Annotated in this window: 35 protein-coding genes; 11 read left to right on the forward strand and 24 right to left on the reverse strand. The window is 46.8% G+C overall.

All coding sequences use genetic code 11. From position 1 onward, the window contains the following. The first annotated feature begins 257 nt into the window (after positions 1-257). Positions 258-590, forward strand: coding sequence for a helix-turn-helix domain-containing protein (locus ACFQZI_RS14790; RefSeq protein WP_377143765.1), 333 nt, complete (start codon positions 258-260; stop codon positions 588-590). 41 nt (positions 591-631) lie between these two features. Here ACFQZI_RS14790 and ACFQZI_RS14795 read toward each other — a convergent pair whose 3' ends face one another. From ACFQZI_RS14795 to ACFQZI_RS14835, 9 genes are all read right to left on the reverse strand, one after another. Further along, on the reverse strand, positions 632-1,033 hold the full coding sequence (locus ACFQZI_RS14795) for a hypothetical protein (protein WP_377143766.1): 402 nt from the start codon (positions 1,031-1,033) through the stop codon (positions 632-634). Positions 1,034-1,044: 11 nt separating this feature from the next. After that, positions 1,045-4,473, reverse strand: coding sequence for a DUF6443 domain-containing protein (locus tag ACFQZI_RS14800; RefSeq protein WP_377143767.1), 3,429 nt, complete (start codon positions 4,471-4,473; stop codon positions 1,045-1,047). 70 nt (positions 4,474-4,543) lie between these two features. Continuing rightward, positions 4,544-8,110, reverse strand: a complete 3,567-nt coding sequence (locus ACFQZI_RS14805; protein ID WP_377143769.1) for a DUF5977 domain-containing protein — start codon at positions 8,108-8,110, stop codon at positions 4,544-4,546. A 455-nt stretch (positions 8,111-8,565) separates the two neighbouring features. After that, positions 8,566-8,847, reverse strand: coding sequence for a phage integrase SAM-like domain-containing protein (locus ACFQZI_RS14810; RefSeq protein ID WP_377143771.1), 282 nt, complete (start codon positions 8,845-8,847; stop codon positions 8,566-8,568). 301 nt (positions 8,848-9,148) lie between these two features. Continuing rightward, positions 9,149-10,063, reverse strand: coding sequence for a hypothetical protein (locus ACFQZI_RS14815; RefSeq protein ID WP_377143773.1), 915 nt, complete (start codon positions 10,061-10,063; stop codon positions 9,149-9,151). 774 nt (positions 10,064-10,837) lie between these two features. Further along, positions 10,838-10,999 (reverse strand): hypothetical protein, encoded by a 162-nt coding sequence (locus ACFQZI_RS14820; RefSeq protein ID WP_377143774.1) that lies wholly within the window; start codon positions 10,997-10,999, stop codon positions 10,838-10,840. A gap of 88 nt (positions 11,000-11,087) precedes the next feature. Next, positions 11,088-11,225: a hypothetical protein gene (locus ACFQZI_RS14825; protein ID WP_377143776.1), complete on the reverse strand. Its 138-nt coding sequence runs from the start codon at positions 11,223-11,225 to the stop codon at positions 11,088-11,090. Between the two features lie 131 nt (positions 11,226-11,356). Continuing rightward, on the reverse strand, positions 11,357-12,007 hold the full coding sequence (locus ACFQZI_RS14830) for a hypothetical protein (RefSeq protein ID WP_377143778.1): 651 nt from the start codon (positions 12,005-12,007) through the stop codon (positions 11,357-11,359). Between the two features lie 317 nt (positions 12,008-12,324). Beyond that, complete coding sequence (locus ACFQZI_RS14835; protein WP_377143780.1) at positions 12,325-12,519, reverse strand: hypothetical protein; 195 nt, start codon at positions 12,517-12,519, stop codon at positions 12,325-12,327. Between the two features lie 200 nt (positions 12,520-12,719). On the opposite strand from ACFQZI_RS14835, the gene ACFQZI_RS14840 reads away from it, so the two are divergent. Next, positions 12,720-13,064 carry a helix-turn-helix domain-containing protein gene (locus ACFQZI_RS14840; RefSeq protein WP_377143781.1) on the forward strand — a complete coding sequence of 115 codons (345 nt, stop codon included), beginning with the start codon at positions 12,720-12,722 and terminating at the stop codon, positions 13,062-13,064. Positions 13,065-13,118: 54 nt separating this feature from the next. On the opposite strand, the gene ACFQZI_RS14845 is transcribed toward ACFQZI_RS14840, so the two are convergent. The 3 genes from ACFQZI_RS14845 to ACFQZI_RS14855 all read right to left on the reverse strand — a co-directional run bounded on the left by ACFQZI_RS14845 (position 13,119) and on the right by ACFQZI_RS14855 (position 21,520). After that, complete coding sequence (locus ACFQZI_RS14845; protein WP_377143783.1) at positions 13,119-13,802, reverse strand: hypothetical protein; 684 nt, start codon at positions 13,800-13,802, stop codon at positions 13,119-13,121. A 1-nt stretch (position 13,803) separates the two neighbouring features. Then, positions 13,804-17,409, reverse strand: a complete 3,606-nt coding sequence (locus ACFQZI_RS14850) for a DUF6443 domain-containing protein (RefSeq protein ID WP_377143785.1) — start codon at positions 17,407-17,409, stop codon at positions 13,804-13,806. Between the two features lie 193 nt (positions 17,410-17,602). Then, positions 17,603-21,520: a DUF5977 domain-containing protein gene (locus ACFQZI_RS14855; protein ID WP_377143787.1), complete on the reverse strand. Its 3,918-nt coding sequence runs from the start codon at positions 21,518-21,520 to the stop codon at positions 17,603-17,605. An 881-nt stretch (positions 21,521-22,401) separates the two neighbouring features. Here ACFQZI_RS14855 and ACFQZI_RS14860 point away from each other — a divergent pair. The 6 genes from ACFQZI_RS14860 to ACFQZI_RS14885 are packed head-to-tail and all read left to right on the forward strand — an operon-like array spanning position 22,402 to position 28,431. Continuing rightward, on the forward strand, positions 22,402-22,812 hold the full coding sequence (locus ACFQZI_RS14860; protein WP_377143789.1) for a type IV pilin protein: 411 nt from the start codon (positions 22,402-22,404) through the stop codon (positions 22,810-22,812). A 1-nt stretch (position 22,813) separates the two neighbouring features. Further along, entirely contained in the window at positions 22,814-23,335 is a 522-nt protein-coding gene (locus tag ACFQZI_RS14865; RefSeq protein ID WP_377143791.1) for a hypothetical protein, read from the forward strand. A 1-nt stretch (position 23,336) separates the two neighbouring features. After that, a complete protein-coding gene (locus ACFQZI_RS14870) occupies positions 23,337-24,752 on the forward strand; it encodes a GspE/PulE family protein (RefSeq protein ID WP_377143793.1) in 1,416 nt (471 codons plus the stop codon). A gap of 5 nt (positions 24,753-24,757) precedes the next feature. Beyond that, the gene (locus tag ACFQZI_RS14875) at positions 24,758-26,692 is read left to right on the forward strand and encodes a type II secretion system protein GspD (protein WP_377143794.1); all 1,935 of its coding nucleotides are present in this window, start codon (positions 24,758-24,760) and stop codon (positions 26,690-26,692) included. Between the two features lie 4 nt (positions 26,693-26,696). After that, positions 26,697-27,908 carry a hypothetical protein gene (locus ACFQZI_RS14880; protein WP_377143796.1) on the forward strand — a complete coding sequence of 404 codons (1,212 nt, stop codon included), beginning with the start codon at positions 26,697-26,699 and terminating at the stop codon, positions 27,906-27,908. 1 nt (position 27,909) lies between these two features. Next, on the forward strand, positions 27,910-28,431 hold the full coding sequence (locus ACFQZI_RS14885) for a hypothetical protein (RefSeq protein WP_377143798.1): 522 nt from the start codon (positions 27,910-27,912) through the stop codon (positions 28,429-28,431). Between the two features lie 2 nt (positions 28,432-28,433). Here the strand turns inward: ACFQZI_RS14885 and ACFQZI_RS14890 are convergent, their stop codons facing one another. From ACFQZI_RS14890 to ACFQZI_RS14925, 8 genes are all read right to left on the reverse strand, one after another. Continuing rightward, on the reverse strand, positions 28,434-29,585 hold the full coding sequence (locus ACFQZI_RS14890; RefSeq protein WP_377143800.1) for a type II secretion system F family protein: 1,152 nt from the start codon (positions 29,583-29,585) through the stop codon (positions 28,434-28,436). Continuing rightward, positions 29,563-30,063 (reverse strand): PulJ/GspJ family protein, encoded by a 501-nt coding sequence (locus tag ACFQZI_RS14895; RefSeq protein WP_377143802.1) that lies wholly within the window; start codon positions 30,061-30,063, stop codon positions 29,563-29,565. The genes ACFQZI_RS14890 and ACFQZI_RS14895 overlap by 23 nt, the downstream gene beginning before the upstream one ends. Further along, a complete protein-coding gene (locus ACFQZI_RS14900; protein ID WP_377143804.1) occupies positions 30,056-30,409 on the reverse strand; it encodes a hypothetical protein in 354 nt (117 codons plus the stop codon). Before ACFQZI_RS14900 ends, ACFQZI_RS14895 begins: the two co-directional genes overlap by 8 nt. After that, positions 30,397-31,629: a hypothetical protein gene (locus ACFQZI_RS14905; RefSeq protein WP_377143806.1), complete on the reverse strand. Its 1,233-nt coding sequence runs from the start codon at positions 31,627-31,629 to the stop codon at positions 30,397-30,399. The genes ACFQZI_RS14900 and ACFQZI_RS14905 overlap by 13 nt, the downstream gene beginning before the upstream one ends. Before the next feature lie 25 nt (positions 31,630-31,654). Then, positions 31,655-32,266, reverse strand: a complete 612-nt coding sequence (locus ACFQZI_RS14910; protein ID WP_377143808.1) for a toxin-antitoxin system YwqK family antitoxin — start codon at positions 32,264-32,266, stop codon at positions 31,655-31,657. Beyond that, complete coding sequence (locus ACFQZI_RS14915) at positions 32,263-32,748, reverse strand: hypothetical protein (RefSeq protein ID WP_377143810.1); 486 nt, start codon at positions 32,746-32,748, stop codon at positions 32,263-32,265. The genes ACFQZI_RS14910 and ACFQZI_RS14915 overlap by 4 nt, the downstream gene beginning before the upstream one ends. Continuing rightward, on the reverse strand, positions 32,749-33,705 hold the full coding sequence (locus ACFQZI_RS14920) for a hypothetical protein (RefSeq protein WP_377143812.1): 957 nt from the start codon (positions 33,703-33,705) through the stop codon (positions 32,749-32,751). A gap of 512 nt (positions 33,706-34,217) precedes the next feature. Further along, positions 34,218-34,445: a hypothetical protein gene (locus tag ACFQZI_RS14925; RefSeq protein WP_377143814.1), complete on the reverse strand. Its 228-nt coding sequence runs from the start codon at positions 34,443-34,445 to the stop codon at positions 34,218-34,220. Positions 34,446-34,733: 288 nt separating this feature from the next. On the opposite strand from ACFQZI_RS14925, the gene ACFQZI_RS14930 reads away from it, so the two are divergent. The 3 genes from ACFQZI_RS14930 to ACFQZI_RS14940 are packed head-to-tail and all read left to right on the forward strand — an operon-like array spanning position 34,734 to position 42,883. Then, complete coding sequence (locus tag ACFQZI_RS14930; RefSeq protein WP_377143816.1) at positions 34,734-37,436, forward strand: DUF5977 domain-containing protein; 2,703 nt, start codon at positions 34,734-34,736, stop codon at positions 37,434-37,436. A 23-nt stretch (positions 37,437-37,459) separates the two neighbouring features. Further along, on the forward strand, positions 37,460-42,238 hold the full coding sequence (locus ACFQZI_RS14935) for a DUF6443 domain-containing protein (RefSeq protein WP_377143817.1): 4,779 nt from the start codon (positions 37,460-37,462) through the stop codon (positions 42,236-42,238). A 9-nt stretch (positions 42,239-42,247) separates the two neighbouring features. Beyond that, positions 42,248-42,883 carry a hypothetical protein gene (locus tag ACFQZI_RS14940; protein WP_377143819.1) on the forward strand — a complete coding sequence of 212 codons (636 nt, stop codon included), beginning with the start codon at positions 42,248-42,250 and terminating at the stop codon, positions 42,881-42,883. Positions 42,884-43,487: 604 nt separating this feature from the next. Here the strand turns inward: ACFQZI_RS14940 and ACFQZI_RS14945 are convergent. The 4 genes from ACFQZI_RS14945 to ACFQZI_RS14960 all read right to left on the reverse strand — a co-directional run. Then, a complete protein-coding gene (locus ACFQZI_RS14945) occupies positions 43,488-44,015 on the reverse strand; it encodes a hypothetical protein (protein ID WP_377143821.1) in 528 nt (175 codons plus the stop codon). A 1-nt stretch (position 44,016) separates the two neighbouring features. Beyond that, the gene (locus tag ACFQZI_RS14950) at positions 44,017-44,757 is read right to left on the reverse strand and encodes an RHS repeat domain-containing protein (protein ID WP_377143827.1); all 741 of its coding nucleotides are present in this window, start codon (positions 44,755-44,757) and stop codon (positions 44,017-44,019) included. Then, positions 44,757-45,047 carry a hypothetical protein gene (locus ACFQZI_RS14955; RefSeq protein ID WP_377143823.1) on the reverse strand — a complete coding sequence of 97 codons (291 nt, stop codon included), beginning with the start codon at positions 45,045-45,047 and terminating at the stop codon, positions 44,757-44,759. The genes ACFQZI_RS14950 and ACFQZI_RS14955 overlap by 1 nt, the downstream gene beginning before the upstream one ends. 834 nt (positions 45,048-45,881) lie before the next feature. Further along, positions 45,882-46,215: hypothetical protein (locus ACFQZI_RS14960; RefSeq protein ID WP_377143825.1), on the reverse strand; the 334-nt coding region annotated here is incomplete at its 5' end.

Consider the following 46,215-nt stretch of genomic DNA (forward strand, 5'->3'; position numbering starts at 1 on the left):
TACTTTCATACGGTTTAAGCCTGTCAGTTTGATACCGCCTAAGATGGTAATGTGCAGTTTGCCGTCCAGGTAGATCAGTAATTCTGCGTTATCCGTTATTAGTTTAGCCATGTTGAAAAAAAAGTTTTTTACGACTTATAATTCACAAAACCAACTAATCATTCTTTTGCAAACAAGAACTATTGTAATTGTATCTGCATTTTTATTCACTTATATTTGTTTATTCATTCATTTTAAGCTCATAAATCTGATATATCATGACGTTTGGAGAGAAAACCACCTACGCACGCAAGCAAAAAAAGATGACCCAGGGAGACTTAGGCAAGGCCGTGGGTACGTCCGGCGATATTATCGGCAAATACGAAAGGGATGAAATCAAGCCGTCTATTGATACAGCCGCAAAGGTAGCTGATGCTTTAGGCGTAACATTGGATTACCTGGTAAAAGATGCAGAATATCAAAACATTGACCAGGATGCTTTGAACCGTTTAAAGCTGATCGAGAAGCTGCCACAGGAGGAGCGCTCACATCTGTTCGCTACAATGGATGCTTTCTTTGCTAAAAACAAACTGCAAGCCCTGCTTAAGTAACAAAGCCCGGCGCATGGCCAGGCTTTGTTATAAAGAAAGTTTTAACTTATTTCTTGAGGAGTAAATTGAACTTTTTTTCCTTTAACCTTATACTTATAATATAATTTATCGACGTCATCCTTTTCAAGATTAAACAATCTGATTTCCAAAGCATCATAAGACTTGTCCTTTTCTTTAATTGACACGTCTATTGCTATAGCACATATATTAAATAAACCATTGTTTAGCCCCTTTACAAAATGAGCTTCAAGCATACTGATTAACTCGGAGGGAGATGGGTCATTCCCTTCTAAATATGCACCAATTGGTTTAATTTCACCAAGCTTATCAATGCAAGTACCGAAAGGATAAAAGCTTCCTCCTTCTACGATGAATAACTCGGCTTGTTGCTTTATTACGTCAACTAATTTAGTCACATTCTCCATTATATTGATTTGATCCATTTTATTATTAATTAGGTACAAGTAGGGCAAGGTGGTGGTGGCGGTGGTTTAGGAGGCACTATTGGTGTAGGTATCACCCTCGTATTATCCGCAGGCATTACAACTGGCATTGATTTGTATGTATTTATATCAAAGGTTGAGTTCTGTAAAGGCTTAGAGATTTTTGCTCCCTCATTAATTATCAATTCTGGTTTAAAACCATTGTCATTAGAATATTTTTCCTGCAATCTTAACTGTTTAGTTAAAGACTGCCCTTTAACATTCTTTATCTCTACCGTTGACTGCCCATCATTTTTGAAAGCATCTGGAACCGAAACTCCATCTTTTCCAGTTTTTGGATCCGGCAGCTTAATAGGAGCATTGTTTTTTTCTAATCCATTTTTAGATAATTGTTCTGCTTCTGCTGCATTTCCCCTACGAAAACTCTCTAATGTTTTGCCAGAAAACTCTCCTCCTGCCTTCGAGATATTTTCCACAGAATATTTTCCAGCTATTTCTGCGACAGGGCCGATTTTAGGTGTTATAGCAGTGTTTTCAAAGAAAAAAGAAAATGGTATTCCTTCAAGCCCGTCTAAATCAATGTTTTTTACAGGATCATTTGATGCGTATTGATAACTAGTCATCCAAGGAAAGTGTTCTGCCACTGGATCTATTGACGTAAACCTTGCAATCACCGGATCATAGAACCTTGCGCCATAATCGTACTGGCTGAGTTCTTCCTGCAGCTCCTTTTTGTTGTAAAGATACTTATTTCCCGCGTTTATGTAGCGGTGCACGTTCAATCCGAACGGGTAATAATCCTCCTCGCCCACCTTGCCGCTCGTCTGGTCGAACGTTACCCGGTTATTCCCCAGGTGGTCGGTAAGCGTATATTCGTAATTATAGTTGGTGCCGCTACGTATGGCCCTGCCTTCCTCCGTCTGCACAAAGTCGATACCGGCCCCTGAATACTGGATGCCGCCGATATATTCAGTTGTCGTACCGCTACTGACCTTACGCAGTTTATTCCCTGTAGCGTCGTAAGTATAACTCAGATTTTTACCGGGGATGCTCTGCGGCAGGTTCAGCATATTGTAGCTGATCGTATTGCCCTGCCCGTCGCTCGTGGCATTCCCGTTCACATCATACCCGTAGCTGCGGAACGCCGCCCCCCCTTTGGTCACCGCCGTTAACTGGTTACCGTTATAGCTATACACTAAATTCGCCGCATCGGGCGCGGTAAGGCGGTTAAGCGTATGGATATTGCCCGCCTGGTCGTAGCTGATGCCCGTTTCACTAAACCCGCTGCTGCTGTTGCCTTCCTTAAGACGATTTAGCTGGTCGTAAGCGTAGCTTACCGTTTGCAGCCCCGCGCTAAGCGAGCCATACACTTTATACCCCTGCTCGGCTATGTTGCCATTATACTGCGCGGAGGCGCCATATTGCGGGGTGTTGTAATTTAACTGTTCCGAAAACAGCCTGGTCGTAGCTGGCGCTATGGCGGGGTCGTTGATCCTGCTGAGCCAGCCCCGTTCATTATACGCGTAGTCTACATCCTGCAAAAAACTGCTGCCGCTGTTCGTGCTGTGCAGGTGTTTGGTCCTTAACTGCCCTATATCATTGTAGTCGTTCCGGGCGATAAGGACCTCCGGCGCGCTCACCGTCCCGGTTTGCTGGTAGCTGCTTATCTTACGGCCTGTATGGTCATACGTAAAGCGGTTGGCCACCACCAATGCCGGGGTAACACTGCCCGAGGCTACCGTAAAGTGCCTGCGGGATACCGTCAGCACTTCATCGGTAAAGCTGTAAGCTGTGCTGATCTCATCATAATTGCTGCCATGTACCGTTCCGCCAAGGTAATGCTGACTAAAGGTTTTGATGTTACGGCCCTGGTCATCATAATACATCACTGAAAGCAGCATATTACCTGTGCCCAGCACATTCACCAGCGTACCGGTTGGCAGGCCTTTGGTCAAGGCGCTTGCACCGGCATAAGGATAAGGGTTGGTACCCGCAAAGCTATAGTTATCATAGTAGTTTACACGAAGGGTGGTGCTTACCGTAGCCGGAAACGTTACGGCCGTGTAGCCATTGCCTGCCGCGCTGCCGGTGGGTGCTTCCCATAACGCCGTAAAGCCGTCAGCCTGGGTTTGTACCACGCTGCGGGTGTCTGCACCTGAGCTGCCGTATGGGTACAGGCCGCTCATCACGACGCGGCCCATCGCGTCATAGCGGGTAATTGTCCACTCCGGCGTTGTTTTATTGCGCTGGACAGCATCCTGCGTCGCCACCACCTGGTCCAGCTTATTGTAAACCATATACTCCCAGCCCCTGCCCGGCAGCTTTTTCTGCGTAAGGCGGCCACGGTCATCATAACGGTATTGGTAGCACAGGTTATCTAACGTACCCTGGCTGATGACAGAGGCGTTGTCCGCATCGCTCTTGGGCGGCAGTACAAAGGCCAGGTAGCCCTGGTCGTCATAAACATAGTAGGTAGACAGGATCTCCATGACAGCGCCATTCTTGTTAAACGTGCGCTTCAGCACTACATTACCGCTCTTATCCGTATACTCCTCGCTTGTACCGCCCTTACCACTCCTCCAGTTCTCATCGCGCGAAATCGTCACATATAACTGGCTCGCGCCGTACTTATCATCGCGTACCAGCGTGCGCGCCTGGCTGACCCCGTCTATTGCGCTGATCACATACCGGGCCGCAAGCAGTGTGTTTGCCGTATCCGTAAGCGCCGTGATGTTATTGACCGCAAGAACCTGCTTTACCGTGTGGCCTGAGTTAGCTATCGCCGCATCGTAGGGCTGCCAGGCTTCGCCGGGAGCCCCCTGTTCTGTCACACGGTTCAACGCCGACTGCTCATATACGCTTACCGAAAACGGCTTGGCATTGTTGACCACCCCATTGGGCTGCTGGCTGCCGCCTGCCCCGTTGTTGTAATAGCTCAGCTGCTGCTGCAGGGCATCTGCCCGGTAACTGCCACTGGCCGCTACAGCCGAGGCAAAAGGCTGGAACTTGTAGGTCTCCCGCCCGAAATAATCATAGGCGACCGGCTGGATGAGATCCTTCAGCGCGTCGCTGCTGCCTTTTACCACTACAGTTTGAACAGGCCTGCCCAGACCATCCATATACTGCACCGTTTGCATCAGCTCGCACGTGCTCCGGTTGGCAAGCGCACCTTCCGTTTTGATCCCCGGCACCCGCGGAACAGAGGTAAGGATATAGTTCTTGTCGCTGCTTGCTACAACCGACAGCGGCTTACAGCTGCCATCGGTGATATACAGCTGCAGGCTTTGGTTGGCCGTAGCAGTGAACGTAAAGCCGGGGCTTAACGTTATACCGCTTTCATTATAATAGGCGCCCGCACTCACCGCGCTGTTTAGTACCGCCGGCGACGAGATATACTGCGCCCTTGCCCCGCGCGCTATACACCCCCCCGCCAATAACATGGCAAAGACCCGAATGCTTCGTACACGAAAGTTCAACATGAGATATACATTAGATCATTTGTTAAATACATTATTCCACTAAACCCATCTGCGTACATTTACCCCGCGCGTTCGCGTTCGCCTGACCGTTCGCTGAAAGATCCGCCTGTGCCTTGCCGTCCGCCTCCTGCTGCGTCATCCCACGGTAAGTCCCGCCAGGTACCGTGTACTTGACCACCGACCCCTGGTAATAATCACCGCAATCATTCTTGGTAAAATAACCGAATATGGTCTGGTTAGCGTATGGCGCTGCATCGGCCATATTACCATTAAGGTTTGAACCGGCTATGTTGTATACATAGTTCTTAACGATATTTCCGTCCTGGTCCCGGACGCTTTTAAGCCTGTTCTGGTTATCATATTCAAAATAGGTTGTATTCGCTTTCGCGTCTATGATACTTTTTACGCCAACGCCGGGATCATAGGTATAGGTGGTCATCTGTGCATCTGCCGGATAAATACATATATCATCGTAATGATCGCCCCCCACGCAAACATAATTCTGGACATAAGGGTCTGACTTATATTTCCATATACCGCCCGTTCTATACCAATAGGTAATGATGTAAGCCCGCGCATTGGGCTTGATCCAGTTAGCCGTGTAAGAACTAACAGACCGGTAACCAGTATGAGCGACATCAACCAGCGCTGCCATATTTTCTTCAAAGTTTTCATGAAAAAAACCGGTATCAGCAACGTTTTTACATTCGGCTATGACCTGCACCTTGTTTTGATTTGCTATATAGTAAGTAACGGCAGGGTATCCCCATTTATAAGAGATTGCCGGCCCAAACTTGAGTTGCTGAGTCGCCAGCTTTCCGAAATTATCATAGGTATAATTTACCCGTTCATCGAAACGGGTATCGCTAACCATAGTTGTATAAAGATTATTCGTACCTTTCAATTCATTATTTAAACTGGTTATATTTGGAGCGCTCAGCGAGGACATCTTGACAGGTTGAAACAGAGTGGGGCTATATTGGTTAAGGACCGCTGATACCAGCGCAGAGTCGGTACCTGTTTTCAGCCAGACCTGCTTTTCCCAGACGGGGTCAAGTACATGCGCTGTTATAAATGGACTGTTTAACGCAGGTGCATAACTTTCAGGATACTTAAACCGGGTGATCAATTGCCTCCCCCTGGAGTCTGTTGTCTGTGTTGACAGTAAGTTTCGGGTTTTAGGCACATCGTAGTAATTGTTTGTCACAGTAATAATAGAATCGGAGCCACGATAATCTGTCTTTGTTGTCGAAGTCAGGTATTTCCACATAAAATTCAGTTGATAAACAGTTGGTTCGTAATCATAGAGAGGCGGCGGACCTGCATGGCCTGTAAATATTTTACGTATCTTCATCGCTCTTAAAAAAGTATCTGCCGCTAACTGATAGTTGTAACTTATCCGTTGAACAGGCTTCTCGATGCCGTTTTCTAATTTGTAATGCGTCACACGCAGGGGCTCCGTGCCCATGTAAAAGTCGTTATAGGATACAAAATCGGTACGGGTACTGGATCTTACTGTGCCTGAAGTTATAGCTTCTGTTACGGAAAGGTAATACTGGGGTACACCCATATAGTAATTTTCTCCTACGAATGAGCTGATATTGTTATATACGTTGTCATAATAGGACCAGGGAAGTTCCGGATCTTGAAAACGCTCCGTGTAAATACTGGATTCATAGCCTGCCCAAACATTTTGTCCCGTAGAGAACCCCAAGCTATTGGTATACTTATATTCCTTCGTAATGGGCAAGCCTACAACCGGATAATCTATTGTTTTTTTAACCCTTATCCCTCCAACGTCTTCTCCCTCAATAGGAATATTGGTCTGCATTTTAAATTGGACTAGCGCAATCATTCCCTTTTCTTTTACATCGCAGTAAGTTTTAAGCCTGTATTGGCCGGGCGAAAGTGTTACAGTAAACGCTTTACCGCTGTTCTCGGCTTCCAATAGTATTGTTCCTGAAGTAATCAACTGACTGTTGCCGTTAACTATCTTGTATAAATCGAAATCTTTGTAAGCGTTATGGGTGAAGCCATCCCCTGAAGGTGATTTCACCTCCCTTTGGACGTAAATTACTGCGTCCTGATCATAATTAATGATGAAACTCTTGCCGCTTCCTTCAATAAAACCGTTGGGATTTAAAACAGGGCGCACAATTGTGTCAGCCGAGATTCGATCATCCTTTTTATACTGATTGCCAGCATACTTTTTATGCAGCTCATAATCCAAAGTGGTGTAACCGCCGGTAGGATAGTTTATTCTATTCAACGCACCCTGCGCTGCATTCATATTCGGAGAACGGTCAATACCGTTGGGAACAATTCCCGAAGGCATCATCATATAGCCGTAAGAGCCCCCGCGGAAATAACCAAAATGGTCTACGGCCGCATAGATCTTAGGCGAAACGCCATCGACGGCGTTATAGGAGAAAGCATGCTTTTGGGTATTGGCAGGATCAATTACCAGCACATCGTTGTCAACAATTTTATAAGCGTTCTCTATTAAAGAATCCAATTGCAGGCCCGCACCCGAATAGCTGTGCTTAAGCGAAATATTTTTGACAACCCTGCCATTGCTGCTCGTGATGCTAATGTTATCAAGTGCCCTTGCTGAACCATTTAAATCCTGATTTATATCGGTTCTGTTATCGGGAGATGCATTGAAACTTGCAGTAAAGCGATCTGAAACAATCGTTATAAGTCTTTTAGGTGTAACATAAGTAGGATACGTGATGACCGGTTCAAACAGCTTGTTTTCATGAGAGATGTTTGGATTATTGTTATTGGTAGTCGAAAGAAAATATTGAAATGTTTGACTAAGTGTGCCGGGTTGAACAATGGTACCTTCACTCGTATACTCTAAATATATATTTTCAGTTCCCGCCGCATTGGTTATTTTAGTAAGATACCAGGATGAAACGTATGTCGGCAAAGTATATGGTGATGAAGAAGATCCTTTTTGACGTGTGGTCTCCACTTCGTTAAATTCATATTTGGTTCCATCCTCGGCTGTAATAGTAAATCCAGTATTGTTGCCACCGATATCTAATTTTTGATAAGGGAAGCAATGAAAAGTTCCTTTGTATTTTATAAATTTCCCTGAATACTTACCGAAATTAAAGCTGTAGATATCAGGTTCCGTATCATACAAGCCGTTATAAACCCCATTTAAAAATTCCACATCCTTATTACCTTCTATTTTACCTTTTACGTAATCGTCATCAAAATTTCTTCCTGAACTCGCGCTTTCATCAAGTCGCCCTTTAACAGTTTTGGATATTACTCCTCCCGCATTGAGGGACCACCCCAAACCTGCCCACCCGATTGGTTGTGTAGGTCTGTATCCGTCGTAACTGTAGTTTAAAGTTATTGGCAGGCTTAATTGACTACCTCCCACAGTAAACAGCGGCAAATTAATAGAAGGCGCGCCAGTGGAAAGGTTTAAGGGGACTTCACCGTATTTTCCCAAACTTGATGCATTTGGAGATGCGGGAACCAATTCAGTCCTGATATAATTAGTGGGATTTTGCGTGTTTTGTGAAAAACACGACTTGCCCGTTAAAAATAAGAGCATCAGGGCTAACAATAGTTTGTTCATTATACAACGAGTTGATTTTTGTTTTATTTGTCGCTTGCTGTGTTCCGCGAAAGCTTGAGCAACCAAGTTTTGTTCTTTTTAAAGAAGTTGGTTAACGATAATTGTTCCCGTTCATGCATGTCAGCGCCATCACAATCGTTTCCCTCAAAAGCACTAACCTTTTGTCAGTACAACGGGTACACTTCGGCCTGGTAATTAACACTCATACCATTAAACATTATTCAGGAAAATCGATAGTATCGGGCAAATTCAGATGGTGGTGCCTTATCTAAGGCAAACAAATTGTTGTGTAATTTCGGGGGCTGAGGTTTTGTTATAAGACATGATTTAATGTTTAGGTGTTAAACTATTTGCAATTATAGCGAATCTAAAAATAATTATATATCTTCCGAAAAATATTTCGATCTTGTTTAGCTCTGTGACCGTAAGAAAACCGCGCTCGTTTTTGTTAAACTTTAATTGAAATAAAGAGAAGGGTATTTATCAAGCTCGTCCATTTTTACAGCAAGCCGAATTATTTTTCTAAACCTCTCTAAGTGCTTCATCAGGCCATTATTTTCTAATTTTTTTTGATGGTTCTCCGGTTGATGTCTTCTGAGAAAATTTTCCAGTTTAGCGATGAAACTATAATCAAGCTCTGAGAGATAGATATCCGAGCGCCTGAATTCGTGCTTAACGAATTCTTTGAGATAGGCGGCGGTAGTGTAGTAGTTTTTCATGGTGCCACGCGCCAGCATTTCACTTATCTTGATATGGTGATATTATACAATAGCGTGCAATGTATGCTCTGAATCTTTGACCCCTGAAAAAGATTTTTGAGCACCTCTGCTATGGTAACCTTTTTCTTAATGCCAAAAAGTAGAAAACCGCCGAAAAAAATCAGCTCTTGATTTACCGATTCCGGGTTTGTCATATAATAGAACATTTACACCATTGCTTGCCAGATCGCAAGCTATGAATGATAGTAGTTATATTCTTACTTTATCGGGCTATGTATAATCAACAGAAAAGGCTTTTCCGGTTCCTGATGAAGGGGGGCTACCGGAGTTTGTGCGCCTTTTCCAGCCGCTTAATTCTTTTTTCGAGGTCCTTGTTAAAAGCGTGTTCCGCCGCCAATTCCTTATCCTTGTCAATTAAGTATAGTGTTAACTCTTCGATTTTCCGGGTTTGCAGCCTCAACATTTCGCCCACATCGACACCTTTTTGTTCTATTTCAGCAGCTGACGGCATATCAGGCAAACGCTGGTTTTTGTAAATATATTCTCTTACCTGTCTGAGTGGTAAAAGCGAATAGTTACGTTTGAAAACGAAATCCGGCCATGCGGCGTAAAGTTTAACCGTAACTGATGTGGCTATGACGCTACCGTTGACCGCAAACTTATATCCCTTGGGATCAGTGGTACCTATACTGACGTTCCCGCCGTTCGGGTTCAGCGCTAAGAGCCCCCCGTTGTTCGGGCCATCTATCGTTGCCTGCAAAAGGCTGTAGATATTACCACTTAACCCGTTCTGACCTAAAAGAAGACTGCTCCCTGTTCCGCCAGCGGTAAAATCAGCTGTGGTGACTACCATGCTGCTGCCGGCAACATGTAATTTTTTAAATGGAGTCGTTGTGCCCATGCCAATATTGCCGGTACTTGTGATCCTTATTTTCTCTGTATTATTTGTATACAGCCCTAAATCATGATTTGTAGATGTGCCCACTATGCCCAAAGCCACGCCGCCTGCGCCCATGAACGTACCTAAAGAATTGTTGCTGACTGAAAGGTAAGTATTATTCGCACTCGCATCAAATATGGTTAATTTATTGGCAGGAGAAGATGTACCAATTCCAACGTTTCCGATGTTACTGTTGAAAATAGCTGTTCCAGACGCCGTCCACTGGGCATTAACTTGGTTAACAACGGTGACTAAGGGTGTCAGCATTAGCAAAAAAAGCTTTTGTCTTGTCATAAGATGTAAGAGATTAGGATATTATCGGTTATAAAAATAATTATTTTTGTTTACATTATCTTTATGGCGGAGAATGGAGAGCAGTGCTATCATCTTGGCGGCTCACAACTAACCGGAAAACGTTAGAGGTATTAATCTTAATTTCTTACGGTGCTCATTAAATAGTTCGCGTACATACTTATATGTGTTTTTTTCGCGTTTGAGTTCTTAAATTCGCTGATTTGCTCAATTAAATAAAGTTTTAGCTCTTCTATTGTGGGTTAGGATCGTGTTTATATTATTAAGACCAAGACATTACTTTCTGCTTTTTGCTGAAGCACATTGGGTAAATGATGACGTTACGTTATGTATTTTAAACCTCGCTGAGTTCCGATAGTTGGTAAGTTTTTAGGATAATATTGGTCATCGTTAAAGGTTCAAATGTAATGTTTCAAATATAATCATAATCAGTCATCAAGATAAGTTAATGCCAAACCCCTAAGATTTTGCTCACAAATGAGCTTGAGGGATAACATCCAGCATTCCGGTGATCACTCGGGTTTATAATCGAATGCACGGGCTTCAGCTTCGGTAATATAATTGGGTTCTGGCCTAAAAAATCTATTATGTAAATCATAGCAGTCATAAGTTTAGGAATTTCAGTTTCCAACTCTCACGGAATCAGGCTGAGTTGAATTGTCAGACATCGATATTGCGGCCCTTGAAAAAATGGCCGCATCCACTATCAGCAATCTCAATGAACATCACAAGTGCGCCTGCCGGAAAAGGTAGTGATTAGGCAAAAGGTTTTACCCTGAATGATTCAGCGATCAGCGCCAGTTCGTCGTCTGCGTAATACGCGATACCGATGGCTCTATAACTGTTGTTGTCCTGTTTGGCAATATAGCCTTTAAAACAGCCACCCGCGGCTGCACTACTTATTTTAGCCCGGCTCACTTACCTTAGCTCCGTTTTGCAATGTATTAGGGACGTATTTTAGGTCGCGCTTTTCGCTTTAAACGGTTAAATTCCCGTATCAAATGATTTATTTGGGCTTGCTGGCGGCATCTGTTTTATCCTTTTCAATCAGGTATAGCGTAAGTTCTTCTACCTTTTTAGTAAGTGATCTATTGATCTCTCCGAGGTCCAGGCCATTCTCTGCGATCTGTTTTGCAGACGGCAAATCCCGCAGATGATGATTTTTTAATATATTTCTTCACTTCGGAAAGGTTGCTATCATACTTCCGTTAACCGCCAAATTAAAACCGGTTGGGGTGTTGGTCGTGCCTACGGCCATATTACCTGCGAAATAGTTCAGGTCCGCGTTACCTTCCTAATAAATTCCGTAACCATTAGTAAAGCCCGTAACCTGCTGTCGGTGAACATTAACAGCAGCAGCATCGTACGGCGTGGTTTGAATACAGCTTCCGGCAGGCTTAAGTAAGTGTCATAAGGGTTTCTAACGCTGATGGGTTTTAAGATGCGATGCACGTTTTTGATCTGCTCCCTGACCTTTCTTTCCTCGTACTGGTCGATCAGCCCTGCACTTAGTTTGCGCTGATAATCCATTATTTTTTTGTCCTGCTCCGGGCTGTTATCCATATACAGTAAGATGCAGCGGTTCGCATTGTCTTCATAAAGCTGCTCCCTGGTGGTGCAGCCCGATATACAAACCGTGCCTTCTAAATTAAGCGTTACCGTTTTCAGGTTGCCTTTACTGTCTTTCAGCGTTACCGTTTTTGATATTTTGCGCTTGCTTTGCAGTTCACGTAACGGGTACAATACTGCTTCTGCACCGTCCATATCTTCAATTAAAAGCAGTTTATGTTTCAGTTCTTCTTTGCCGAAGTAGTAAAAGGCGTTCATGCTTAGCGTAGTGATTTCCAGTATATCTTCTTGCGGCATCAGTTCGCTTACTCTTTCCTGTAACCAGGTCTTGCCCATACCACTTGCGCCTAGGCACATCAGGTGCAGCGGGGTATGCCGTTTCCTTGATGTATAGGTGAGGTAGGCGATCAGGCTGTTCGTTTCTTCGCCTACCAGGCCGCTTTGTGCAATCGCCTGTCTTGTCCGGGTTAACAGTTCGGGGCTTTTCAGGTATTGAATGGCCGCTTTGCGTTCGGGTTCGGTTAGCTGCTTTTTTTAACCTGTTTGGGCTTCATCGCTTCCAGGCGCTCCGACCGGTAATTTTCTAAGGCGGTGGTTAGCTGGCTAATGGCCGTGCTGATCTCATTGGTACTTACGTCCAGGGCTTCGGCTGATTTCTCGATCAGCTGCTCCGTTTAAATGCTGTTGTAAAGATCCAGGCTATGCCGAAAGACATTGAACTTATCATCCGTATTCACCAGTTTAAGCGTCACTTTCAATCTGTCAAAGCCCGTCAACTTAATGCCACCCAATACAGTGATGTGCAATTTGCAATTCATGTACAGTAATAGCTCGGGATTGTCAGTAATAAGCCCAACTGGTTTATGCATCGCTTTAAAAAAAGTCTAATGTATTGTATGTGATTTAAATATATTTATATAGTACAAGTTTAAAACCTTATTATAATATATTGAACTATTATAGCACTAAACAACATTAAAAAAGCGCTTTTTGTTCCTACTGGTGGGATTTTATTGTAGTATTTAGTTGCGTATATTAGTATATATAGGTATAACTGCTGTAATAATATATGGATACATTTGGTAAGAGATTAAGGGAGTGCAGGGATGCCAAAGGGCTTTCGCAGCAAGACCTTGCCAAGTTGATGCATACTTCTTATACTGTCATTGGCAAATATGAACGGAACGAAACAAAACCATCTATTGAGGTCGCCCGTAATATGGCCAAACTACTTGATACTACTGTAGGGCATTTACTAGGAGAAAACGACGATTTGAACGTGCTGAAAGACCCGGCTATGCTTAAACGTCTTAACGAATTGAACTCACTTTCTGAACCTGATAGATACAGCATTCTATATGCTCTCGATGGTTTGCTTAGGGATGCTAAAGCTCGTAAGACTTACGCTCTTTAATAACAAAGCCCGGTATGTACCTGGCTTTGTTATTAAACTGGATTTTGTTGGATATTAACACGAGTAGAAAAGATCGATGATGATTGTATTCTTATCCCGCCATTTTATCCAGCCTCGCAATATTTTATTGTCGGGACAGCCTTCACATTCTTGGGAACATTGTACTCTTATCCAATCGCCCTTAACCTCTAACACCTTGTAACTGTTTTCCACATCATCACTTACTATCATAGATTTAGTACTGCAGTCTTTATAAAGGGGATGAACCTTATTAGCTTTAACGTATACCCTTTTCATGTAGGTAGCCCAATCCTGATATTGGATTGCTCGAGTGGGCTTTATAATCTTCCAGTCGCCGTTTACAAATATCTTATACCCATTATCAACCTTGATGGCATCAAACACAATAACACTTGCATCTGGATAAAATGCGCGAATCGATAATTTTGGTAGAGGGATTTTATACTTATCATGCTTAAGAGCATAATAGGGATAATTGGATTTTATGCTATTTATCAATACGCTTTGTTGGACTGGCTGTGAATAAGTAGTTTTTATTTCTCCTCCAGAAGTCTGGGTTAATTTCACATATAATGAGCCAGTTGAATTAAGTACATTAATATCCTTGAACTCATCCTGTGCAAAAACAACTCCCGTTCCTAACATCTTTGTTTCTTGAGCCAATAATAAGTTGGCTTGTATTACCAATAAGGTAACTATTATCATTAAACGCTTCATATCAATTAACAACTTTAGGTTTAAACCCTTGTAAATGCAAGTGTGTTTTATGGTTTGACTTAATTCCGCTTTCCCTGGCAGATTTGGTATGTGGTAATAAGCTACCATCCGGTCTTCTCTCAGAAACCATATCTTTCCACCCATATTTATATAAACCGTTATTCAGATCAGATTGCCTTCCACTATCCATGTTTTTGTCTCCGACTAATGTACCAGCCCCTGTTTCACTTGTATTTAAGTACCTTAGATCGCCATTCCTCCCTCGCTTGTGTGAAGTGCTCGGATCTGGGGATGAGCCATCTGCTAAGCTAAATTGAACAACGGTAAGGTCCTTAATGTTTGCTCCCGATGCAGCACCGATTAACGCAGCTGCTGCGGTACCGCTCATATAAGCTTTTTCTTCGTTGCCGTCTTTTACAGATATTGAAAAAGATGTACTAGGATCTTTACCGTTATATGTTATGTCTTCGAGTTTATCTAAACCATTTTCATTTTTATCTAAGGTAGCTACTTTAGTATAGGATCTAATAATATTATTCCCATCTTCCCTGGATGATGTCTCTATAAAGAAACTATCGGTTTTATCATCGGTTTTCTCCCTATGTATGGACCCATCCTGTCGTATCAGGAAATTATCAAGTGGAGCCATCCCGTCGGGATCAACAAACCTCATAGGATTATTCAAACCATAAGTATAAGGAGAATACCGTCTCATCTGTTCAGCTAACGGATCGACAGTTGTCCATCTGGCTATTACCGGGTCATAGAACCGCGCGCCATAATCGTATTGGCTGAGTTCTTCCTGCAGCTCCTTTTTGTTGTAAAGATACTTATTTCCCGCGTTTATGTAGCGGTGCACGTTCAATCCGAACGGGTAATAATCCTCCTCGCCCACCTTGCCGCTCGTCTGGTCGAACGTTACCCGGTTATTCCCCAGGTGATCCGTCAGCGTATATTCGTAATTATAGTTGGTGCCGCTACGTATGGCCCTGCCTTCCTCCGTCTGCACAAAGTCGATATTGGCTCCTGAATACTGGATACCGCCAATATACTCCGTAATCGTGCCCCCGCTTACCTTACGCAGTTTATTCCCTGTAGCATCGTAAGTATAACTCAGATTTTTACCGGGGATGCTTTGCGGCAGGTTCAGCATATTGTAGCTGATCGTATTCCCATGCCCGTCGCTCGTGGCATTCCCGTTCACATCATACCCGTAGCTGCGGAACGCCGCCCCCCCTTTGGTCACCGTTGTTAACTGGTTACCGTTATAGCTATACACTAAGTTCGCCGCATCGGGCGCGGTAAGGCGGTTAAGCGTATTGATGTTGCCCGCCTGGTCGTAGCTGATGCCCGTTTCACTGAACCCGCTGCTGCTTGTACCGTCAGTCAGGCGATTGAGCGCGTCATAGGCGTATTTAACGGTCTGGACACCGCTGATTGGCGAGCTATAAACCCGGTAAGCCTGCTCTGCGATATTGCCGTTATACTGCGCGGAAGCACCGTATTTTGGGGTATCATAACTTAACTGCTCTGAGAAGAGTTTATTTGCCGTTGGTATTATTGCCGGATCGTTGATCATGCTGAGCCAACCGCGCTCGTTATACGCGAAGTCAATGTCCTGCAGGAAACTGCTTCCGTTGTTCGTGCTATGCAGATGTTTGGTTTTTAACTGCCCTATCTCATTATAATAATTCCTGGACAGCAAGATCTTTCCGCCAGGATTAGAAGGGGCTGTTGTAATTTGCTCAAAGGTATTGGTCTTCCGGCCCATGTGGTCGTAATCGTAGGTAGTCGTTATTATTACGGCCGGCAAAACGGTGCTTACATTTTTATTAAAGTGATTGCGTGTAACTGAAGTCACCTGGTCATTGAAGTTGTAACTGCTGCTGGTCTCGTCATAATTTAGAATGCTTGCGGTGCCGCCCCCAAGATAATGCTGTTTATACGTTTTTACATTACGCCCCTTTTCATCATAGTAGCTAACGCTCCAAAGCATATTTCCCGTGCCCAGCACATTGGTTAAGTTGCCCGTAAGGAGACCTTTCGTCATCGTGCTGGCGTCTGCATATGGATACGGATTAGTGCCTGAAAACCGGTAGTCGTCATAATAATTAACGGATAAAAAGTTAGATATTAATGAAGGCCAGCTTTCAGCTGTATACCCGTAGCTGCCTGACGCGCCGGTGGGGTACTCCCAAAGCGTGGTTTGGTTGTTCACAAGGACTTGCACTACCGAACGGTAATCTGAGCCTAATGTGCTTGAGGGATGAACGTAAATACCTGTTATGATCAGCCTGCCCTCGGCATCATATTTACTGATCGTGAACTCCTGCGGCGCTTTGCCTCTTTGCAGGCCATCCTGCGTGGCGACTAACTGGTCCAGCTTGTTATAGATCATGTACTCCCAGTCTGTACCCGGCATTTTTTTTTGGGTCAGCCGGCTCCGATCATCATAACGGTACTGGTAACATAAGTTATCCAGCATCGTTTGGTCGGGCAGCACATTGTCCGCATTGCTTTTCGGAGGCAGTACGTAGGCGAGGTTGCCAAAATCATCATACACATAATAAGTGGACAGTACTTCTATTGCAGACGAGCCGGCTGGCTGGTTAAAGCTTCGTTTGAGCACGACATGCCCTTCCTTATCTTTGTACTCCTCCGTCGTACCGACTTTACCTTTTGTGCTTACCCAATTCTCATCCTTGCTCACCGTAACATACAATTGCCCCGTGGTGTAATAGTTATTTGTCCCGTCCCCCAAGATAAGTGTGCGCTTCTGGTCCGTGGCGCTTATCTCACTGATCTTGTAAAGCTTCGCATAATAACCCGTTAAAGAGGTGACAGGAGATATCGTATTATTCGTGGTATAATCCAGCTTTACCGTATGGCCTGAAGGAACACCGCTTTCATTGGATGCCCCCGTCAACTGCCAGGCGTCGCCCGGTGCGCCCTGTTCCAGCACGCGGCTCAAGGGAGACGCCTCAAAGGCGGTCTGCGAATAAGGCGTCGGGATATGTGCGATATTACCCGGTAGCTGTGTGATTGCAAAGGCAGTACCGGGCGGATGATAAAAATTCAACTGGTCAGTTATAGCATTAGCTTTATAACTACCGTCATTACCAGAGGAGGCGTAAGGCTGGTATTTTACTGCTTCCCGGCCAAACTGGTCATAGATCACCGGCTGCACAATGTCTTTCCCTAATGGTGAGCCCTGTACCTGTACCTTTTGAAATGGCCGGCCTAAACCGTCAAAGTACGCTATGGTCTGCATCAGGTCACAGGTCAATAAACCTGTCGCGCCAGGGTTCACCCCTGGCTGCCTCGGGACAGATGTTATGATATAGTTCTGGTCCGCGCTTGGAGCCGTAGAAAGCAGCTGGCAGTCGGAATCCATTATATAAAGGCGCAAGCTTTGGCCCGCCGCCGCTGTAAAACTGAAACCCGGGCTAAGCGTTATACCCGTATAACTGAAATACTCCCCCGCTAACGGCGTTGTCGTCATCGGAACAGTTACCTTCGTCTGGGCGAATACCGGCGAAAAACCCAAAAATACATGTATTACTGTGAGCAAATAATAACGAGTACGTTTGCGTGAAATATTCATCATGTGATATGCTCTTTGGTCAGTTGTATTGTTAATTAGTCTGTTTGATAATGTGTTTTCCTTGATTCATCAATTGCTGGAAGCGGTTATATTCGCTTTACGTCGTCTTGCCTTCGCATCCTTTATGCTTTTCATCCAGGTCTTCGAACTGCTCAACAGTTCTTTACTAAGTTGCATGTTGATATCCAATAAGACATCAATTCGCGATCCCATTTCCAATATTAATGCTGTTCGCTGGATTTGCAGAATTTACGGTGAACGACCCCAACCCTCCATTTACGACCTGCGTTCCGCAAGTAAATCTGAAAGTACACGAACCGCAGGCCGCCGTACTTATAGTTACATAAATATTTTCATAGGCAGGAAAGGAAATGGTCGTCGACGATCCCGAAGAAACTGAATAAGTCGTATTATCTGTTCCGTTACTCAACCTAATGGTGAACGTGTAGCTTGTTCCGTTGAAAACGGAAAAACTTTTTGTTCCGATGATGTTGCAGGAGCTATGTTGTTCAGCGTAGGCAACGCTGTTTGCTCCCCAGTACTTTCCAGCTTTATCCGTTGCGTCTGCCACGGATCTCAGGGAGGTAAAACTCCCTGCTTCCAGCCTAAAGTTTACCTGTGCAGGACTGGGCACATATCCTGAACTGCATGCTCGTGATACCATTCCCTCAACAACATTACTTTTATACGGTTCGGTCAAACAGACGCCATGCGCGTTGGCCCATGCCTGCCCAAGAGCGTTAATTTCATTGATGGCTTTTTGATTAGCATCGTCAGTTGATATCGCCGATGTATACTTGTTGGCGGGAACCTCGTATAGAACTTCCTGTCCAAGGCTGCAATCGTTTTTTTGTATCCAACGGGATTGATAGTCGCTGTAATATTGCAGGCAACGGCCATTTTCATTGACATATCGTTGTCCATTGGTTGCCAAATCTCTGGCTGCCGCCAGGTTAGCTTCTTCCTGACTGACATTAGAAGTGAAAGCTCCAGCATCAAGGGAATAGGTAAGGGTTTCTCCATAATAGCCGGGCGGACAACCATTTTTCTGCAGCGTCACGTTCACAGGATAGCTATAAAAGCTTGGGTTAGTCTGATTATAGTTAAATTGTTTCTTAATATTTCCTGATTCATCCCTTATTGTCGATAATCGCTGGAAATCGTCATAAGAATAAAAGGTAGTTAAGCCCTTAGGGTCTGTGGCGCTCGTCAGGCCTTTAAGCGGTTCGTAGGTGTAAGTGGTCATCTGGCTTTCTGCCGGTGATAACCTGACATCGTCGATCCTGTTGCCATTGGCATTCACAGAAACCGTTCCCGGCGAATTAACTGCCCATTCATACAGCTTCCAGTTATTCGTAATGTTTTTATCAACGCCATTCACAGAAACGCTGCCGGAACCCTTGGCCCATAGCGATACTGAGTAATTTCCCGCCGGCAGAGTGCCGGAAGTCAGGGTTGACTGAAAGGATCTTTTCCCGGTCCGCGCATCTGAAGTCACCAATCCCGAGGCGGCATAAATCCAGTTACCGGTCTGATCCGATTCAAAGTTCGCAAAGGCTATCCTGCTCAGTGTAGTATTCGTAGCTTCGGCTATCGGAAGTTCGTTTGCGTAACCGTAAAGATAGACCTTGAGCGGGCCACCGGCCTTAGCGACCGCGGAGGGCTGATATTGCGTTATATACCCTGAATAAACTACCCTTGGCTCAGCAGCTCCGTTCCCGGTTTTAAGCGATACGACCTCCGGGGCGATAACTTCATTTCCCCAATCTTTATAACTTGTATTTACAAGTGATAGCGTTTGCGTACCTTTCTTGGTTTCAACCTCCACCCCATAATTGATCATGTTCCGAGCAAGCATCAGCGAATTGACCGGACCTGTTTGGTCAAAAGGATACTTTGTGGTCGTTGTGATGATGTCACCGTTACTGCGTGTAGTTTGGGTTTGACTCACCAGTTCATTATTATTATACGTAAAATCGGTCTGCTTTTTAATTTCTGACCCGTTTTCAATTACGGATTCTGACTGGCTGCTCAACCGGGAAGTACCGGTACTGATAAAATAGTCTGCATAACGATAAACGGGCAGGTTATCAGGCGCGCGATTACCAAAACCTTCAATTTGCTTGTAAATGTACATCCCACGATAGTTTGCAGTTTGGCTGTCCATGTAGCTCATGCCGGTGCTGGCAACCTTCTCAAAACTATTGTTGACATTTTTGTAGGTTTCAGTACCGATCAGCCTGCTGGCGCCCTGAAAATAATTGAACTGGCTGGTGTAGGGAACGATGATATTGGGATCCTGGGCAAAACTGTTGAGATATGCATTGTAATTTGCTCGTGTACTGCCTGGCGTCAATGCGGGTGAAGGCAGCGAACCCTCACTGTGCGACATACCCGGACTAAAATTGAAAACAGTTTTTCCGTTGTTGCGGTTGAGATCACCCTCATAAACGGCGATACGGTTATAAAAGACCGGGATGTTGTAGATCTCCGATACCTGAGGCAATAACTCTGACGAATACGTCCGTACACGGTACCCTCGCATTACACTGGCGCCGTCAGTCCATGAAGTGATATAACGCATTTCGTTAGACATTTCTCTGGAGTAAGTACTCTCCTCCCATATATAGTTGCCCGGCAATGTTCCATAACCGTCTTCACCGACCCCATATTTATAGGTTTTCAATGTCACTTTGCCATTGTTATCACTAGTCTTGATCTTAGCAATCCGAAGTCCCGGTCCTACAAACGCGTCACCATTTATCTTTTTGCACATATTTCTCTCAAAGAAAAATTCCGTGTTGCCTCCGGACGGATAATAAATTTTTTTAATAACGCCCGCGGTAGTCGGCTGGGCATTCCTGTTTCCGCCTTGAAAGGTATATGTCAACCATCCATAGTCTTTCATAGTACGATAAGGAATGGCGGTATAATTTGGTACCATCTTCGTATTGCCAATGGACGATTCCCTGTTCAAATAGCCCCAAAAGTCGCGGTCCTGACCACTGAAATCGTAGCTTGGCTGATAGGTAAAAGCGTATTTTTGCGCGATCTGCCCGGTAGCATCTTTAAAGAAAAGCCCGTCAATCTCCTGGCAGTTGGCATTACCTGTGAAACTCGGAGAGTCCATCACGAATCTGGAGAAATCAACGCTTCGGAGCAGCTGGCCTGCGTTATTATAAAGTTGTATGCTGCTGATCTGATCACTCGAAGGCGCCAGGGCAAAAACGAGGCGGCCGCTTTTGAAGCGGATCTCCGTTAATCGCTGAATAACGTATTGATTGAAGTTTGAATTAACCTGGTAGTTGATCGCCGGGTTTGGCGGGTTAGTTGACCGGTTGTCATCATCGGTGATGACCAGTGAAGCTGTCCTTTTTGCGTCGCTGTAATTAAACGGCTGGTATGACAGCGTTATCGTATCTTTCCGGTCAGCAGATATGATAGAGGTTAAAAGTTTGCTGGTCGTTCTGTAAGGGAAAACAGATTGATAATTTTCTCGTTGCTCAAAACGGTATTCGGTCCCTTTATCATCTACTATCTTTGTAGGGAAAAAGTCCAACCCACAGGTGATTTGAGTGGAAGACAGGGGCATCTGAACGATATTGTTGTTACTTAAAAAGTACTTGCCTCCTATATTGCCGCAGGTAAAAGAGAATATGTCATATTCGCTATTACCTCCATATGTGTTGGCGATATAATCGAAATCCTGGTAATTATTAAGGTCGATAGAATTTGCGCTACGAAGCGTTGCCGGAAAGCCTGTTTCATCATCAGGCTTACCATAGATGGTACGCGAAACCCGCCCGCCTGCCATTAGCGTCCAGCCGATGCCTATGGGCCCTGTTTGATCGAATACTTGACGGCCACCAGCGTGGTAACTCATCGATACCGGTAAATTTAAAGAGCCCGACCTCAGTGAAAATAAGGGGATGCTGATCTCCGGTATCCCGGTAGAGGTACCCACCGGATAATCCTGAAACCTAAATAAAGATGCGGATTCCGGTGACGGGGGTACTACACGCGGCAGATCAGTTTGCGCGAACAGTGTAATATGTGATAACGAGATCCCGATGATTGACAAAGCCGCATAACGCAGCATTTTTTGATAAGGCATGGTTTTGATTGGATATCAATTTCTAATGTATTCCAAAGAAGTAAGTTCATGATCTGGCTTGATGATTTCTGCAGCCAGGAGATTTAGAAATTTCCTCAAATTCATTAAAATATGGTTTGCACTACTTTTACCGGATACCCTACTATCTTACAGCAGCAGGTGCGCAAAACGATACAATTTTGTACAAGATTAATTTTTGACGAAGGAGGGGATGTAACGATACCGGCGTGTCCTTGTTCAGAGTCATTAATCTTCGCTCTGACAACTATCAACCGCGTTTTACCTGCAAAAGGCCCAAAGAATAACAGGGCGAATAAGTAAATCTTCATGAAATAAGGTTTAGATAATAAGTTGGCGTCAATGACTTCCAACCCTCAAAAGTAACCAAAAATGGTGATATTAAAACGGATTAGTCAATTTATCTCAATAATTGTGAGCAGTTAATGACCACCGGGATCTTCACGGTAGTTTTTATCCCTTGGCCGCAAAAACTTCGCTGGCCATTGATTTGGTAGGATCAGGTATCAAACAACGTTAAAAGCCGGCAATACTTATTTCCGTTGAAGGAATAAGCAACATCTCTATTCCGGATGAACCTGTGGAATTTGACATCCGAACCTGGTCCTGGCTTATAGGGCAGATAGGATCTACCTCAATATTCACCGAAAAAGATAAGAATGGTGTCGTTCATAAAAGAAAGGGTTTTCAGCGAACTTAAGGCGCCTCCTGCTCTTTGCACACTCACCATTAACGCTTTTAAAATATCAGGCGTTTTGTATAGTAAAAAAAGAAAGGTAAAAAAGTTAAAAAAGGCCTTTTTTGCATAAGAAAAAACATTAATTTAGGGAGTTGATATTTTGAATATGAAATTGCCTAAACCTATGCTAAAGATCCGGAGGATCAAAGCTTTTACATTGACGGAGATGCTTGTCGTACTCGTAATTGTCGGCATCCTGATCTTTCTGGCGCTTCCGACCTTTATGCCGCAGATCACCCGGACCAAAACGACCGAAGCCAAGGTTCAGCTGGCTTACCTGCAAACCCTCGAAGAAAGCTATTTTTTCGAACATTCGCGTTATACCCAGGATATGGCGGAACTGGGTTTCCTTCAGCGCAAACTGGTGACCGACGACAAGACCGGAACGGCGAATTACCGTATCGAGATCCTGAGTGCTGATAATACCGGTTTCATTGCCAGGGCTACATCCGTGACCGATTTTAACGGTGACGGAAAGTTCAATGTTTGGGAGATCAATCAGGACAAGGCGATCAAACAAGTTACTCCTGATTGACGTGGTACTGCTTAAAATTTTCGTCGTGGGGCTTTTACTGACCGTATTGATTCAGGATATCACCAGCCGGTCGGTTTCCTGGCCGGTGTTTCCCTTTATCGCCCTATGTGGCCTGACCCTTCAGTGGCTGTTGTCCTACCCGCTAAGCGACACATTACGGCTGACTGCTTTCAACCTCCTGTTCCTAATGCTGCAGTTTTTAGGTATCCGGCTGTACTTTCTGATCACCCGTGGCCAAAAGGCCAAAGTTGTGGACAAGATGATCGGCTGGGGAGACATCCTGTTCCTGATCTCCGTTGCATTTTTCCTGCCGGTAACAACCTTCATTGCATTCTACATCCTGTCTTTATTACTGGTGTTGACCGGCTGGCTGCTCTATCTTCAAATCATAAGATCTGCCAACAGGCACATTCCGCTTGCAGGCCTGCAAGCGTTGATATTTATATTATTTCTGGCGGGGGACTGGCTTTTTGGCCGGTACGATATCTATGATGATCAATTGTTTACTTTTTTGACCCGCTGATATGCAAGAGATCACACTAAGCACAGATGACCTGCACAAATTAAGGCCGGAAACCGCGTGGCACTATCAGGTCCTTCCGAAAGAGTGGTCAGCAAATGAATTCGAACTCTATTGCAGCGAATCCAGTGATCTGGAAATGCTTGAAGAAGAAATGCGCGTCGTTTTGGGCGCGAATGTGCGTCTCTACGCTTTGCCCAAACCGACGGTTGAACGGCTGCTTAGCAAATACTACCAGCGGGCAGGGAACGAAAAAGCACCTGAAACAAGTGCGAAGTCCGGCAACTACCTGCGTAAACTGATCGCCGAGGCGAGGACACTCCGGAGCAGCGATATCCACATCGAAATATATGAAAGCAAATGCCGCGTGCGGATGCGCATTGACGGGTTGCTCGTCGAACGGCAACTCATCCCCCAGGAAGACTATTCTTTACTGGTCAATATCATCAAAGTAGAGTCTAACCTCGACATCGCCGAAAAGCGACTCCCGCAGGACGGCCGGATGAGTTTTGTTACTGCGGAAAGTAAATTCGACATCCGCGTATCGGTGTTACCAACTTTGTACGGAGAGAAAGTGGTGCTTCGTTTACTCAATAATGATGCTGCTGATATTACCCTTGAGCGGCTTGGATTCTCCGACCGCGACCTGAACAATTTTTTGCAGGGCGTCAAACGGCCCAACGGTCTGCTTCTGATCAGCGGCCCGACCGGTTCCGGCAAAACGACCACCCTCTACGCGACGCTGAAACTGCTTAACGAGGAAAGAAGAAATATCCTGACCATCGAAGATCCGATAGAATACACGATGAACGGGATCAACCAGACACAACTGAAAGAATCCATCGGGCTGACATTCGGAGAAGCCCTCCGTACCTTTCTTCGTCAGGACCCGGACGTGATCATGGTTGGGGAGATCCGGGACCAGGATACGGCCAATATGGCGATCCGTGCGGCAATGACGGGACACCTGGTCTTGTCCACCATCCACACCAATTCCGCCTGGGGAACTGTCAACCGCCTCATCGATATGGGCATACCGGCATTTATGCTTTCCGGTACGCTCAACACGACGGTCGCCCAACGCCTGGTCAGGTTACTTTGCCCGGATTGTAAAAAAAAGGTCGGTTACGATCCGTCGGTGTTTCCGCCTCACTTCCGACTGCCTGAAGAAATCGAAACCTGTTATGAGCCGGAGGGCTGCGGCAAATGCTTCTTCACAGGTTATAAAGGCCGTAAAGCGATCTACGAAGTCATCCCCATCGATCTGGAGCTCTCGGGCGAGATCAAAAAGAACAATCAGCAGGTAAACGACCTGTTGGACGCCAGGGGCATCGGCACCCTGGCCGGAAATGCTTTTAGCCTGTTCCGGGATGGCGCGACCTCCGCAGAAGAGATATATCCCCTATTATTTAACTTTTGAAAAATATGCAAAAAAAATTCGCCCGCGTATGCTGGTTGTTGTTATTGTTGTGTTGTTTGGCCCGTATTGCGCGCGGACAGGATGGGGACCGGATCCAAATCATCGAGAGCCGGTTGTCGGCGCTTTCGCAGCAATCACCCGGATTAAGGCAAAAGGTGCAACTTCTTGTAACAGGGCTGCCTATGCGGGACTACCTTAATGCGCTGGCCCGGGCTACCAATATCAATATCAGTTCAGACCCCTCACTGACGGGTGCGGTCTATGATACGTTCAACGGTGTAACGGCCGCGGAGGTCATTGCCTTTCTGGCTTCCAAATATAGTCTTGACGTAAATGTGACCGGGTCCATTATCATGATTTCGCCATACCATCCGGCGATATTGCCGGTTACCCGGGTGCCAAAAGCCATACTGGTCAACTTCAATCAGGCGGGAGGTTTGCTGTCGCTTGAGTTAAGTAATGATAGCCTTGGCGCGGTTGCGCGGCGCATTACCGCGGTTTCTGGGCGAAATGTGATCGTTCCGGTTGGGCTTCAGGATAAGGTGGTTTCCGGGTTTATCGCCGCGGCTCCCTTCGACGGCGCCCTTGAAAAACTGGCTTTTATCAATAACATCAAAGTAACCAGGACGCCTGACGGCTTTTATGTATTCCAGGCTTTGGAAGATAACGAAGAGAATTACATGAACGGCGAGCGAAACACTTCCACCCGTAAGTCGTTGCGGCCCGCCCAGGGGAAACCGCAGACCTCCGGGGTCTTTGTCCGGAAAGTGGGCAACAAAAACCTCCTGTCAGCCGACGCCAATAATGCGCCCATCGATGATTTGATCCGGCAGGCTTCCTCCGAAATGAATAAAAGCTTTGTTTTGTATACGGAACTTAAAGGAAACATCAGCATTCATGTTTCGGATGTCTCCTATGACTATTTCCTAAGCATGCTGCTTAAGAATACGGAATATAGCTACCGTGAAGATGAAGGAGTTTATTTGATCGGTGACCGTAAGGTAACCGGCGTCGGGACCTTTAAGATGATCAAATTGAAACGACGGGCGGTCGATTCCACACTCATGCGCTCCCTTCCGCCGGAAATTGTCGGTGGCCTGCAGGTACAGGAGTTCCGGGAGCTCAATTCTATTCTGCTAACCGGGTCGGCCATGCGGGTAGCTAACGCCGAAGCGATCATCCGCCAGATGGACGAACTGGTACCGGTTGTCCTGATCGAACTGACCATGATCGATGTGCATAAGAACCGGACGGTGGCGACAGGTATCAGCGCAGGGGTAGCAGATAGTGTCAAAACCGGTGGAACGGTCCTTCCCGGCATCAAATATACATTTGGCTCAAAATCGATCAACAGCTTTTTGAATAGTGTAGGCAAATTCACCACGCTCAACCTCGGGCACGTAGCGCCCAACTTCTATGCGTCCATCAATGCGCTGGAAAGTCAGGGGGATGTAGAGGTGCGGTCCGTACCCAAGTTGTCCTCCCTGAACGGTCATGCGGCCAGCTTCAGCGTCGGGAAAAAAGCCTATTACAAGGATGTTACCCAAAGCGTTTATCCGTCCTTAAATACGCCCACCTCTTATATTACCAATGTATACAAAGAAGTCAACGCCGATCTTTCAGTCAACATCAACCCGGTTGTATCTGACAACGACCAGGTCACGTTGAGCATCAAGATCAATATTTCAGACTTCCTGAACATTCCCGCTGACGGGTCACCACCGCCACAATCCGTGAGCAAATATGAAACGAACCTGCGTGTAAAATCAGAAGACACCATCCTGCTTGGCGGAATTGAACGCACAGAGGATAATGAAAGTTCTTCAGGCGTTCCGCTGTTATCCCGGATACCGGTATTGAAATGGCTTTTTAGCAGCCGGACAAAAAGCCATGATAAGGTAGTTACGCTCTTGCTAATTAAGTCAACTATTATCAGGTAAGTATATGCTAACAACATTAACCAGTATCAACGCCTGTACCGGTATCAGCATTTTGATAAGAGGCCGTGGCATACGGGTTTCCGCATTAAGTGTATCCAGAAATGGCAAAAAGCTGGAGTTAGACAAAAGATTAAAAGATAAGCCGAACCTTGCCGAACTGATAGAAGATTTACCGCCAAAATCGGTTATTGCGCTCAACGTCGCGGGAAAAGGCGTATTGACGAAAGTGGAGACCGGTGCGACCGATACCAACAGTGAAACGATCTTCGCCCGGGTGATGCCGGGTGCCGATCGGGCAGATTTTTATCTGCAGCAATTTCAATCCGGCGGGAGGATTTTTCTATCCATGATACGCAAAGCGGAAATCGACCCGCTGATCATGCAACTCAGCGAAAAAGGATTTCGGGTGGTCATGCTGTCTTTAGGCCCGTTTCCGGTCAACCAGGTACTCGGGCAACTGAACCAATATGGGGAAGAGGTCATATTCGACGGACATGAGCTAATCCTGGATGCAAACAAATCCTGGCAGAGTTACCGTTTCCAAGAAGAAAGAAAGAATGAATTTCCCATCAAATTGGGCGTAGAGCAGATCGACGAACAATTATTACTCCCTTACGCCGCGGCGTTTCAGGCGATCCTTTATGAGCGGATCGATACGGTTGAAGCGGACACAGAATTGGTGGGCAAGCAAATGGACCGCTTTCGCAAAACCGGTGCACTTAAAAAAAAGGGCGCCATAGTGCTTGGCGCAGCTTTCTTCCTGCTCTTCGGCAATTTCCTGATCCTGTCGAAATTAACGGCCGACAACGGTCGCCTGCAGGAAGAGTTAAGCCTGCACGCTACGCAAGCCTCCGATATCGATGCGATCGCCGGCAAAACAGCGCAAACTGAGCAACTTGTCAAATTGATGGGTTACAGCAGGTCCGTGTTTAAAGCAGTAATGATAGACGAGGTCGCACGGTTAATGCCGCAGGAAATACACCTGTCGGGAGTGGAGATCAATCCGGCGGTGGTCCGGCGTACGGGCAACCAGTCAGGTCAGTTGTTCACCGACCGGCGGCTGGTCATAACCGGAGCATGCGCGTCGATCATGCCGGTCAACGAGTGGCTGGCCAGGATCAAATCGCTTAAATGGGTTTCGCGGGCAGAGCTAAGAGACTACGGACTTGGCAGTGAGGAGGATCAAGGACCTTTCACCATCATCATTAACTATTGATATGTTACAAAAATTCTTCGATCAGAAATATAGTTTTCCGGTGGTTGTACTGGCTTTTCTGTTCATTTGTTATCAGCTGGCCATTAAAAACACCCTTATGGCCTGGCAGATCAACCGGCAGTTCAGGACAGACCTTGCCGCCAGCGCGGGTATCAGCGCTCAGCCGGGTTACCTGGTGCGTAAGCAAAAAAATCTCCAGGGCATCGTAGAACGTTACAGCGCGGATAGTAATGCTTTTCGTTCAGCGGTGATCACAGGTACAGCATTGATCGCAAACCGCCGTAACATAGTCGTCAGCACGATCCCCTTGCAGGAGCCGGGACTGCAGACCATTCGTACAGCGGTGGAAAGGGTCAATTTTACCGGCGGATATTTTCAGTTGTTGCAGGCACTCCGGGACATGGAGGATGCCAAAGACCTTGGATTGCTGCGTTCCGTAAAATTCAGCCTGTTGCGTGCGCCCGGGCAACAAACGGCCAAAACACTTGAAATGAGCGTTTACCTGCAGGTCATCAAAAAATAACCTTACTGGATATTGTTACTGATCTGAAACAGCGGCAGGTAAATGGCAATGACGATCACGCCCACAACAATGCCCAGCACAATAATGATCACCGGCTGCATGACCCGGCTTAACGAGGCCGTCTGAACTTCTACTTCCGCTACATATTGTGTGCCTATCCATTCAAAGAAAGCATCCAGCTGGTTGGTGCGTTCACCGACTTTGATCAACTGGATCATCTTTGCCGGAAATATGGTAAACTTCTCCATGCTGGCATGCAGCGGAACGCCACGCAAAATATCATTTTCCATCGCTTCCAGCGCCTTTTCCAAAGGAAAATAACCGATCATCTGCCGGCAAAGCGTAATGGCCCGTAATAAGGGCAGCTGGGCATTTATCAGCAGGCGCATGGCATTACTCAACCGGGCAAGGTAGATCTTTCGGGTGAGCATCCCGGCAAGCGGAAGCCGAAGGACGATCCGGGAAGCGTAATCACGGAACCAGGCCGCCCTCCGGTAATAGAAGCAGGTGGCAGTCATGAAAACAACGACCAGTGTACCCGCTCCCCCGTAAAGCCCGAAGCCATCGGCTATGGCGATAATTTTTTGAGTGATCCAGGGCAGTTCATTACCTGAGCGCCTGAAAATATCACTGAACATGGGGATCACAAAGCGCATCAGGAAAGCAAGCGCGCCGGCGGATGCGCTTAAGACAATCATGGGGTAAGTCAAAGCCGAAACGATGGTCCGCCGCTGAGCGATCTTGGTCCGGTAAAAATAGGCCAGATCCGAAAGCACCTGCTGCAACTGCCCGGACTCCTCCCCGATCTCCAGACTGTAGATCTCATATAGCGTAAACCTACCCGTTTTGCTCAAAGATTGGGAAAACGACGCACCATCGATAACGTCTTTTAAAATCCTTGTAAAGAGCGCCGAGTCCTGCTGTTTTTTTTGCCCGGCTGCGATCAATTCGAAAGCGCTCTTAAAATCGACCCCGGCTTTAAGTAACGCGCCCAGTTCAAGATACAGGTACTCCTTCTTTTCGTCCGCCAAACCATTCCCGGCAAAGGAAAAATCCTTTTCGAACAATGCTGAAACCTTTTCGAAAAAATCGTTTTTTTCAGGTGGCCGCTGCTTTCTGGGATTTTTTATATTACTGATGTCTATCGATGCCATCTGTCAGATTTATGAGTTGCTCCGCGCTATACAATTTATAAAAATATTCGGGAATTTGCTGTTTTTCCAGCACGATCGTAAAATTCAGTTCGTCAGCCGGGACCCACTGCGCTCCGGCCGGCGACGGTATACCCCGGAAGGCTGTTTGCATGCCACTCGTTTGAACAGGAATAGAATCTATCTTCAGCCCCTGCCTGACAACAGCTGAGTCGGAAAACCGGTAAATGACCGTATCGCCACTGATGGCCATCCGTAATTCACCCGCGCCTGCGGTTATGGCTTCTGACCGCAGGAAATCGCGGCCCAGCCAGTGTTCCAGCCGCTCGACATCATTTACCTTTTCATTTTTTTCAGCAAATGACCGGTAACTTTCCGAAACGATCCGGAAAACCTCGTAGGCCATGCCGATGACAATGGCCGTAAGTAACATAACCACGATCATTTCCACAAGCGTAAATGATCTTAATTGTTTATTCATGCCACAGTATGATTTTATCGACCATGGCCAAAGTATCGTTACGTGGGCCTAACGCGATTAATTTCAAGCGGGCCGCACCCACCCCGGCCGGGGACATCGAACATCTTACAGAAAGGTCAGTCATACCAGGGTCCACCTGCAGCGTGTCCTGCTGCCGTTCGATACGGCTGGCGGCCGCGCGCAAACAGGCAGCAGCACGAACCTTCTTGACCGGCCTGGAAGCACGCATGACATTAGCCTGCACCATCATCGCAATACCAAAGATAATAACCACCAGTACCGCAGCAACGATCACCTCCAGGAGGCTGTCTGCTTTCAAACGGGAAACTTTTATCATTTCAGCCATAACACGACTTTCTTTGTTCTTGGTAAAGCGCCAGGAAAAACTGCAGAACTGCTGAAAAAAGGAGAAAGGGCATTTGCGTCGATTTGCACGTTTACCAGGTAGTTCTCAAATTTTGTAAATCCTGACACGTAAAAAAAGCGTCGGCAGGTGACGCTGCCGTTAATGACCGTTTTATCGCCAAATCCCAGTTGACCGGTATAGATCTGTCCGGTGAAGACACCTTCCCGACCCAGGTCTGTCGCCGGCGGGGTGATGCCGGGAACTTTTTCCCAGCTCAGAATGGAACCGGTAAAAGAACATCCCCTTCCAAACCGGATCAAGCCCTGTATTTTGACCTGCTCCTGGCTGGTGCGCACCAGTGCGGCCATCGATGGATAGGAAAATGTAGCGCGGTCTCCGATGTGTATCGAGTCGCGCGCAAACAGCTGGCAGCGGCCGCGAAAACCCGGGCGAACGACAATCGCGGGGGCAAAGACCATGACATTATCGAGGTGCGAAGTACTGTCAATGGTAAGTAATGAATCGCAGCGGATGATGATATTGCCGCTCAGGCTAACTCCGGCTATGGTCAAAGGTGTCCTGTAGCGGTATTCATCCGTTTTTCCGCCGAACGACCGGACAATGGTACCCGACCTGAGCTGCCGCACGCCCTTTCCCGCTTCGAATGCCCTATCGACCTCTGCAACACGTAAAAGGTCGGGTCCCGGAAGTTCCCTCTTACTTTCGAAATGTTTTTTACTTAAAAAACCGGGCGCGCCCTCGTAACCGTGACCGTTCACATACGCGGACCTGACCCCGGCTTTCGGCAGATAAACCTGACCAGTGATCCGGCTTTTTCCCGTGACTGACAGCGGCCGGTCCTCGTCCGCCAGCCATATCGCATACCATTTCATCGAATCGGGCTGGTTACCGATCAGAATTGCCCCTACCGATGAATCTCTTTCCATATAAGCTTTGCTGACGCCGACATCATATCCCCCCCAAAAACGTTTGCTCAGGCGAACGGTATCGCGGTCATCATCAAACAACTGCACCTGTTTGTCTTCATCGTACAGGGGCTGGTGAACGGCAAGGAGCAAGTTTAATCCGGACATCATATTGTTATTGAGCCTTTCCTGGCGGTTTCTGATCGCATGATAAGTCCTGTAGTAAAATGCCGCGGCGATCAGGGACCCGCACAGCAAAGCGATGATCAGCGCGATCACGATCACGATATACAAAGAAGCGGCCTTCGCTCTGGGTATCTTATGATTTAGGCGCAAACGAACTCGTGTCACGATGGCTTCTTTTAAAAGGGTTCAAACGTTTCAATAAAGGCCGGTGCTGGATCACGTTGCCACGCCTGTACCAGGTCACCACCGTGGAGTCAGGCTTGATATGTTCTTCTACCCTCCCTTCCAGCATATCGGCGCGATATGCTCCTTCTTGTCTGATCTTGCCATCCGGCCCATAGACCGCAAAGGGGCCTGAGCGTTGACCCTGCCGGTAGGTTACGGTTTGTTTCAAGAGGCCATCCGTATCCCAGGTGCTCCAGATGCCGGTTTTCAAGCCTGTTGAAAAATCACCGCTTTCCATCGGGTGGCCATTTTCATAGAAGGAATGATAGGCGCCATGTAGTAAATGCCCGCTGAATCCGCCCTGCGTGTGGCTGATGCTTCCATGCGCGTACCAGTAATACCACCTTGATGGGTCGGGCTTGGATGGCGCTCTGACAGGCAGAATTTCAGCATCCGCTGTCAGGTCCGGACGGTCAATATGGACCTTGTGGATCCCGCCGTCCGGCAATCGCTGGCCGACTGCAACGTTGCCAAACAAAGTAGCGGAACAAATCAATAAAATGATCAATAGCTGTTTCATGATGACTTAGTGATAAACCTGACCTGGTTCCGGTACAACACCTTGACCGAGTCGCGTAAATTTTTGAGGAGCTTGATACCTTCGGCACTCTCTCCCTCATTCAGCATGACCGTCTTGCCATTGATCATGAACATGGTCAAGGTCCGCTTTGAACCCGGATTCGCAATATAACCCGCGTACTTTACAAAACCCATATCAGCAGGAATGAATTTGATAGTCTCCCGCCTGGGGGTTACTGACCGGCGCGAAGAGTCTCTCTGCACCGGCCTGGCAACAAGTCCGAAAGGGTCACGGTAGTCCAAACGGAGATGAGCGGTATCCGGCGAGGCGGCGAAATCGTCGGCCGCTTTCCTCCTTTCGGGTGGAGCAACGGGAACTTCTTCTTCCGTATCGGAAAGTCTTGATACCAGGCGGTACCCCGCCCCGCCCCAGATAACGATCACCGCTACCCCCAGTAAAAGATTGGTTGTCTGCTTTTTCATTTATTGAATGGTAAAACTCCTGGCGGCACTTGCCGGACCGGCATTCCCTGCTGCATCAATTGCGGAAACCTTCCAATAGATCCGCTCCCCGCTGTTCCCTGTTTGAAATGCATAGCTGTTGCCGGTCACCATGACCGGAAAACTGCCGTTATAATTACTCACAGAGTCGCTCTTCAGCACATACAGCCGGTAGCGTATAGCTGAGGTGATTTTCGCCCATTCCAATTGTACGGGTTTAGCGACCTGTTGATTATCCGAAGGTGATATGGCTTTAGCCCGTTCGGGTGGCGTACGGTCTAAAGTAAAGCGGTATACGGCCGACCATCGTGCCTGGGCCGTATCGTTTTCCGCCCGGACACGCCACTGGTAAACCTGATCTTTCGGCAATGTATAGGTAAAGACATTGCCGGCAAGTGACTGGTCGTAAACCAGGGCCGACTGGCTAACAAAGTTGCTGGTATCGATCTGCAGGTGATATTTAGTTGCCCCGTAAAGCGTTCCCCATTGGAAGTTTTGACTTTCTGAATTAGTCAGCAGACCATTGCCGGGTGCGCTCAACTCCACAGCCTGCTGCGTGATGGAAGATGATAAGACTTCAAACTTCCTCGCGCCGGCGTAAGGGGTCACCGTACTGCCGTTCTCCGCCCTCACCCGCCACTCGTATTTCCCCGGGTCGAAGTTGAAATTAAATTGATTACCTTTTACCAACGTATCCAGGACCAGGCGGTCAGGTGAATCAAAACCCGGTGTTACGACCTGCAGGCGATACGTGAGGGCATCTTCCACCTCGTCCCACCAAAACCCTATCTTATAAACCTTACTTTGATATTTGTCTGAAGGTGCTTCCAGAAAAACCCGTCTGTTTTCGATAGAGGGTTCAATAAAATCCTTGCAGGACACCTGTAACATCAACAGCGAAAACAAGATCAGCACGATCAAAAGGTCAGGTCGTTTCATTGTATCGAATTTACACAAATATCTGTTTGTAGCAAGATGGTTTCGATAGTTCTTTTTTTATCCAAGAATATGTGCATTGCCCTCATCAAAAATTTACGAAAAACACATAGGTCCGGTTCATTCGATTTTATCGAAATTTTTCTTGCAAATATAAAAGACGACTGTTAGATTTACGGATACAATAACCTAAACCCCAAACGATTACCATCACATGAATTCTCCCTGATCCGGGTCGCTTCCGCTACCTTTTTATTACAACAACCTTTACCAACCAAATCACATCACATCACATGACTCTGCAATTTAATTTCCGGAGAGAAGTCCTGCGGCTTGTTATCCTGACAGGACTTTTTATTTCCCGGACATTCGGGCAATCGATAGATCCGACAGTTAGGATCGTCCCCCCTTCACCGAATTCGGCATCTATAGGTAAGTTTGGGGATATTCCCCTGAACCATAGTTCCGGGCTACCTAACTTAAGCATTTCGTTGTTCACCGTGAAAGAGGGGGCATTAAGTATGCCGGTTTCCATCAATTACAATTATAGTGGATACCGGCCGTCGGAACTCCCGGGCAACGTAGGCAAAGGCTGGTCCCTGATGGCGGGTGGAGTTGTTACCAGGGTCGTGCGCGGCCTCCCGGATGAACTGCACGGCGGGAACCGATTGGGCTATCTGTATAATAACGCCAGTATAACCGGACTTCTTAACCCGGACGGTACGCTGAATTGCGTCGGTCAAAATTGCCCGTCCTGTTTTGTGAATGATTATTGCGACGGCGAGCCGGACATGTTTTATTTTTCTTTCGGAAACATTTCCGGAAAGTTTTTTTTCGGGGAGGACGGGCAGGCGCATATCGTCTCGGACAGAAAATTAAGGATCACCTATACACATTTCGATACTGATTCACGTATCTGGAATGCGGTTCATGACAGTATATACTCCTTTACGATCACCGATGAGGATGGTAATATTTACCGCTTCGGGGACCCTGTCCCGGACAGGGACCATATCGTCGCTACCCAACCGATGCAAAATGTGGAATGGTCTTTTTCCCAAAGCGGCATTTATCAGCCTACTGACTTCGGCTATTTAACATCGGTGTCATCGTGGTTACTTCAGGAAGTGGAAGACGCTGACGGCAACAAGATCAAATTAAGTTATACCAATGATTACCGGGGATCTAACGGCTTTATTGCGGATAACCGCACCAGGCTAACGGTATTACCTTTCGACTCCTTCGAGCAATGGCCGGGACATACATCCGGCCCGTATTACCCAGTTATCAACAGCGTCTCAAGTGAAAATTTCCTTACACAGATCTCCGCGGATGGCTGGAAGGTGAATTTCGAATACGACCTGTCGCCGGGCGTTTTGCATACCCTTAAAAAGGTGTCCTTATTGCAAGGTAATGGTAACCTTGTCAGACAATTCAATCTGAATTATACCAGCAACGATATGATCGCTCTTTTGCAATCGCTTACCGAAACGGGGGTAACAACCGGTGCGGCCGTTACTAAATCACATACTTTCACGTATTATGATTTCCCGTCCGGCAATTACTTTGTGCGTGGCCTGGATTACTGGGGTTACTACAACGGTGTAAACAATAATACGCTCATTCCATTTCCACCCTTTAATGCGGACCGGGAACCTAATTTTAGTTACACGGTCATGGGTGCATTAAAGAAGATCACTTATCCGACCGGCGGCTCTTCAAGTTTTGAATACGAACCGAATCAATATGGCTATTTAAGGGAAAGCACACAGGAAGAAGGTGTGACCATTAACAAAAAGACCGGTGGCGGAATACGCGTCAAGCGCATCACTGATACCGACAACAGCGGCAACCCGCCGGTGGTTAAAGATTATGCATACGATCTGTTCAGTAACAGCAACGTAAGCAGCGGTGTCGCGCTGGCCCGTGTCAACAAATTCTTTTTCAGTTTTCCCGTAACCACACCCAGTGGCGAATTGCAATGGCTTTTTGGAACCCCCACTCCCGACGTCACGCATGATTGGAACGTCTGGAAGTCGGACCCGTTTTACAGCATGTCGCTAAATCCGGTCTATTACTTCAATGTTAGAGAAACCATTGGCAACACAATCAGGACCGATTATGAATTTACTTCACATCAGGATTACAACGATAATCTGGGCTATAACTACGGGCTCGGAGATGCGCAGGTAGGACCATATGAAAGTTACGACTTCGCCCGTTCACTTCCGAAAAGCGAGACCAATTACAAAAACGGGACCCCGGTCTATAAAAAGCAAATTACGTATGCCGTTTCTGTCAAATACAGGGCACGGTCGCTCTGGAGGCAAATACTGGTATCTTCCGCGCAGGGAAGTTTCCAGTTCGCTAAAGGCGTTCCGGTATTGTCTGGTCTTGTGCTGAAAACCGGCGAAACGATCACACAATATGACGGCCCTAACCCATTGACCAGCACGACCGGTTACGAATATGATAGCAATTATTACAATCTGAGAAAGCAGACGCTGATCAGCAGCCGTTCTACGGCAAGTGTACCATCGGCTACTGAAACCAGCTATACGTATCCATTCGACTATACCACAGGGGTTTACCCTGCTATGGTGTCCAAACATATGTTTTCCCCTGTTATTGAACAAAAGGTAACCGTTGACGGCAATCAAAGTGCAAGAAAAATAACCGGGTATGCCGTGTTCAACGGCGCGCAGTATAAACAGTCGCTTATCCAAACGCAAACCGGAAGTTCGGGTCCTGTCATCACGAACACTGAAATTACCAAGTACACGCCTGGCGGCAATGTACTGGAATATAAAAGGAACGAACAAAGTTTCCACGCTTACAAATGGGGTTATCATGACCAGTATCCTGTCGCAGAAGTGATCAATGCGCAGACCACTGAGTTCTATAGCGAAGATTTTGAAAATATAAATAATGCAGCTGTCGCGGGAGGGCAGGGAACGGCGCATACCGGGACGCGATATACCACCGATCCGGTCATCAAATGGACGAAACCAAATTCCCGGAATTATAAGATCAGCTATTGGTTTAAATCCGTCGACGGATGGAAATACAGTGGTGAACTTTCTTACGGCGGACCCACATACACGATGAGTGGCGGTTCGGGGTATGATGACGTATCCATCTATCCTGCTGATGCGCAATTATCGAATTATACCTACCGGCCGCTGGTCGGCATGACGGCCAGCATTAACACCAACCGTCAAATCAATTACTATGAATACGATTCCTTCCAGCGATTGATGAATATCAAGGACCTGAACGGGAATATCATCAAAAACTTCTGTTACAATTACCAGAACCAGGGCACCGATTGCTTTAACCCGCCTGTGTTGTATTATAATACGGATCAATACCAGGGTTTTAGCAAATACTGCGGAACGCAGGCTAACGGATCGATCGTCACCTACAAGGTCCCCGCCGGAAGTTTTTATTCTTTGATCTCGGTGGACGAGGCAAATCAGCGGGCGTTAGCGGAGATCAATGCCAATGGACAAATGCAGGCTGATAACGACCCGACCGCCACCTGCACGGTTCTGCAATGCTATAATTACACCTTGTCAGCCAATCAGGGTTTCAGTACGACTTATCAGTGGAAGAACTGTAACGGCGTTACACAATCGGCCCACCTGGATGTTGGCCAGACCACCAGCGTATGCGCACTTGAGGGAACCGTTACCGGCGGGCCGTATACAAAAGGTGCCATTTGCGCACAGTAATTAATCTTGAAAAAACGACGAAGATGATCAACCTAAACGATTTTAAATATAAATGGCCTTATCCCCGCATGGCGCCGGCCTTTTTGAAAATGATAGTAATGGCTTTGTTCCCGGTTCTGTTTTCTGATACGAACATTTACGGACAATCCATTACGATCAGCTACCCGGGCCCGCAGAACTATGAGATCGGTTCCCCTATAATCGCGCTGAATCCTTCCGTATCCGGCGGACCGCCTTCTTCAGCCGGTCAGACGACCACAACCTTTGCCGGAACCGGTTCATGGGGTTACGCCAACGGCCCCGGCATATCCGCTGCATTTGCATTGCCATTGGCCGTAGCCATTGACAATTCGGGTAACCTGTACGTGGCAGACGCTGATAATCACATGATCAGAAAAATAAGCGCTGCCGGCGTGGTCAGCACCCTTGCCGGCAATGGCGGCGCCGGATCGGCAAACGGTACAGGCACTGCGGCAAGTTTTAATCATCCGGCCGGTGTGGCCGTTGACGGATCGGGCAATGTTTATGTCGCGGACCAGCTTAATCATCTCATCAGAAAGATCACGCCTGCCGGGGTTGTCAGCACGCTCGCGGGTAGCGGGACGGCGGGTTCATCGAACGGATCAGGGGCTGCCGCATCGTTCAATAACCCAACAGGGCTGTGTCTTGACAATAGTGGCAATATCCTGGTTGCGGATTATGCCAACCACAAGATCCGCATGATCACGCCAGCGGGAGTAGTATCCACGTTGGCCGGGACCGGCGTAGCGGGCTCGGCAAATGGTACAGCTTTGTCAGCGACTTTTAAGAATCCTATGTCGGTGACGGTAGACGCCGCCGGGAATTTATACATAGCGGATCGTTTGAACCATTTGATCCGGAAGATGTCCGTCTCAGGAACGGTATCTACCTTCGCCGGATCGGGCGTTGCCGGCTCAGCTAACGGTTCCGGAACGAGTGCCAGCTTTAACCTGCCGACCTGTGTGCGCGCGGACAATAGCGGAACCCTTTTTGTTACGGATGCCAGCAATAATATGATCCGCAAGATCAGTTCGGGGGGAACGGTCACCACGCTCGCGGGGACAACAACATCGGGGATGGTCAACGGCACGGGATCGGTCGTCAGATTCAGCAATCCTTATGGACTTTGCGTGGACAATAACGGAAATATTTATGTTGCTGCTGCGTATAATTATATGATCAGGCGGATTTTTACCAGGGCATTTTCCATATCGCCGGCCTTGCCGGCCGGATTGTCGTTGAATGATGCCACAGGAGCCATTACAGGTACCCCAACGGCAATAACCGCATCGGCTAATTACCTGGTTACGGCTTATAATGCGACCAATACGGCTACCGCGACAGTGAATATTGCTGTAGTTTCGCCGACTTTCAGCGGCAGTCCGGACAGGAACTATATCATGACATCAACACCGCAAGTATCCGGCATTCAATCCGAGCAATCGCTTAAAAGCGTCGTCGCCGATGCAAGCCAGGTGACCGTTGTGATTGACTACACCGATGGCCTTGGCAGGCCGCTGCAAACCGTCCAGGTGAAAGCGTCTCCGTCCGGAAAGGATATCATACAACCGCTTGCCTTCGATGCACTTGGCAGGGAAAAAAAGAAATACCTCCTTTATACCGCCCAGACCGGAACGGCAGGCGCTTATCGTTCGTCGGCACTGACAGACCAGCAGAATTTTTATCATCCTGCCGGAACACCTAATTCCGTCACCCAGCTTGCGGGCGGCATCGCGCACATTCCGGCACCGTTCTCGGAAATAAATACCGAACCATCCGTTCAGGGTCGCGTCCAGGAAGAAGGTGCTCCCGGCGACGCCTGGCAGCTGACAGGTACGGTCAACCCAAGCGGCGTAGCCAGTGGTCACACGGTCAGGAAAGAATACCTGACAAATAACCTCACAGCGCTTTCCAATCCGGCCAGCAGCTATTACGCCTCGATGTACCGCGTCAGCGCAATCAATACGACCACTCAGCAGCGTACGCTTGCGCTCGGCAACGGAACAGAGGTGAGCTATCCTGCCGGGCAGTTGCTGGTCACGGTTTCCAAAGACGAGAACTGGACATCGGGTAAACCCGGGACCAGTGAAGAATACAGAGATAAGGAAGGCAGGGTGGTACTACGCAGGAGCTTTAATGATGTCTCCGGTACGGTACAGATATTATCGACGTATTATGTCTACGATAACCTGGGGAACCTGGCTTATATACTGCCGCCAGCGAGTAACGCTGACGCGGCATTACCGTCCGCGACGACACTTAATAATTATTGCTACCAATACAGGTATGATGAGCGCAATCGTTTAACGCAAAAGAAGATGCCGGGCAAAGACTGGGAATATATGGTTTACAATAAACTGGATCAGATTGTGCTTACGCAGGACGGCGTCCAGCGTACCGCAAATCAATGGACGGTTGCCAAGTATGACGGAGCAGGACGGGTTATTATGACCGGTCTGTGGAACGCCGGCTCAGTGATCGCCCTCAGCGTCCTGCAAAGCAGCATTTACGCTTCAGCGCAAAGCGACGTCCGCAACTTCAGCGAAGCCAATACGGGCTATACGATCAGCAGCTATCCTTCACTGAGTAAGATCCTGACCATCAATTATTACGATGAGTATACCAATCTGCCCGGCCTCCCCGGTGCCTACCTGCCTGCAGCCGGCACGTACAGTACATCCACCAAAGGTCTGGTTACCGCTACCAGGACGGCTGTATTGAACACGCTGGGCAATCCTTCGCCGGATATGCTCTGGACGGTCAGCTATTATGACGAGAAAGGGCAAAGTATCAAAACGTTTAAACAGCATTATCTTGGCGGGACGATCAGCCCTTTTAATTATGATGAGATCTCGAGTTCTTTCGACTTTACGGGCCGTGTGACCGGAAGTGTCAGAAACCACTATGTTAAAAATGGCACTGTAAGTCAGCTTGCTGTGACCACTTCCCTGCAGTATAAATTCGATCCGGCAGGGCGCAAGATCAAAACGTACGAAAAGATCGGCTCAAACCCGGAGATATTACTCTCACAGACGGATTATAATGAGATCGGCCAGGTCACATCCAAGCATTTACACGGCGCCACCGGTGCCGCCCCGTTTTTACAGGACATCGATTACAGGTATAACGAGCGCGGATGGCTGAGCGGGATCAATGATCCGTCGGTCGCTGCAACCACTGCCCGCATCTTTGCTGAAAAAGTCAATTATAACGTAACCGAATTCGGTGCGGCCCCTCAATTTAACGGGAACATTTCAGAACAGGCCTACCGGGTGTATAATAGTCCGGCCGCCGGCGTCCAAACGGTTACGTATGCCTATGACAAGGCAAACCGTATCACCGCAGGGAATTCAAGCGCAGGCTTTAGTGAAACCGGGATCAGTTACGACCTCATGGGCAATATCAAGTCTCTGAACAGAACCGCGCCGAATGCTGCCGTTTTAGCTTACACCTATACCGGAAACCAACTAATCACCGTAACGAATAACCTGTCACCCTACCGGAGCTACGGCTATGATCTCAACGGGAACGCGACATCTGACGGACAGGGTAATATCATTACGTATAACCTGCTCAACCTTCCGCAAAGCATTCCTGGCAAAAGCCTTGTTTATACGTATGACGCCGGTGGCAATAAGCTGCGGCGATTAAGTAACGGAATTGCGACGGATTATATCAACGGAATACAATACAAAAGTGACGGTACGATCGATTTTATTCAAACCGAAGAAGGAAGAGCGATACGGAGCGGGACGGCTTATAACTATGAATATACGCTTACAGATCACTTGGGTAACAACCGCGCGACGTTCGATCAGACGAGCGGAAAAGTCGGCGAAGATGACTATTATCCGTTTGGCCTCAATGTACATAGGGTCGCTAATTCCACAAATAAGTACCTGTACAACAAGAAAGAGTTGCAGGAAGAACTCAATCAATACGATTACGGCGCGAGGTTCTATGACCCTGTTATTGCCAGGTTCACCACGATGGATCCGCATACGGATGAACACCCGGACTATACCCCGTTCAACTACGCTTATAATAATCCGGGCCTTGTCGTCGACCCGGACGGCAAGGACGGTGTGGTGAGCGGCTCAGGAACAAAAGACGACCCTTTTGTTATAAAAGCCAATTATTACTATTACGGCTTGAGCAAAAATGCGAGCAAAGGGTTAAATGATGCCGTCGACGCCTATAACAACAACGGGGAGGCAAGCGAGATCAAGTTCAATGGCAGTACGGTGTACGTTAAATATAACTTGTCAGCAACCGAAGTAAAAGATGCTGACGAGGCGAATACAAAGGCAGATGCGGATGCCGTACAGGTTGGTGAAAAGTCTTACCGGTTTGGCAACGTTGTCACCGCCGGGGACGCCGGGGAAGGGCACCTGGGAAATGCTAATGGCCGGGAAATACACCTGGATGAAAACAGGGTGAACGATTTTCAAACAAAATACCCCGGACGGCCTTTATCTGAAATATTTGCCGCCAACGCTATTCACGAGATCGGCCACAACCTGGGCGGAAATCATGGTGATCCCGGTAATATTATGGTGCCGGTCAACGCCTCCGAGCAGCAAAAACCAAACTGTATAGGTGAGGGTTGTGGTTTGGGGACCTATAATTACAATATCCCGCGAGTGAATAAAGACGGTACGCGCGCGATCATAGGACGCGTAGACATGCCAAGGAGCTCCGTAGGGTCGAAATATGTCAGTGATAAGGAGGTAAAAAAAATCGACCAGGACGGAACTGTAGGCCGGTTAAAACACCAGTAATAAAGTGTCATGAAGAAGAAAATATTATTTATCGCGATCGTGCTCATCGGGAAATGCATCGACGCCTGTTCACAGCGAATTACCTGTGTCGATACGGTCACTACCACCGGATATTATTATAAGATCCGGTATCAGCAGGCTGCGGGTGTATCTCCTGACGAATCAGGTATACATCAAAAAGCATATTTCCTTACGGAAAAAGATGCCCGTAAAAAAACGATTGGCCAAATTTTCAGAAGCATAAAAGGGGAGCAAACCGACAGTGTGAAATTTTTGGGGATGCTGCCCCCACTTAACTCTTATCTGGAAAAAATGATGGAAACTTCCTGCCGCATGCTTTACCAGGGCGCAACAGACCCGGATAAGCGCATCACGCCCGCATACTGGTATGCCCTTCCGAGAACGTCTCAGACCCGGGAGGGCAATACCATTGGCTTTACACGCGTAAAAGTCAGGTGGCTGCATCTTCGGGTCCCGGATTACGTCGCGCGTGACCATTTCAATTACCCTTTTACGCTTGATGAGGCGTATGTCAAACAAAGAAACTATGATATATATATCCCCCTGCAGATCCTGTATCTGGAAAATAAGGTTCAGGTCAGACACCACAAAGTGTACACTTGCTTAAAAAATGTGTCGCATTAAAAACAAATGCTTGCGGTCGTATTGACGAATTCTGAAGCAGATTCACTAAGGAGTGTGAAGATACCAAGTAAGCGGTGAAGAAGAATATACCCTAGCCATAAGGGAAAAGGCAGTATCAACCTTCTACTTTTTGGACGCGAAAGTCGATTTGCGGATTCTTTTCGCCGTACCTTCGCTGAATTACATCGAGACGCTGCTTTAATACCATAAAAGTTTTTACCATGTTAGCGGTGACCGCCGCAGACAGTGGCGGGCTGTCATCTTATGTCGGAATCAGCCATACATTCATATGCGTGAAACACGCAACAATCTAATTCTAAACCTTAATTCGAAAGTTTGAACCAAAGCAACATGATGAATTGTAATGGTTGCTTGTATTGACTATTATTGTGTGGCCTTAAACGGGCGATTAAATATATTGCACTTGCCTTAAAACAACTGTGATTACACCAAGTATTTACTTCTTCCTGCTTTCAACGCTTATTGGGGACGCCTCCTCCTATAAAATGGCGGAGCCAGCCAGTAAGAAAGAATTGCAAATGACATGGAGATACCTTCCACAGTAAATTTGTCAGGACTTTTTTTGCTTCTGAAGATTTGTAAATTAAATACGATTAGTGGTGGGAAAAGCATTTCTTAAATTTAATCCTGTTAGATATGCATCAATCACCCTTTTGCTCGAAGAATAAATCACTTGTTCGTCGAATCTTTCTTCAAGAGCAATTATAAAACGAAAATGATTTTTGCAAATGAATAGAATCACAACATCGTAGTCGAACTCTTCATCACCAAACACTTCATGCCGATTATAAATTTCTATTCTCACTAGCCGTTCGGAATTCAACCCAATTTTGCTATATTTTTGTCCAAGCGTTTTTCCGTCATAATTATCATCGGTGACAACAACACTTTCTATTAAAAATTTATAGTAATCATTATCTTGCGCTGTTTCTTTTGCAGCGTTTTTAAATGTAAGCACCGACTTATTGGTTAATCGTAGTATAAATAGCTGAGACTCCACTATTTCCTTCCTGATGGAAAACCGATCACTATATAAAGCCTCAATTTTGGTACCAACCAGTATTTTAAGTCTGTCTAGTACTTCCTCCGAAATAAAGTTTTCGTATCTCATATTATTTATTAACAAATTTCACTTCAATTGGACGTAATTTTTTCGATTTGTCATAAATATTTATGACACCGTTTGCAGCCTCAGTGTTACTATAATCTCTCAGAATCACCACATTTCCATTTTTCAAAGTACTTTTCAATAAAGTCCCACCTTCAACCGTTGTGACTGTTTCGACCGTATTAGCTCCAATCAATTTTTGGAAAGCGATTGTGGCATCTGCAAACGACCCTTCAATATGTCCCACCGCTTGTTTACCAAGTTTAAATGCACTTTCTCCACCCGCATCTTTAATGAGTTTACTAAAAGAATTTTTTGCTGCTGAGCCAGCACCTTTGAGTAAACTTTCGCCTGACAAATCAAAAGTCAATGACGCCAAGCCTGCTAAGATAGGCGAAGTTTCCTTCTTTAGCATACCTTCCGTAATTCTTGCCACACCACCAAAAACAGGGACTTCCTTTGTGGTTTCCCAACCTTTGTTTGCTTTCTCACCTCTCATAAAGGAAACACTTCTGGCGTCAGCTTGTTGCGACGCTTGATCAGCATTTTTTGGGGAATTATTATTAGGTCCTAATCCAAACAACCTGAGAAACCTCTCAAATAATGAGGGTGGATCTTCTGGCCCTTCAACAGGTGCTAATCCGTCTGGATCGATAAATCGAATGGGATTATTTAAGCCGTAATTATATGTCGACCATCTACGCATGGTTTCCGCAAGTGGGTCTACACTTGTCCATCTCGCAATTACCGGATCATAGAACCTAGCACCATAATCGTATTGGCTACCGCACTTTTTTCACTGTTTTCCGGGTTTTCGGCTTGCGCTTTTTGGGCGTTATAAAGAACGTTTGTAAGGGTAAAGATAAGCGTTAGTTTCTCTTTTGCAAGGCCGTGGGTGCGTTGGTTTTTCTCGGCGGGTCGGTGATTGTTGACCTGGTTAAGCTGATCATCTGTTAACGCAAAGGTAGCCTCCGAAGCGGAAGCAGTAAAGGGACTTTCGCGGCATAAACCCACAAGCCTTTCACACCAGGCCATTTATTCCACGTTCCCTTGACAGCTCCCACTTCTCCCGCTTTTGGTTGCTTAACAGAAGATCACCTGAACCCCTATGCTCTTATTTTTCTGATAACCGGATTTACAGGTAAGCAGCAAGTTTGTGTTTTTGTGTCCACAAAAACTACCACGGCCAGCGTGGCAAACTTGCCTTTGCGCCCGGTGGTTGCAAAGGTCTTTCCAGGGTTCCCCGGCGACTTCGGAGCAGTCGGGGCAAGATCGATTGTCATACAATCGTTTATCTTGCTAAATGCCAAAAAGCATTTTTTCCGGCCTGGCCGCAAGATCCATTTGTGGCACAAATGTACATCTTGCTAATATTACGAAGTCAATATTTTAAGCTTGAAAGGTCGGACGTTTTCGGGCTGGATGTAAGCGTGGGTTGTGGGTGGATTTGTGCGGCTTGCATCCGGCACGTAAACGATCCAACGGGGCTTGGGGGCATTGGAAGATTGCCCCCAATGAAACAAACGGCCTCCACGTGCGGGGGATTATGCGCCCTGCTTCTGCTCTTTTTTTTCTTGCGAAGCCGAATGCGAGTGTGAGGCAACCCGGCCGGGGGAAGTCCCGAAAGGGCGACCGGCCGCCAGTCCCCGCTTCTACCGGTGGGGCGGTTGCTGAGCCGGCAGGCGAGCCTAACAAGGGGCGGCGGCTGGACTGGCCACGCTTCTACCAGTCGGGGACTGGACAGGGATAGCCGACCATGAGGAAGAACGAGGAAGGCGAAAGCATGACGGAGTGAGTATGCGAACGAGGGCGTGGTTTTTGCGCTGACGAATGATGACGAATACCGCTTTTCCTGTTCGTAAGATAGGTCTATTTCAATGGGTGGTGTTTATTCAGGGCTTCTTTCAGGTCTTCCAGGTTACTGCTTTGGTAACGTTCGGTACTGCTTACATACCGATGGCCTGCCATATATTGAACCGTCCGCAGGTCTTTTTCTTTCAGCCATTCGGTAATAACGCTTTGCCTGATCTGTACCGCATGTTTGTATTTAGGGTTGATCTTCTTCAATGCATGGCCCAGGTGCAGCAAATTGTTTTGTAAGTTTTCAATATCATGTCTGCCGGTGAACAAACGCTCTGATCTGCTTTGAAGCTTTGGCCGTATCAGCAAGATATATTCTTGCAGGTCTAAGATTTGATGAGGT

This window comes from Mucilaginibacter lutimaris (genome assembly GCF_042676625.1).
GTDB classification, from domain to species: Bacteria; Bacteroidota; Bacteroidia; order Sphingobacteriales; family Sphingobacteriaceae; genus Mucilaginibacter; species Mucilaginibacter lutimaris.

Excerpts from the sequence above, each read along its gene's own strand:
- ACFQZI_RS14790 (WP_377143765.1), top strand. The coding sequence starts at position 258 with ATGACGTTTGGAGAGAAAACCACCTACGCACGCAAGCAAAAAAAGATG.
- ACFQZI_RS14795 (WP_377143766.1), bottom strand. The coding sequence starts at position 1,033 with ATGGATCAAATCAATATAATGGAGAATGTGACTAAATTAGTTGACGTA.
- ACFQZI_RS14800 (WP_377143767.1), bottom strand. The coding sequence starts at position 4,473 with ATGTTATTGGCGGGGGGGTGTATAGCGCGCGGGGCAAGGGCGCAGTAT.
- ACFQZI_RS14805 (WP_377143769.1), bottom strand. The coding sequence starts at position 8,110 with ATGAACAAACTATTGTTAGCCCTGATGCTCTTATTTTTAACGGGCAAG.
- ACFQZI_RS14810 (WP_377143771.1), bottom strand. The coding sequence starts at position 8,847 with ATGCTGGCGCGTGGCACCATGAAAAACTACTACACTACCGCCGCCTAT.
- ACFQZI_RS14815 (WP_377143773.1), bottom strand. The coding sequence starts at position 10,063 with ATGACAAGACAAAAGCTTTTTTTGCTAATGCTGACACCCTTAGTCACC.
- ACFQZI_RS14830 (WP_377143778.1), bottom strand. The coding sequence starts at position 12,007 with ATGTGCCTAGGCGCAAGTGGTATGGGCAAGACCTGGTTACAGGAAAGA.
- ACFQZI_RS14835 (WP_377143780.1), bottom strand. The coding sequence starts at position 12,519 with ATGCATAAACCAGTTGGGCTTATTACTGACAATCCCGAGCTATTACTG.
- ACFQZI_RS14840 (WP_377143781.1), top strand. The coding sequence starts at position 12,720 with ATGGATACATTTGGTAAGAGATTAAGGGAGTGCAGGGATGCCAAAGGG.
- ACFQZI_RS14845 (WP_377143783.1), bottom strand. The coding sequence starts at position 13,802 with ATGAAGCGTTTAATGATAATAGTTACCTTATTGGTAATACAAGCCAAC.
- ACFQZI_RS14850 (WP_377143785.1), bottom strand. The coding sequence starts at position 17,409 with ATGATGAATATTTCACGCAAACGTACTCGTTATTATTTGCTCACAGTA.
- ACFQZI_RS14855 (WP_377143787.1), bottom strand. The coding sequence starts at position 21,520 with ATGCCTTATCAAAAAATGCTGCGTTATGCGGCTTTGTCAATCATCGGG.
- ACFQZI_RS14860 (WP_377143789.1), top strand. The coding sequence starts at position 22,402 with ATGCTAAAGATCCGGAGGATCAAAGCTTTTACATTGACGGAGATGCTT.
- ACFQZI_RS14870 (WP_377143793.1), top strand. The coding sequence starts at position 23,337 with ATGCAAGAGATCACACTAAGCACAGATGACCTGCACAAATTAAGGCCG.
- ACFQZI_RS14875 (WP_377143794.1), top strand. The coding sequence starts at position 24,758 with ATGCAAAAAAAATTCGCCCGCGTATGCTGGTTGTTGTTATTGTTGTGT.
- ACFQZI_RS14880 (WP_377143796.1), top strand. The coding sequence starts at position 26,697 with ATGCTAACAACATTAACCAGTATCAACGCCTGTACCGGTATCAGCATT.
- ACFQZI_RS14885 (WP_377143798.1), top strand. The coding sequence starts at position 27,910 with ATGTTACAAAAATTCTTCGATCAGAAATATAGTTTTCCGGTGGTTGTA.
- ACFQZI_RS14890 (WP_377143800.1), bottom strand. The coding sequence starts at position 29,585 with ATGGCATCGATAGACATCAGTAATATAAAAAATCCCAGAAAGCAGCGG.
- ACFQZI_RS14895 (WP_377143802.1), bottom strand. The coding sequence starts at position 30,063 with ATGAATAAACAATTAAGATCATTTACGCTTGTGGAAATGATCGTGGTT.
- ACFQZI_RS14900 (WP_377143804.1), bottom strand. The coding sequence starts at position 30,409 with ATGGCTGAAATGATAAAAGTTTCCCGTTTGAAAGCAGACAGCCTCCTG.
- ACFQZI_RS14910 (WP_377143808.1), bottom strand. The coding sequence starts at position 32,266 with ATGAAACAGCTATTGATCATTTTATTGATTTGTTCCGCTACTTTGTTT.
- ACFQZI_RS14915 (WP_377143810.1), bottom strand. The coding sequence starts at position 32,748 with ATGAAAAAGCAGACAACCAATCTTTTACTGGGGGTAGCGGTGATCGTT.
- ACFQZI_RS14920 (WP_377143812.1), bottom strand. The coding sequence starts at position 33,705 with ATGAAACGACCTGACCTTTTGATCGTGCTGATCTTGTTTTCGCTGTTG.
- ACFQZI_RS14930 (WP_377143816.1), top strand. The coding sequence starts at position 34,734 with ATGCAAAATGTGGAATGGTCTTTTTCCCAAAGCGGCATTTATCAGCCT.
- ACFQZI_RS14935 (WP_377143817.1), top strand. The coding sequence starts at position 37,460 with ATGATCAACCTAAACGATTTTAAATATAAATGGCCTTATCCCCGCATG.
- ACFQZI_RS14940 (WP_377143819.1), top strand. The coding sequence starts at position 42,248 with ATGAAGAAGAAAATATTATTTATCGCGATCGTGCTCATCGGGAAATGC.
- ACFQZI_RS14945 (WP_377143821.1), bottom strand. The coding sequence starts at position 44,015 with ATGAGATACGAAAACTTTATTTCGGAGGAAGTACTAGACAGACTTAAA.
- ACFQZI_RS14955 (WP_377143823.1), bottom strand. The coding sequence starts at position 45,047 with ATGGCCTGGTGTGAAAGGCTTGTGGGTTTATGCCGCGAAAGTCCCTTT.